Here is a 54,793-nt window from a genome sequence, read left to right on the forward strand (position 1 = left end):
GGCCGACGCTAAAACCGCTGCTTTGACGCTTTTCTACCGGCAGTGTTTCGGCTAATGTGGCGCCCCCGATTTGGAGCCCCCGATGCCGCGTCCCGCCTGGTCCCTGTTTGCCTACCAACTGATCGAGCCTGACGAACAGCTCGACCTGTTCGCCTGCCAGGAAGTCCGGGTGCATCTGGTGACGCGTCAGCTGGAGTTGGGCGGCTCTGCCGATCGCACGTTGTGCGGCACCTTGCTGCCCGCGCAACCGCGCTGGTCGAGTGTCGACCGGACGATTTTCCAGGACCAGCGCCTGTGTCCGTTGTGCCGGGCGATCCTCGAATCGCAAAAGCGCGGCACGCCACCGATCTGGCCAGAGTTGCGTTTCGAGCTGTAAGGCAGCAAGTTCTCGCCCGGCTCCCTTCTTGCGCTGATGCAGCTGTCGCTCCCGCAGCCACGGGGGCGGGTGTACAATCACTTTTTTTACTCGTTGATCATGCGAAGGATTTTCCGGATGTTGCCGCGCTTTCCTGTCGTCACCCGTTGCCTGACGCTTGCCGCCTTCTGTGTGGCCGGCCCCGTTGCCGCATTGGAACTGCCTCTACCTCCACCGGGCGAAGATATCGTCGGTCAGGTACAGGTGATCAAGGCCAAGTACGAAGACACCTTTGCCGACCTGGGCACGACCTACGACCTGGGCTATTACGAGATGGTCGCGGCCAACCCGGGAGTCGATCCCTGGTTGCCGGGCGCGGGCACCGAAGTGGTGTTGCCGACGCGCTTCATCCTGCCGCCGGGACCGCGTGAAGGCATCGTGATCAACCTGGCCGAATATCGCCTGTACTACTACCCGAAAGGGCGGAACGTGGTGTACACCTTCCCCCTGGGTATCGGCAGGGAAGGTTGGGGATCGCCGATCGCCCATACCAGCATTGTCGCCAAGACTCCGAACCCGACCTGGACTCCGCCTGCCTCGATCAAGGCCGAGCACGCCGCCGACGGTGACCCGCTGCCAAACGTGGTGCCGGCAGGGCCGGACAACCCCTTGGGGCCATTCAAGTTCACCCTGGGCACGCCGGGTTACCTGATCCACGGTTCGAACAAGAAGTTCGGTATCGGCATGCGTACCAGCCATGGCTGCTTCCGGATGTTCAACAACAACGTCCTGGAAATGGCGAGCATGGTGCCGGTGGGGACATCGGTGCGCATCCTCAACGATCCGTACAAGTTCGGTATCAGCGCTGGCAAAGTCTACCTGGAGGCCCACACGCCACTGGATGACAAGGGCAATCCGTCGGTCGTGGACAAACACACCGCGGTGATCAACGCTTTGCTCAAGCGTGAAGACCTGGCCAATAACCTGCGGATGAATTGGGATGTAGTGCGCGACGTGGTGGCGGCCGAAGACGGTTTGCCAGTAGAGATTGCCATACCGACCAATGCACCCGTGGTATCGGCGGTGCCTATCGATATGCAGCAGTAACGGCTGGAACAGCAACCCGTCGACGCTTCAGGGTGTCGACGGGTTTTTTATTGCCGCAAGAAAACCAGGGCAATAAAAAAGCCGACCCAATAAATGGGTCGGCTCGATAACAATCCCGAGGGATTATTACTTGCGGCTAGCTTTTTCCAGCATACGCAGAGCGCGCTCGTTAGCTTCGTCAGCAGTCTGTTGTGCTTTTTGAGCAGCAGCCAGAGCTTCATCAGCTTTACGGTAGGCTTCGTCTGCACGAGCCTGGGCACGAGCTGCTGCGTCTTCAGTTGCAGTCAGACGAGCTTCGGTTTCTTTGGATACGCTGCTGCAACCGGTAGCCAGAACTGCGGCCAGAGCCAGAGCAGAGAATTTCAGAACGTTGTTCATCGTGTTCCCCTTCAAGGACTTTCTATTAAGTAGCTATCTCATCCGAGTGATGAAATGGCCGGCGTACATACTACCCATTACTTGTAGTAAGTAAACTGACGTAGCGCAAGAAGCAAAAAAAATTCTAGGCGTTGAATCTTTTTCGAGCAACTTTTTATTGATCTGTATAAAAAATACGCAACCTTGTCACCCTGTTGGGAGGCTGCGCTTGTTAACCGCATCTGCCGCAGAGTCCCTTTGCACGGCGTCCGCGGAGTGTAGGCTAAAGTCTATCTATATCGATTCGTCTACACTTTTGTTCAGAATCTGTGGGGCGCCTCACGCATCTTTGTCCATGTTGAGGTGACTTTAAATGGGTGGGCTCGTCTTAAATCTCAACATCCGGCGATGTTCAGGTTGTTGATCATCAGGTGGTTTGATCGAGCGCTTTGCATGTATCCGGGAACAGGTCCGGGGGGAAGCATCGACACTAAACTGGCCTGATGCCAGTAGCTTGAACACAAGCGTCCCTTGAGCATTGGTGCCAATGGTGCCTACTATTTGAAACGTGCTCGGTCATGCGAGAGCGGCAAGCTCTCCTCGGTGTCCTGACAGGCACGGGGTGGCGTAGTTGTTCCTTCGCCGGAAAAACATCGGTAAGGTAGGGGTCAGAATTCAAGACCCGCGAGGAGTAGTGATGAGCGAGGCGTTGTCCATCCACCATGACCAGGCTGGTCATCAATTCGAGACCAATGTGGACGGTCATCGTGCCTACCTGACCTATATGGACCTGGGTAAGCAGACCCTGGATATTTATCGGACGTTCGTGCCTAACGCGCTGCGCGGCCGTGGTATTGCCGCGGCACTGACCGAGCAGGCGTTGGAATATGCTGACCGCATGGGCTACACGGTGATTCCGTCGTGCTCATACGTGGAGCGCTACATGGAGCGCCATCAGCGCCACGCCGCGAAACTCTGAGCGGGTACACCAAAAAAAAACGCCGGGCTTGGCCCGGCGTTTTTGTGTCCGCGATATGGGATCAGGTGCGAACCCGTTTTGGCAGGACGTCCTTGAGCTTGGCGTGCATGCTGCGCAAGGTTTTCTCGGTGCTTTCCCAGTCGATGCAGGCATCGGTGATCGACACGCCGTATTGCAGTTCGGCCAGGTCCTTGGGAATCGCCTGGCAGCCCCAGTTCAGGTGGCTTTCGACCATCAGACCGATGATCGACTGGTTGCCTTCGAGAATCTGGTTGGCCACGTTCTCCATCACCAGCGGCTGCAAGGCCGGGTCCTTGTTGGAGTTGGCGTGGCTGCAGTCGACCATGATGTTCGGCTTGATCTTCGCTTTGTTCAACGCCTGCTCGCAGAGGGCGACGCTGACCGAATCATAGTTCGGCTTGCCATTGCCGCCGCGCAGAACCACGTGACCGTAGGCATTGCCCTTGGTGGTGACGATGGATACGCCGCCTTCCTGGTTGATGCCGAGGAAGCGGTGAGGGCTGGAAACCGATTGCAGGGCGTTGATGGCAACGGTCAGGCCGCCGTCGGTGCCGTTCTTGAAACCTACCGCCGAGGACAGGCCGGAAGCCATCTCACGGTGGGTCTGGGATTCGGTGGTACGTGCGCCAATCGCCGACCAGCTGATCAGGTCCTGCAGGTATTGCGGGGAGATCGGGTCCAGCGCTTCGGTGGCGGTTGGCAGGCCCATCTCGGCCAGGTCCAGCAGCAGCTGGCGACCGATGTGCAGACCGTCCTGGATCTTGAACGAGTCGTCCAGGTACGGGTCGTTGATCAGGCCTTTCCAGCCAACGGTGGTCCGCGGTTTCTCGAAGTACACGCGCATCACCAGATAAAGGGTGTCGGAGACTTCGGCGGCCAGGACTTTCAGGCGCTCGGCATACTCGTGGGCAGCCTTGATGTCGTGGATCGAGCAAGGGCCGATGACGACGAACAGGCGGTGGTCGGTGCCGTCGAGAATATTGCGGATCACTTCGCGACCCTTGGTTACGGTGCGCAGGGCGACGTCGCTCAGCGGGATGTCACGCTTGAGCTGGTCGGGAGTGATCAGGGTTTCGTTGGAGGCGACGTTAAGGTCGTTGATCGGTAAATCAGCCATCGTGTTACTCGTCAGGTCACGGGTGCCGGCCGCCAGCGATCCCCGCGCGGCGGTGCACAGCGGATTTAAGCGCGTCGGGGAGCCGAACCTTAGCGCGTTACACCGGGGCTCGACAATGGGCAGAGGCGGGTTTAATCCAGCGCTGGCTGCATAAAAGCCTGGTGAACCCGGTCGTGGGAGAACTCGGCGGCGTGCTGTTCGACCCATTGCTGGGCCAGGGCTTCGATCTGTCGCTGCTCGGCCTGGGGCTCATGCAGGTGGCAGTAGTGGGCGATCTGGCATACCTGCTCGCTCATCCGGGCACGGAACAGGGTTTGTTCGTCGATGAAGGCGATCCCCACCAGATAGCCGCGCTTGCGTCGCAGGCACCAGGCCACATAGCCGTTGTAGCGGGCATTTTCACCGAGCGTGGGGATCCGTACTTCCAGGGCAGTGCCGCAGCGCCAGGCACGGTGATAATTGCAAGCCATGCCACCGAGGCTGATAGTGTGCAACCGTTGACGCGAAATGCATGCGTGCGTGCGTAAGGTCAGCTCAACCGGAACATCGTCAGGATGAGGAATGAAACGTCCCATGAACGCGGACTCCGAGTGTCAGCTATGTGACATTGTTTCCCCCAGTATAGTGGTCGAATTGGAGCTGACTGATTTCGATATCGATCAGCGGCTGTTGGCGATGAGCGGTATTTCGCTGCTGATATTCACCAGCGTCGGCTGTGCCAGCTGTCGTTGGGCCCGGCAGCAGTTGCCCGGCTTCGATCTGCCGATCGAGCGCTTGTGCTGGGTCGATGCGGGGAACAATGGCGGCGCGGTCGAGCGTTATCAGGTGTTTCACTTGCCGGCACTGTTCGTGGTGCGCGACGGTGAGTTTTATGGGGCCTTACAGTCGCGCCTGACACCCGGCGAGCTCAGCGAGCGTCTGGCCCAGGCGCTGAACCGAATTCCAGAGGAGTTGCCTTGATGGAAGCAGTCCACACGCCGCGAATCGGCATTATCGGTACCGGAGCGATAGGTGGTTTCTACGGGATGTTGCTGGCGCGAGCCGGCCTGGATGTGCATTTCCTGCTGCGCAGTGAATTCGCCGCGGTCACCGAGCATGGTTTGCAACTGCATAGCGCGGTGCATGGTGAGCTGAGCCTGAACCCGGTCCAGGCCTATGCCAGTGCCGAAGACATGCCGCCCTGCGATTGGCTGCTGGTGGGGGCCAAGACCACCAGCAACGCCGAGCTGGCTCCGGCGATCCTTCGCGCGGCGGCTCCCGGCGCCAAGGTGCTGTTGCTGCAGAATGGCCTAGGTGTGGAAGACGGCTTGCGCGACCTGCTTCCCGACTCGGTGCATCTGTTGGGTGGCCTGTGTTTTATCTGCGTGCACCGTGCCGGGCCCGGGGTGATCGAGCATCAGGCCTTGGGCGCGGTGAACCTGGGTTACCACAGTGGCCCGGCAGCGCAGGACGAGTCGCAGCGCCAGGCAATAGTGGAAGAGGGCGCCGCGCTGTTCCGCAAGGCCGGTATCGGCTCCCAGGCCATGGCCAACCTGCAGCAGGCGCGCTGGCAGAAACTGGTGTGGAACGTGCCGTATAACGGTTTGTCGGTATTGCTCAACGCCAGCACCACGCCGCTGATGGCCGATGCCGACAGCCGCGAGCTGATTCAGGCGTTGATGCGTGAAGTGGTGCAAGGCGCCCTGGCCTGTGGTCACAGCATGCCGGACGGCTATGCTGAGCACTTGTTCAAGGTGACCGAAAACATGCCGGACTATTGGCCGAGCATGTACCACGACTACCGGCACAAGCGTGCGCTGGAGTTGTCGGCCATCTACGCCGCGCCACTGGCTGCGGCCAGAGCGGCGGGATGCGAGTTGCCGAAAATGGAAGCCTTGTATCAGGCGTTGAGTTTCATCGACCGGCATAACGGTTGATCGCAGCATCGGGGGGATGCGATATGGCAAAGGGCTTGGGCGGTAAACTGGTGGTGGCGATTTCGTCGCGGGCCCTGTTCGACCTCAGTGAAAGCCACAAGGTCTATCTGGCCGAGGGGGTCGAGGCCTATCGCAAGTATCAGATCGATCACGAGGAGGAATCCCTCGAACCGGGCGATGCTTTCCCCCTGGTGAAAAAACTCTTGAGCCTCAATGCCAGCCTCGGCCGTGCGCGGGTCGAGGTGGTTCTGGTTTCGCGTAACAGTGCCGATACGGGCCTGCGGGTCTTCAACTCGATCCAGCATTACGGCCTGGATATTTCCCGGGCCGCGTTTGTCGGTGGGCGCAGCCCTTATCCCTACCTCGCGGCCTTTGGCTGCGACCTGTTTCTTTCCACCCACGCCGAAGATGTGCGCAGCGCACTGGACGCCGGGTTTGCCGCGGCGACCATTCTTTCCGGTGGCGCCCGGCGCGCTGCCAGCGCCGAATTGCGGATCGCTTTCGACGGCGACGCCGTGCTGTTTTCCGATGAGTCGGAGCGGGTCTATCAGCTCGGTGGCCTGGAAGCCTTCCAGGCCAAGGAGCGCGAGTCCGCCCGCGAGCCGTTGCGTGGCGGGCCGTTCAAAGGCTTCCTGGCCGCGCTCAACCTGTTGCAGCGCGAGTTCCCCGACGATGGTTGTCCGATCCGCACCGCCCTGGTGACGGCACGTTCGGCACCGGCCCATGAGCGGGTGATCCGCACCCTGCGCGAATGGGATATCCGCCTCGACGAATCGTTGTTCCTGGGCGGCCTGGAGAAGGCTGCCTTTCTCGAAGCCTTCGCCGCCGATGTGTTCTTCGACGATCAGGCGGGCCATTGCGAACTGGCTCGCGAAGTGGTCGCCACCGGCCATGTACCCCATGGCATCAGCAACGAAACCAAGGTTTAGCTCAATGTTCACGGGCTTGCGCGGGACGTCGTAGTCGCCTTGGCACTGCTAAGCTGAATCAATCTCCGCCATATTGGCAGTCGAGGAGGTCATATGATTCGTTCGATGCTGTATGCCACTGACCTCGGTCTGTATGCACCCTACGTGATGCAACATGCCCTGGAGCTGGCTCGAACATTCAATGCCGACTTGCACGTGGTTCATGCGGTGGAGCCCATGGGGCTGTTTGCCGAATCGGTGTTGCAGAGTTATCTCGACGAGCAGGCCCTGAATGAGTTTCACAGTCAGGGCCTGAGCACGGTGATGGCGAATATCGAACAACGGGTGCTCGACAGCTTTCGCGAAGAGTTGGGGGAGGGCATGCAGGATCTCGCGCTGATTCAGTCGGTCAGGGTCTTTCAGGGGGATCCCTCGCAAGTCATTCTCGAACAGGCGTCGAAACTCTCCGTGGATTTGTTGATCGTAGGAAGTCACAGCCATGGGGCGGGCGGTGAAACTCCATTGGGCAGGACAGCCGCCAGGGTTCTGCAACTGGCCAAGGTTCCAGTTTATCTGGTGCCCTTGGTGCAGCGTCGGCGGTTCGGAGATATCTGACTCAGTTATTGGAATTTTCTTAATAAAAGTTCTAGATTTATTCTTCGAACCATTAATATAGTTATATACCGTCGCTGATGCCCGTGGCGTCTACCTGCTTTGAGGGATTCATATGAAGCTTCAACAATTGCGCTACATCTGGGAAGTGGCGCACCACGACCTCAACGTCTCCGCTACAGCCCAAAGCCTTTATACGTCGCAACCGGGTATCAGCAAGCAGATCCGCCTGCTCGAGGACGAGCTGGGGGTCGAGGTATTCGCTCGCAGCGGCAAGCACCTGACCCGGGTCACCCCGGCTGGCGAACGTATCATCACCACCGCTGGCGAGATCCTGCGCAAGGTCGAAAGCATCAAGCAGATCGCCCAGGAATTCTCCAACGAGAAGAAGGGCACCCTGTCGATCGCCACCACCCATACCCAGGCTCGTTATGCCTTGCCGCCGGTGATCAGCAGCTTCATCAAGCAGTACCCGGATGTGGCGCTGCACATGCATCAGGGTTCGCCGATGCAGATCGCTGAAATGGCCGCCGATGGCACCGTCGACTTCGCCATCGCCACCGAAGCGCTGGAGCTGTTCGGCGATCTGGTGATGATGCCGTGCTACCGCTGGAACCGTTGCGTGGTAGTACCACAGGGCCACCCGCTGACCAAGCTGCCGAAGCTGACCCTGGAAACCCTCGCCGAATACCCGATCGTGACTTACGTGTTCGGTTTCACCGGCCGTTCCAAGCTCGACGAAGCCTTCAGCCATCGCGGCCTGACGCCGAAGGTGGTATTCACCGCCGCCGACGCCGACGTGATCAAGACTTACGTGCGCCTGGGCCTGGGTGTGGGCATCGTTGCCAAGATGGCGGTCGATACCAAGCTCGACAGTGACCTGGTGGTACTGGATGCCAGCGAACTGTTCGAGTCGAGCATCACCAAGATCGGTTTCCGTCGCGGCACTTTCCTGCGTGGCTTCATGTGCGACTTCATCGAGAAGTTCGCGCCGCACCTGACGCGCGAAGTGATGGCCAAGGCCATTCAGTGCCACAACAAGCAGGAACTCGAAGAGCTGTTCGACGGCGTCGAACTGCCTGTCCACTAAGTCGGGTTTACTTGACCTCGGTGACAGCGAACTGTTGCCGAGCGCCCGCGACGACGATCTCCAGCTCATCCCCCTCGAACTTGCCCAGCAGGCCTTTGCCCAGCGGTGAACGAGGGGTGATGACGGTCACCGGTTGCCCCACCACCTCGACCTTCAGTCCCGCCCCATCCGGTGCCAGGAACAGCCATTGTTCGTGGCCGTTTTCGTCCTCGAGCCCCAACAGTGCACCGACCTGAATGCCGACCTGTTCGTCGTACGGGCGCAGGGTCAGGTTCTGGCAGAGCGCCAGGGCCTGCCTGATTTCCTCGACGCGCCTGGCCTGGCCGGCGGCGAGATAGGACGCCTCGAGCCCCAGGGTGTCGTATTTGTTTTCGGCAATGTTCTCTTCGTGGGTCGCTGCCTCATAGGCGGTCTGCGCCGCACGCTGGGCGATATCCAGATCGCCGCGGAGCTTGTCGAGAATCAGTTGGTGGACCGTATGCTTGTTCATGATCAATCGCAGAATTGCAGGACGTTGGCCCGGCTCTTTTCGCTCGGCGCCGTCTGGTCTTGTTGCAACCAGAACTGGCATTTCGGGTTGGACTGGTTGCGCAGATTGCTGCGCGCATTATCCAGGGCCTGCTGCTGTTCGTTCTTGCGCAGGTTTTCCTGGTATTGCTCGAACATGCGGTTGGATGCGGCCGACTCCGCGCTGGGTGGTTTCGCCAGCTGTTGCACGGCCTGGGCGACGGGCGCCAATTGCTGGTCGAATACAAACCGCCAGGCCAGCCAGCAGGTCAGGGCGATTGCCAGAAAACCCAGCCACAATCCCAGGGCAATACTGCCGCTGAGCTGAAGTGCGTTTACGCTGATACGTAATGATCGACGGGGTGTCGGGCGATAGGGCATGGCAGCCTCCTGGCAGGCGGTGTCGGCAAGCCGTGATTGTCGCACGAAGATTATCGGCGTTGGCTCTTCTGTCTGTAGCGATTTATGCGGACAATCGGCGCTTTTGCCAAACGGAGCCCGGAATGAAAGCCTCCTGGGATATTTTCTGCAGCGTCGTCGACAACTACGGCGATATCGGCGTGACCTGGCGGCTGGCCCGGCAACTGGTGGCCGAGCATCAGTGCGCGGTGCGGCTGTGGGTGGATGACCTGCGGGCCTTCGAGCGTTTGTGTCCGCCGATCGATGTCGCCTTGCCTCAGCAATGGCAGGAAGGCGTCGATGTGCGCCACTGGCCGGCCGAGTGGTCGCCGGTGGCGGCTGCCGATGTGGTGATCGCGGCCTTTGCCTGCCAGTTGCCACCGGCTTACATGGAGGCGATGGCCGAGCGTGAGCGCACGCCCTTGTGGTTGAACCTCGATTACCTCAGCGCCGAGGCCTGGGTGACCGGCTGCCACGGCCTGCCCTCGGTGAAGTTCAAGGGGGTGCAGAAGTACTTCTTTTTCCCTGGCTTTCAAGCCGGCACCGGTGGCTTGCTGCGCGAGGCGGGGTTGTTGGAGCGGCGCAAGGCGTTTCAGCAGGATCCGCTGGCCCGGCAAGGTTTCCTTGAAGGGCTGGGCGTATTTGCCGCACCCGACGCACGCCTGATGTCGTTGTTCGCCTATGAGAACGTCGGCCTGGCCAGTTGGCTGGAAGCGCTGGCTGCCGACTCGCGGGCTACCCATCTGCTGGTCCCCGAAGGGCGGATCCTCGGTGACGTGCAAAACTGGCTGGGGGGCGAGGCGCTGGCGGCGGGGGCGGTGCAGGTCCGTGGGGCTTTGACGGTGCAGGTGTTGCCATTCGTCCGACAGGAGGAATACGACCAGCTCCTGTGGTCCTGCGATTTCAACGCGGTACGCGGCGAGGACTCGTTCGTGCGCGCGCAGTGGGCCGGCCGGCCGATGCTCTGGCACATTTATCAACAGGACGAAGACATCCACCTGGACAAGCTCGACGCCTTTCTCGAGCTTTATACACAGGGGTTGTCGCCAGAGGCCAAGGCGGCGCTGATCGACCTGTGGCGGGCCTGGAATGCCGGGGGCGAGATGGCGCAAGGCTGGAAAAAACTGCTGGAACACTGGCCGGAAGTGACCGTTCACGCCGAAAACTGGTGTCTGGAACAGGGCTCGCAGCCCGATCTTGCTGCGGCGCTGGTGCAGTTTTACCTAAATTGGATATGATACGCGGCCTAGATTTTTGTAAATCCCATCCAAATTCGGATATTCGCAATGAAAACTGGTAAAGAACTCAAACCCGGTACCGTGATCCGTATCGACAACGATCCTTGGCTGGTTCAGAAAGCTGAATTCACCAAGTCCGGTCGTAACAGCGCGATCATGAAGACCAAGCTGAAGAACCTGCTGACCGGTTACAAGACCGAAACCGTTTACGGTGCGGACGACAAACTGGACGACGTGATCCTGGATCGCAAAGAAGCGACCCTGTCGTTCATCAGCGGCGACACCTACACGTTCATGGACACCACCGACTACACCATGTACGAGCTGAACGCTGAAGACATCGAAGCCGTTCTGCCGTTCATCGAAGAAGGCATGACCGACGTTTGCGAAGCCGTGTTCTTCGAAGACCGTCTGGTTTCCGTTGACCTGCCGACCACCATCGTGCGCCAGGTTGACTACACCGAAGGTTCCGCTCGCGGCGACACTTCGGGCAAGGTGATGAAGCCTGCCAAACTGAAAAACGGTACCGAGCTGAGCGTTGCAGATTTCGTTGAAATCGGCGACTGGATCGAGATCGACACTCGCGACGGCGGCTCCTACAAAGGCCGCGCCAAGGTTTAAGCTTCTGCTTGAACTCTCGCGTACAAAAAAGCCCGACCATCGAGTCGGGCTTTTTTGTGGCCGAAGATCAGTGACAGCCTTACTTCAGATGTTGCTTGAGCTCTTCGCTGGCTTGCAGCAGGGCCGAGCGCACCGCGGGTACCTGGCTGACCACGTTGAGCAGACCGTAGTCGTGGATCATCCCGTTGTAGCGCACCGAGGTCACGGTCACGCCGGCTTCGTCCAGCTTGCGGGCATAGGCTTCGCCTTCGTCGCGCAGCACATCGGCACCGGCCGTCTGGATCAGCGCGGGAGGCAGGCCCTTGAGCTGGGCGCTGGTGGCGCGCAACGGTGAGGCATAGATCTCGTTACGCTGCCGGGCGTCGGTGGTGTAGTTGTCCCAGAACCACTTCATCATGTTTTTGCTGAGGAAGTGCCCCTCGGCATACTGGTTATACGACGCCGTCTCGAAATTCGCGTCGGTCACCGGCCACAGCAGCAGCTGGAAGCGGATCGCCGGCGTGCCCTTGTCCTTGGCCATCAGGCTGACCACGGCCGCCATGTTGCCGCCGACGCTGTTGCCGGCAACCGCCAGGCGCTTGCCGTCGACGTTGATTTCCTGGCCATGCTCGGCCACCCATCGGGTCGCCGCGTAAGCCTGATTGATCGCCACCGGGTAATGAGCTTCCGGAGACGGCGTGTAATTGACGAACACCGCCGCCGCCCCGGAGCCCACCACCAGATCCCGAACCAGCCGCTCGTGGGTCGGGAAATCTCCCAGCACCCAGCCGCCGCCGTGGAAAAACATGAACACCGGCAACGTGCCTTTCACCCCGGCCGGCCTGACGATAGTCAGGCTGATGTCCTGGCCGTCGACCTTGATGGTCTTCTGGCTGACATCCGCCTTGGGCAGTGTCAGCTTGATCCCGGCCTGGGCGCCGACCAGCACGGCCCGGGCCTCTTTCGCCGTCATCTGTTCCATCGGCTTGCCGCTGCCGGCGTTCAAGGCGTCGAGGAACGCCTGGGTGTTGTGTTCGACCCCGCCTTCGGCGAAGGCCGTGTTGATGGACAGGGCGAGAAGGTTACCGGTCAAGACCTTGCTGAAAGTGTTCATGTTCGTCTCCTGGGCGGTGCGGGCGCTGGTGCGCGGCAGGGTTAGACAGTCACGTGCAGACGTACGTCGACGTTGCCGCGGGTGGCGTTGGAGTAAGGGCAGACCTGGTGAGCCGCTTCGACCAGGGACTGCGCATCGCTCTGTTCAAGACCCGGCAGGCTGATATGCAGGTCGATGTCCAGGCCGAAGCCGCCAGGAATCTGGCCGATGCCGACATGGGCGGTGATCGAGGCGTTGTCCGGGATCTTGCGTTTGCTCTGGCTGGCGACGAATTTCAGGGCGCCGATAAAGCAGGCGGAGTAGCCGGCGGCGAAGAGTTGTTCAGGGTTGGTGGCCTGGCCGCCGGCACCACCGAGTTCTTTGGGGGTGGAGAGTTTGACGTCGAGGATGTTGTCGCTGGAGACGGCGCGACCATCACGGCCACCGGTTGCGGTTGCGACTGCGGTATAGAGAGTTTGCATGGTGTGAGCCTCTTGGGTTTCGAAGTTTTGCGCTAAATATTTGCGCGCTAAGTAAGTGCGAAATAAATGTATCGCTCAAATATTTTGTGCGCAAGATAATTTTTGGGGAAAAATTTGAAAATGCTTGCCGACAGCCCAGATTTTTTGGCTAAGCGAATGATTTAAATAATATTTCTATCGAGAAAATTTTTTCGTTGGCACGCTGTTGGCGGCGTCGAAACAGGAGGGATCGCGAGCAAGCGCTCCTGCAGGAGGGGCAGGGCCTGCTCGCGAGAGGCCGTTAAAGGCTGTCTTGCAGATGGCCGCGCAGGTTCAGCAGGTCGGCCTGCAGTTTGCGCAGTTGCTCCAGGGTCAGGCCGCTGGCGCCGAGGATGCATTGGGGAACGCCGCGCGCCCGGCCATGCAGGGCTCGGCCTTGCTCGGTCAGTTCGATGATCACCACCCGTTCGTCTTCGCGGCTGCGGGTACGGCTCAGCAGTCCCTCGGCCTCCAGGCGCTTGAGCAAAGGCGTCAATGAGCCGGGATCGGTCAGCAGCCGGCTGCTGATCTCGCCGACGGTCAGGCCGTCCTGCTCCCAGAGCACCATCATGGCCAGGTACTGGGGATAGGTCAGGCCCAGCTCCTGCAACAGCGGTTTGTAGACTTTGGTCATCAGCAGCGAAGTCGAGTGCAGGGCGAAGCACAGCTGGTTGTCCAGCAGCAGATCGTCGCATTTTTCCGGGGTGGAGCCTTTGGTGTTCATGGTCGGGCCTTGATCGATACTCGCCCTGAATCTAGCGGGCGAATCTTTAATGCGCCAGATAATTTTCGCGGGCTTTCAACCCATGGCGCTCTGCAGGGCCAGATCCCAGGGCGGAATCGGGCTGAAGCGGGTCTTCAGGTATTCCAGCAACAGACGGCTGCGGGCGTTGGTGTGCTGTTCCAGGCGCAAGGCATAGATGCCGGCGCTTTCCGGTTTGGGCAGGCCGGTTTCGCAGAACAGCGGCAACAGTTCACCGCGCAACAGGTATTCGCTGGCCAGCCAGGTCGGCAGGTGGGCGATGCCCAGCCCGGCCAGGGCGCCGGACAACAGGGCCTCGGCATTGTTGGCGCTCAGGCGGATGCGTTGGGGGCGGTGGGTCTGCAACTGGCCGTCCAGTTCGAAGCGCCAGGCGAACAATGGGGCCAGGCCGTCCCAGTCCAGGCCGTCGTGCTGGCTCAGCTCGGCGGGATGGACCGGGGTGCCGCGAAGCTTGAGGTAGGCCGGGCTGGCGCAGGCGATGCGCACGATGCTCGCCAGTGACGTCGCCACCATGCGGGTATCGACCCTTTGCCCGGCGCGCAGTACCAGGTCGACCTTGCCCAGGTGCGAACCCTGCATGTCGACGAAGCTGTCGATCAGGTGCAACTGCACATCCAGCCCCGGATAGAGCATCAGGAAATCGGCGATCGCCGGTGCCAGGTGTCGTCGGCCGAACGCCGCAGGAGCATCGATGCGGATCAGGCCTTCCGGCGCGTGGCTCAAGGACACGGCTTCCGCCCGGGCCAGTTGCAGTTCGGCGACGATGCGCCGGGCGCGTTCGGCGAAGGCCTGGCCAGCCGCGGTGGCCACCACCGCGTGGGTGGTGCGCATGAACAGCTTGCTGCCGACCGCGTTTTCCAGGCTGTCGATACGCCGGGCCACCGCCGAAGGGGTCAAGGGATGCCGGCGCGCAGCGGCGGAAAAACTCCCGGCTTCCAGGACATCGAGGAACAGACCGAGCTGGTCGGTGAGGGCGTTGGGGTTCATGGCGGGCATTTGCCTGTGCGAAATTGGCAAAGCCATTGTGCGTTGCTGTGCGTTTCCGCACCAGAGCCGACTGCGTAGCATGCAAGGCCTGAGGTGAGGAGAGCGGCGGTGATCGATTTAGCGATGTATGTGGTGTTGGGCGCGGCGCTGGGCACGGTGGGCGGTTTGTTCGGGATTGGCGGCGGCCTGATTGCGATTCCGGTGCTGGGCGTGCTGTTCGGGCTGGACCAGCAGATCGCCCAGGGCACGGCGTTGGTGATGGTGGTCCCCAACGTGATGCTGGCGCTATGGCGTTATCACCAGCGCAACCGGATCGAGGCGCGGCATGCGCTGCCCTTGGCCCTGATGGGTTTCTGTTTTGCCTGGCTCGGTTCGATCTGGGCGGTGGGCATCGATGCCCAGGTCATGCGGATCGGTTTCGTCGCGTTCCTGGTGGCCTTGTCCGCCTACAACCTGTTGCGCATGTTCCTGGCCAATGCCCCGGCTTCGGCGCAGATGCGTTATCCCTGGCCGTGGCTCGGTGTGCTGGGGGCGGCTTCCGGGGCCATGGGCGGGCTGTTCGGGGTCGGTGGCGCGGTGGTTGCCACGCCGGTGCTGACCAGCGTGTTCGGCACCACCCAGGTGGTCGCCCAAGGGTTGTCGCTGGCCCTGGCCCTACCCAGCACCGGCGTGACTCTGGTCACCTACGGGGTGCATCAGGAAGTAGACTGGATGATCGGCCTGCCGCTGGCGGCGGGTGGCCTGCTGAGCATCAGTTGGGGGGTGAAAATCGCCCACGCGCTGCCCGAGCGGATGCTGCGCGGGCTGTTCTGCGGCTTCCTGGTGGTCTGCGCGGTGATGCTCGCCTTTAAGGTTTGAAGCCTTCGACTATGTGCTCGGCCAGGCATTCGGTGATGGGCGAGGGCGTGTTGAGATTGCGCACCAGCATGATGCTGGCTTCGGGCAACAGGGGCAGGTCTTCGGCGGCGCCCAGGATGCGCAGGTCCGGGGTGATCAGACTTTCCAGTTGCGCGGTGATCGCCAGGCCGGCGCTGACCACGGCCATCAGGGCGGCCAGGCTGGAGCTGTTATAGGCGATGCGATAGTCGCGCCCGGCGGCGTCCAGCGCATTGCACGCCCACTGCCTGCAGAAGCAATCGCTGTTGAACATCGCCAGGGGCAGCGGCGTCTGTTCGTGAGGGCAGAAACCCTGAGCCTCGGCCCAGACGAAACGCTCCTTGCGCAGCAACTGGCCGATTTCGCTGCCCGGCTCGCGGGTGACGATGGACAGGTCCAGGTCCTGGCGCAGCAGCAGTTGCTTGGACGACTCGCAATGCACCTCGATCTGGATCAAGGGATAGGCCTGGGCAAAGCGCGACAGGATCCCCGGTAGAAAGCGCATTACGTAATCGTCCGGCGTACCGATGCGCACGGTACCGACCATGTGCGGTTCGCGCAGGGTGTTGAACACCTCGCTGTGCAGTTTCAGGATGCGCCGCGCGTAACCCAGCAGCACCTGGCCCTCGGCGGTCAGGCGCACTTGCCGGCCCTCACGCTGGAACAGCTGGCGCTGCAGCACATCTTCCTCGAGCCGCTTCATCTGCATGCTCACCGCGGACTGGGTGCGATTGACCTGTTCCCCGGCCTTGGTGAAACCGCCCTGATCGGCGATGGCGACGAAGGTGCGCAGGACCTCGGTATCAATGCTTGGGTAACTGGACAATTCATCAAACTCCGAGATGTATTGCATAAGAAACATTCGTTGGATTGATCTTAGTCCTGGGTGGAGACTTGAGCCATCCCCACTGGAGGGCAAGACGATGAAAGGTCAAAAAGGTTTTGTACTGGCTCACAGGTTTGCATGGCATGGCGTTTCCGTGCGGCACCTGCTGCAGAGGATTGTCCGCTGGCATGAGCTGCGCCGTGAACGGATCATGCTGGCCGGCATGAGTGACGAGGCGCTGAAGGATATCGGCCTCAGTCGCGCGGATGTGGAACGGGAGACCGTGCGGCCATTCTGGGACGATCCGATGCACAAATGAGCGTCAAAGCGCTACACAAGCCACTTCCCACTGAGGTAGTTTGCGGGTAGACAAGGAGATTGCCATGCCCGCAGAACTGTCCTTTTCCCTCAAGCAGGCTCGGCGTCTGGCGTTGGCCGCCCAAGGTTTTTCCGGGCGGCCGCTGCCTGCGACGATCAGGCCGGCTCAGGTCAATCGCCTGATCACGCGCCTGGGCATCCTGCAGATCGATTCGGTCAACGCCCTGGTGCGCTCGCACTACCTGCCGCTGTTTTCCCGCCTTGGCGATTATCCCGCGCAACTGCTGGACCAGGCCGCCTGGAGCCAGGGGCGACAACGCACGCTGTTCGAATACTGGGGGCACGAAGCTTCGTTGCTGCCGCTGTCGCTGTACCCGCTGATGCGCTGGCGCATGCAGCGGGCCAGCCAGGGGCAGGGGATCTACCAGCAGTTGGCGCGTTTCGGCCAGGAGCAGCAGGCGACTATCCGCCGGGTGCTGGCCGCGGTCGAGGAGCAGGGCGCCCTCGGCGCGGGCAGCCTGTCGACCCGCGAGGAGCGCGCCGGTCCCTGGTGGGACTGGAGCGCGGAGAAGCATGCGCTGGAATGGCTGTTCGCCGTCGGTGAGGTGACGGTCGCCGGCCGGCGTGGGTTCGAGCGCTTGTACGACTTGCCGGAGCGGGTGATTCCTTCGAGCATCCTGGAGCATTCGCCGCTCAGCGAGGCCGACGCCCAGCGCGGTTTGCTGCTGCACGCCGCCAGCGCCCTGGGCGTGGCCACCGAGAAAGATCTGCGCGACTACTTTCGCCTGGAGCTGGCAGACAGCCGGGCGCGCCTGGCGGAGTTGCTAGAGGGTGGCGAGCTGCTGGCCTGCGAGGTGGAAGGCTGGAAGCAAGCGGCCTATTGCCTGCCAGAGGTGAAGGTGCCGCGCAGCGTGCCGGCCAGCGCCTTGCTTTCCCCCTTCGACTCGCTGATCTGGGAGCGCAGCCGCACCGAGCGCCTGTTCGATTTCCGCTATCGCCTGGAGATCTACACACCGCAGCACAAGCGGGTGTATGGCTATTACGTGTTGCCGTTTCTGCACCACGAACGGATCGCCGCGCGGGTCGACCTGCGGGCAGAAAGGGCGCAAGGGCGCCTGGCGGTGCATGCCGTGCATGAGGAAGAGCAGGGGCTGGACGAGCAGGGGATGCAGGCGCTGGCGAGCAGCTTGCGGGATATGGCCAATTGGTTGGGGCTGGCCGACGTCCAGCTCAATTGCCCGAGGGCCAGTGCCCAGCGCTTGCGTGGCTTTCTTTGAGCCTATCGCGAGCAAGCTCGCTCCTACATAAAGTACGCCGCCTNTTGCTCGCGATAGCGATCTGGATGATCGAGCGCTACAGGTTCAACGCTTGACCTGTTTCAAGGTCTCGGCAATCAGGAACGCCAGCTCCAGCGACTGATCGGCATTCATCCGCGGGTCGCAATGGGTGTGGTAGCGATCCGACAAAGCATCTTCGGTAATCGGCCGCGCACCACCGATGCATTCGGTGACGTTCTGCCCGGTCATCTCGATGTGGATACCGCCGGCATAACTGCCCTCGGCCTCGTGGACCTGGAAGAACTGCTTCACCTCATTGAGGATCTGCGCGAAATCCCGGGTCTTGTAGCCGCTGCTGGCCTTGATGGTGTTGCCATGCATCGGGTCGGAGCTCCACAGCACCTTCTTGCCTTCGCCTTCCACCGCGCGGATCAGCTGCGGCAGATGGTCGCCGACCTTGTTCGCGCCCATGCGCACGATCAGGTTCAGGCGGCCCGGGTCGTTGTCCGGGTTGAGGATGTCGATCAGGCGGATCAGCTCCTCGGTGTTCATGCTCGGGCCCACCTTGACCCCGATCGGGTTATTCACCCCGCGCAGGAATTCGACGTGGGCGCCGTCGAGCTGGCGGGTGCGATCGCCGATCCACAGCATGTGCGCCGAGCAGTCGTAATAGTCGTTGGTCAGGCTGTCGCGACGGACGAAGGCTTCTTCATAGTTCAGCAGCAGCGCCTCGTGGGCGGTGAAGAAACTGGTCTCGCGCAACTGCGGCGAGCTGTCCATGCCGCAGGCGCGCATGAAGGCCAGGGTTTCGTCGATGCGGTCGGCCAGCTGGCTGTACTTCTCGGCCAGGGCGGAGTTGGCGATGAAGTCCAGGTTCCATTTGTGCACCTGATGCAGGTCGGCAAAACCGCCCTGGGCAAAGGCGCGCAGCAGGTTCAGGGTGGCGGTGGCCTGGTGGTAGGACTGCAGCAGGCGGTCCGGGTCCGGCACCCGGCTTTTTGCGTCAAAGCCTATGCCGTTGACGATGTCGCCGCGGTAGGCCGGCAGGGTCACGCCATTGATGGTTTCGTCATTGGCCGAGCGCGGCTTGGCGAACTGGCCGGCCATGCGCCCGACCTTGACCACCGGGCAACCGGCGGCGAAGGTCATGACGATCGCCATTTGCAGCAGGACCTTGAAGGTGTCGCGGATCTTCGCCGCGGAGAACTCGGCAAAGCTCTCGGCGCAATCGCCGCCCTGCAGCAGAAAGGCGCGGCCCTGGGTCACCTCGGCAAACTGGCGGCGCAACTCCCGGGCTTCGCCGGCAAACACCAGCGGCGGGTAACTGGCCAGGGTCTGCTCGACCTGCAACAGGTGTGCGGCGTCGGGGTAGGCGGGTTGTTGCTGGATCGGCAGGGCGCGCCAGCTGTCAGGGCTCCAGGGTTGGCTCATCATGGACTCGGGGGTTTTTAAGGTCGGACAGGCATGTTAGCAGCAATTAGTGCGTGACCTGTTCCCGCCGGTTCGCGGACAATCGCGCCTTTCCCGCTCGGCGCCGAGCGGCCGGTTTATCGCGATGGCGAGGTTGAGCCCCGTCGCGGCTAGGAGAAGAGATGACTGAGGAGCGCGTCGAGCGTCTGCTCGCCGAAGTGCACGATGAGTTCGGCATGATCCGGGTGTTCGAAGTGGCGGATTACCGCTTCCTCGAATTTGGCGATGCCATCGAGCAGAGCTGCGTGTTCACCGCCGACCCGAGCTGGCTGGAGTACGACTACACCCGGGCCATGCTGATCGGCGCGCTGTGCCATGAGCAGCCCGAGAGCGCGCTGTTTCTCGGCCTGGGCGCCGGCACCCTGACCCAGGCCTGCCTCAAGTTCCTGCCGCTGGAAGATGTCGAGGCCATCGAACTGCGCCCGGACGTACCGCGCCTGGCCATCGAGTACCTGGGGCTGGATGACGATCCGCGTCTCTATATCCGGGTCGGCGATGCGCTCGAACTGCTGGACAGCGCCGAGTCGGCGGACCTGATTTTCGTCGACCTGTACACCGACGTCGGGCCGGGCGTCGGGCACCTGGCCTGGGGCTTCCTGGAGAACTGCCAGAAACGCCTCAACCCGGGCGGCTGGCTGGTGATCAACCAGTGGGCCACCGACGATGGCAAGCCACTGGGCGCGGCCTTGCTGCGCGGGCTTTACCACCGGCATTACTGGGAGCTGCCGGTGAAGGAGGGCAATGTGATTCTGATCGTGCCGTCCGACCTGGACCAGGATCTGGACATGGGCGGCCTGAGCGCCCGGGCCGAGGCGCTGGCGCCGCGCCTGGGGTATTCGTTGCAGTCGTTGATCAAGTGCATCCGGCCGGCGACCTGAGTCGGCTGGCCGCTTCGCGGATCGCGGGCAAGCCTCGTTCCTACAAGGATTGTCCGCATCTGTAGGAGCGAGGCTTGCCCGCGATAGGACCTCACATTCACCGCGGGTCCAGACCGCTCAACACCCCTTGAACACCCCCGGCCGCTTCTCGATCATCGCTCGCACACCCTCCTTGGCATCCTCGCTGTTCAATAGCTTCTTCACCAGTGGCTGCAGCCCCCGCGCCGCCGCGCTTTCCCCTTCGAGCCGGGCTTGTCGGGCCGACATCAGGGTCGCCTGAACCCCCAGCGGCGCCTGGCAGGCGATCCGTTCGGCGAGGGCCAGGGCGCGGGGCAGCAGGTCCTCGCTGGCCATCACCTCCTGCACCAGCCCCAGGCGCAGGGCTTCATGGGCGTCGAATTCGTCGCCAGTGAGCAACCAGCGCATGGCGTTGCCCCAGCCGGCGATCTGATGCAAACGCAGGGTGGCGCCGCCGAACGGAAAGATGCCGCGTTGCACTTCCAGTTGGGCGAAGCGGGTATTGCTGGCGCACAGGTTGATATCCGCCGCCAGCATCAGCTCGATGCCTATGGTCAGGCAGTAGCCCTGCACCGCGACTATCACCGGTTTGCTGACCCGTGGCCCGGCGAAGACACCCCAGGGATCGCAGCCACCGGCCGGCGCCTGCCAGCCTTTGGCGAGCTTCGCCCCGACGTTGGCCAGGTCCAGCCCCGCGGTGAAGTGCTCGCCATGGCCGAACACCACGGCGACCCGGGCCTCGCTGCTGGCCTCGAACTCGCCGTAGGCCAGGCTGAGTTGATCGAGCAGTTGCAGATCGAAGGCGTTGCGCTTGGCGACCCGGTCCAGGCCGATGAGGAAGAGGTGACCACGTTGTTCACGGCTGACGCGACTGCCACTGGGCTGGCTCATGGGGCATTTCCTCGGACGGTAAAGAGTGTCTCGGACCGACGGTATCGGCCGGCAAGATGAACCGTTTAAGCGTCATCCCCCGACAGGCGTGGGCCTGTGCAAAATAGACCTTTGCCGGATTATCCGCAAAGCCTGTGACAACTAGGTATTCAGCGGGTTTTTCCGATAAAAAAAACTCCCTTTTTTTACTAATTCCGGTATAGTGCGCGCCGGCCTTTAACCGGGCCTCGTTTAGGTGATGCAATTCCCCGAAGTCAGCTTCGGCTGCTTGTCCGCTGCGCGGACTATCCTTGACGTTCATTTCTTTCAATCGTTTTCGCAAATCCCCGCCGACAAAGCTGCCAGGGTGACTCTTGAGTCTTACACGGCATGCGCAGCTTTGGAGCATGGGTCTTTGCGGATGCACTTAGAGGCAGACCCATGACCCAGGAAATCGGCGGCTTCGCCGCTCTTGAACTTCATCCCAATATTGTCGCTGCAGTAGTCGCTACCGGCTATGAAGAGCCTTCGGCCATTCAGCAGCAGTCGATCCCGATCATCCTCGCCGGTCACGATATGATTGGCCAGGCGCAAACCGGTACCGGTAAGACCGCCGCGTTCGCCCTGCCTATCCTGCACCGCATTGATCCGTCCAAGCGCGAGCCGCAAGCTCTGATCCTGGCCCCAACCCGTGAGTTGGCGCTGCAAGTTGCAACCGCTTTCGAAACCTACGCCAAGCAAATGCCGGGCGTAACTGTTGTGGCTGTCTACGGCGGCGCGCCGATGGGCCCACAACTGAAAGCAATCCGTAATGGCGCACAGATCGTTGTCGCCACTCCGGGCCGTCTGTGCGACCACCTGCGTCGCGACGAAAAAGTCCTGGCGACCGTGAACCACCTGGTTCTCGACGAAGCCGACGAAATGCTCAAGCTGGGCTTCATGGATGACCTGGAAGTGATCTTCAAGGCCATGCCGGAAACCCGTCAGACCGTACTGTTCTCGGCCACCCTGCCGCAGTCGATCCGTGCGATCGCCGAGCGTCACCTGAAGGACCCGAAACACGTCAAGATCCAGAGCAAGACCCAGACCGTCACCGCGATCGAACAGGCTCACCTGTTGGTTCACGCTGACCAGAAGACTTCTGCCGTTCTCAGCCTGCTGGAAGTGGAAGATTTCGACGCCCTGATCATGTTCGTGCGCACCAAGCAAGCGACCCTGGACCTGGCCAGTGCCCTGGAAGCCAAAGGCTACAAAGCCGCTGCGCTGAACGGCGACATCGCCCAGAACCAGCGTGAGCGCGTGATCGACTCCCTCAAGGATGGCCGCCTGGACATCGTTGTGGCGACCGACGTTGCCGCCCGTGGCCTGGACGTACCGCGCATCACCCACGTATTCAACGTGGACATGCCGTACGACCCGGAATCCTACGTGCACCGTATCGGCCGTACCGGCCGTGCCGGTCGCGAAGGTCGTGCACTGCTGCTGGTGACTCCACGCGAGCGCCGCATGCTGCAAGTGATCGAGCGTGTAACCGGTCAGAAAGTCGCTGAAGTTCGTCTGCCGGACGCTCAAGCCGTTCTCGACGCGCGCATCAAGAAGCTGACCAACAGCCTGTCGCCGCTGGTAGCTGACGCTGAATCGACCCACGGTGATCTGCTGGATCGCCTGACCGCCGATATCGGTTGCAGCCCGCGTGCCCTGGCCGCGGCCCTGCTGCGCAAGGCCACCAACGGTCAGGCGCTGAACCTGGCGGCGATCGAGAAGGAACGCCCACTGGTGCCGAACAGCGCGCCACGTGGCGACCGTCCTGAGCGTTCCGGTGATCGTCCTGATCGCGGCGAGCGTGAGCGTCGCGCGCCGATGCCTCTGGCTGAAGGTCGTGCCCGTTGCCGTACCGCGCTGGGCGCGCGTGACGGTATCGCGGCCAAGAACCTGCTGGGCGCCATCCTCAACGAAGGCGGCCTGGCCCGTGAAGCCATCGGTCGCATCCAGGTGCGTGACAGCTTCAGCCTGGTCGAGCTGCCGGAGGAAGGTCTGGAGCGTCTGCTGACCAAACTGAAGGACACTCGCGTTGCCGGCAAGCAGCTGAAGCTGCGTCGTTATCGCGAAGACTGATCGGCGCTGAGCTGATCGGTTGACGAAAAAATCCCCGCCTGGTGCGGGGATTTTTTTTGCCTGGCGTTTGCATCTGTTGTCGCTCGCGATGCGCCAGGCCCGGCAGGAGCATCAGCCGAAGCGATAGATATCCATGCCCAGCGCACCCATGGTGAAGCCTTGATGGGCAATGCTGAAGTCGCCACCTGCGCCTCTGGCGAAGTACAGCGGCAGCAGGTGTTCATCGCTGGGATGGCTGCGCACGGCATTCGGTGCCTGGCGACGGTAGTCGTGCAGCGCGGCTTCGTCGTTGGCGGCGAGTTTCTCGATCATCCAGTCGCGGAACGCCTTGGCCCAGGGCTCGACGCTTTCCGGGCCGGCGTGCCAGTCCAGCTCGCGCAGGTTGTGGGTAATGCTGCCCGAGCCGATCAATAGCACCCCTTGTTGCCGCAGGCTGGACAGGGCGCGCCCGACCTGAGTCTGCAAGGCCGGGCCCATCCGGCTGGGCAGGGAGACCTGGACAACCGGAATATCCGCCTGTGGGTACATCAGCGACAGCGGCACCCAGACCCCATGGTCGAACGGGCGCTGGTCGTCGAGCTGCGCCGGCAGTCCATCGGCCCTGAGTAGCTGCGCCACCTGTTCCGCCAGCTCGGGCTGGCCGGGGGCCGGGTATTGCACGGCGAACAGCGCCGCGGGGAAACCACCGAAGTCATGCCAGGTTTGCGGTTGCGGGTTGCTGCTGACCCGCAGGTCCGGGCTTTCCCAGTGGGCCGACACCAGCACTATGGCCTTGGGGCGTGGCAGTTCGGCGGCCAGGCGGGCGAGGGCCGGGCCGCTGGCGCCGGGTTCCAGGGCAAGCATCGGCGATCCGTGGGAGATGAACAGGCTAGGGAGCATGAATAAGGTCCTGAGCGTTAAGATGCACCATCTTCAATCAGATCATTGATCTAAATCTAATATAAGTTTTTGTGGTTTTTGATCGAATTTCAGGGTGATTTATGCAGCCGGAGTTTTGGCACAAACGGTGGGAGCAGAATCAGATCGGCTTCCATTTGTCCGAGGTTAATCCTTATCTGCAACGCTACTGGCCCCAGCTGGAGCTGGCGCCAGGTTCGCGGGTGCTGGTGCCGCTGTGCGGCAAGAGCCTGGACCTGGGCTGGCTGGCCAGCCAGGGGCATCAGGTGCTGGGTATCGAGTTGTCGGAGAAGGCTATCCAGGACTTTTTCAGTGAGCAGCAGGTGCAGCCGCAGGTCAGCCTTCGAGGCGGATTCAAGGTCTATGAATACGGCCCGATCCAGCTCTGGTGCGGCGACTTTTTTGCCCTGCAGGCCGCGGATGTCGCCGACTGCCAGGCGTTGTACGACCGTGCGGCGTTGATCGCCTTGCCGCCGGAGATGCGCGAGCGGTATGCGGCGCATCTGCAGTCGGTCCTGCCCCAGGGCTGCCAGGGGCTGTTGATCACCCTGGATTACGACCAGGCGCTGATGGCGGGGCCGCCTTTCGCCGTGCTCGATGACGAGGTCAAGGCCTTGCTCGGTAAGCGCTGGCAGCTGCGGGTCGAGGAGGAACGGGACATCCTTGGCGAGAGCTGGAAGTTTCTCCAGGGCGGCGTGACTCGCCTCGAAGAGCGGGTCTATCGTTTGCTGGCGCGCTGAGTTCCGGTTTTCCACGGGCAATAAAAAGGGCGACTTGCGTCGCCCTTTTTGTGTTGCAGCAGCGTTTTATCCGCGACGACGGCTCAGTGCGTCGATACGTTCTTCCAGCGGCGGGTGGCTCATGAACATGCGAGCCAGGCCTTGCTTGAGGCCACCGTTGATGCCGAAGGCATTCAGGGTGTCGGGCATATGCACCGGCAGGCCCTGTTCCGAGCGCAGGCGTTGCAGGGCGCCGATCATTGCCGCGGTGCCGGCCAGTTGCGCACCGGCTTCGTCGGCACGGAATTCGCGCTTGCGCGAGAACCACATGACGATGGCGCTGGCCAGGAAGCCCAGGACCAGTTCGGCGAAGATGGTCGCGATGTAGTAGGCGATACCCTGGCCTTCTTCGTTCTTGAAAATCACCTTGTCGACGAAGTTGCCGATGATGCGCGCGAAGAACATCACGAAGGTGTTCACCACGCCCTGGACCAGCGCCAGGGTGACCATGTCGCCGTTGGCCACGTGACCGATCTCGTGGGCCAGCACGGCTTTCACTTCATCGGGCGAGAAGCGCTCGAGCAGGCCCTGGCTGACCGCGACCAGCGCGTCGTTCTTGTTCCAGCCGGTGGCGAAGGCGTTGGCCTCGTAGGCCGGGAAAATACCGACTTCGGGCATCTTGATCCCGGCTTCGCGGGACAGTTGCTCGACGGTTTGCAGCAGCCATTGCTCATGACGAGTGCGAGGCTGGGTGATGATCTGGGTGCTGGTGCTCATTTTCGCCATCCACTTGGAGATGAACAGCGAGAACAGGGAACCGGCGAAACCAAAGACCGCACAGAAAACCAGCAGCTGATTGAGGTTGAGATCAACCCCATTGGCCGCCATGAACCCGTTGAAGCCGAAAAGGCTCAGGGTGATGCTGGCAATCAGCACGACCGCCAGGTTAGTGGCCAAGAACAGCAGGATGCGCATCATGGTTGTAGAAATCTCCTCATGCTAAAGATGTAGCGTTCTGCGGGGTATATAAGGTGCGGCACCGGCCTATTCAACCGGGTGACTATTTCAAACTGTGTCCTGCAGGCTGATTTTAGACGCTTGCATGAGCTTTCTGTCGCAGGTGGGGAAGGCTTCAAGCACCGATGGGTGCTTCGGAGGCAGGCAGCCACTGGCGTCAGGCAAAGATACAGAAGGGAAGGCGCAGCCGGGAGTGCAGATGTGTTGCTGAATTAATCCCGGTGCGGCCGGGGGGGCGGCCGCACCGGGTTGCAAGGCTTACTGGCGATACGACTTGAGGAAGCTGCCGATACGGCCGATCGCCTGTTCCAGGTCATCCACCCGTGGCAGGGTCACGACGCGGAAGTGGTCCGGCCATGGCCAGTTGAAGGCGGTGCCCTGAACCACCAGCAGCTTCTCCGAGAGCAGCAGGTCCAGGACGAACTTCTCGTCGTTGTGGATCGGGCAGACTTTCGGGTCGATTTTCGGGAAGGCGTACAGCGCGCCCATGGGCTTGACGCAGCTGACGCCAGGGATGTCGTTGAGCAGTTCCCAGGTGCGGTTGCGCTGTTCCAGCAGGCGGCCCGGCGGCAGCACCAGGTCGTTGATGCTCTGGTAGCCGCCCAGCGCCGTTTGAATGGCGTGCTGGCTCGGCACGTTGGCGCACAGGCGCATGTTGGCCAGCATGTCGATGCCTTCGATGTAGCTCTGGGCGTGGTGCTTCGGACCGGAGATGGCCACCCAGCCGGAACGGAAGCCGGCCACCCGGTAGGACTTGGACAGGCCGTTGAAGGTCAGGCACAGCAGGTCCGGCGCCAGGGAGGCGGTGCAGACGTGCACGGCGTCATCGTAGAGGATCTTGTCGTAGATCTCGTCGGAGAACACCACCAGGTTGTGCTGGCGCGCCAGTTCGAGCATGTCCAGCAACACTTCCTTGGGGTACACCGCGCCGGTCGGGTTGTTCGGGTTGATGATCACCAGGGCCTTGGTGTTCGGGGTGATCTTGGCCTTGATGTCGGCGATGTCCGGCCACCAGTTGGCTTGCTCGTCGCACAGGTAGTGCACCGGGTTGCCGCCGGCCAGGCTCACGGCCGCAGTCCACAGCGGGTAGTCCGGGGCCGGTACCAGCACTTCGTCACCGTTGTTGAGCAGGGCCTGCATGGCCATGACGATCAGTTCGGAAACGCCGTTGCCCAGGTAGATGTCTTCGATGCCGACGCCTTCCACCTGCTTTTGCTGGTAGTACTGCATGACTGCCTTGCGCGCGCTGAACAGACCCTTGGAGTCGCTGTAGCCCTGTGCGGTCGGCAGGTTGCGGATCACGTCCTGGAGGATTTCGTCCGGCGCTTCGAAACCAAAAGGCGCCGGGTTGCCGATGTTCAGCTTGAGGATGCGATGGCCTTCCTCTTCCAGGCGTTTGGCGTGCTTGAGCACTGGGCCGCGAATGTCATAACAGACGTTGGCGAGCTTGTTCGATTTGCTGACCTGCATGGCGATGTGTTCCCGAAAATGAACGATCCAGACGGTGAGTGAGCTACCGTACTGGGAATCCTGCGTTTGCACACAGGCCTGAAGCCTGGGTTCGCGGCGGCAAAATCCGTTTGAACCCGTGTAACACGGCTGCCAGACTGGCGTCTAACGAGGCGCAATCATACGTGCCGCCCGATCCGTGGAAAAGATACAGATCGGGCTTTTTCAGTTGCAGAGGAAGGACCATGGAAAAGCTGGAAAAAACCCTTGAAGAATGGCGCGCCATGCTCGATCCGGAGCAGTACAACGTCTGCCGCCTCAAAGGCACCGAACGGCCGTTCTCGGGCAAGTACAACGCCACCAAGACCGACGGCGTGTATCACTGCATCTGCTGCAATGCGCCGTTGTTCGACTCCAGGGCCAAATTCGATTCCGGTTGCGGCTGGCCGAGCTTCTACGAGCCGATCGGCGAGAGCGCCATGGTCGAGATCCGTGACCTGAGCCACGGCATGATCCGTACCGAAGTGGTCTGCGCCAAATGCGATGCGCACCTGGGGCATGTGTTCCCGGACGGCCCGCCGCCGACCGGCCTGCGCTACTGCATCAACTCGGTGTGCCTGGACCTGGTTCCACGCTGATCGTAGTGGGTGCCCAAAGCGATTTTTCGAAATCGCTTTCCGATCAATTGAATTGCACACAATTTAATTGAGAGCTATTTTTGTTGCACCTCAAGTTTCTGGAGCCTGCGCCATGAGTGACACATTGCTGAACATTCCGTGCACCACCATCAAGGGCGAGCAAAAGACCCTGGCCGATTTCGCCGGCAAGGCCGTGCTGGTGGTCAATACCGCGAGCAAGTGCGGTTTCACCCCGCAGTACAAGGGCCTGGAAGAACTGTGGCAGACCTACAAGGATCAGGGCCTGGTGGTGCTGGGCTTCCCCTGCAACCAGTTCGGCAAGCAGGAGCCGGGCAACGAAGGGGCGATTTCCGAGTTCTGCGAGCTGAACTACGGCGTCAGCTTTCCGCTGTTCAAGAAGATCGACGTCAATGGCGCCGAGGCGCACCCGCTGTTCGTGCAGCTGAAAAAGCGCGCGCCGGGGGTATTGGGTTCCCAGGGCATCAAATGGAACTTCACCAAGTTCCTGATCGGCAAGGACGGCGCGCTGGTCAAGCGTTTCGCCCCGGCCACCAAGCCCCAGGACCTGACCCGCGAGATCGAAGCTTTGCTCAAATGACCGACCTGTCCGCCGATTCGCTGAAACTCGACAGCCAGCTGTGCTTCAAGCTGTACGCCGCCTCGCGGGCCGTAGTGCGGGGCTACAAGCCGATGCTCGACCAGTTGGGGCTGACCTACCCGCAGTACCTGGTGATGCTGGTGCTCTGGGAATGGCAGGCCACGCCGCCCGAACTGCCGACGGTCAAGGCGCTGGGGGAGCGCCTGGCGCTGGATTCCGGGACCCTGACGCCCTTGCTCAAGCGCCTTGAACAGCTGCAACTGGTGCAGCGCCAGCGTTCGTCCCGCGACGAGCGCGAGGTGCACCTGAGCCTGAGCGCGGCCGGCCTGGCCCTGCGCGATCAGGTGCCACCGCTCAAGGCGGCGCTGTTATGCGACAGCGGTGTCGACCTCGACAACCTGAGCGAATTGCGCAATGGCCTGGACCGGTTGCTGGCCCAGGTCAAAGCGCTGTCGTAGTCGGCACCCAGAGGTCCAGCAGGGCAATCAACTCTTCACGGCGGAAGGGTTTGGCCAGGTAGTCGCTCATGCCCGCGGCCCGGCAGCGCTCGCGCTCTTCGGGCATGGCATTGGCGGTCAGGGCGACGATCGGCAGGTCCGGCCAGCGGCCGCTGCGGCGAATCTGCCGGCTGGCCTCGTAGCCATCCATCACCGGCATGTTGCAGTCCATCAGCACCAGGTCGAAATGCTGGTGCTCCAGCACGTCGAGGGCTTCGGCACCCTGGGAGGCGACCGTCACTTCGCAGCCGAGCTTGCTCAGCATGCCTTTGGCCACCAGTTGGTTCACCGGGTTGTCCTCCACCAGCAGGATGAAGGCGCGACGCAGGGGCGCCAGGGTTTCCAGCTGGGTTTCGTTGATCACCGCGGTTTCAGCCAACAGGGCACGGCGCAGGGTCTGATACAGGGCATTGCGGGCCAATGGTCGTGCCTGTTGCTGCAAGGGCGCCAGGGCGCTGGCTTCTTCGCTGGGCAGGAAACTGCCATAGGCGGTGACCAGCAGAATCGGCGCGCTGATGCTCGGACGCAGGCCGAACAGGCATTCCGGGCAGTCGGTGATCAGCAGGTCCGGCTTCTGCCCGAGCAGTGACTCATCGAGATCGCAGCGCCGATATTCCAGCCCCCAGAACGGCAACTGCACGCTCACCAGTTCGGCCAGGCCGCTGCCCTCGGAGGTAATGGCCAGGACCTGGCCGTGCAGCGGCGCCGGTGGGCTGGCGGGTGAGTGGCAAGGCAGCGGCAGGTCGGCACAGAACTGGCTGCCAAAGCCCACCTCCGAACTGATGCTCAGGCGACCCTGCATGGCTTCGCAGAGGTTGTAGGTCAGCGCCAGGCCCAGGCCGGTACCGCCGTATTGCCGGGTGATCCCGGCGCCGGCCTGGGTATAGGGCTGGAAAATCTTCACCTGGGCCTCGGGGGCGATGCCGATGCCGGTGTCGCAGACTTCGATCCTGACGCCGTCGTCGAGGGTCTTCAGGCGCACATCGACACGGCCGAAGCGGGTGAACTTGAGGGCATTGGACAGCAGGTTGCTGACAATCTGCCGCACACGCATGGGGTCGCCGAGCACCAGCGCCGGGAACTCCGGCTCGATCAGGCAGGCCAGCTCGACGCTTGGCGCCGCGTTCTGCGACAGCAGGTTGGCGGTGTCTTCCACCAGCACCCCGAGATCGAAGGGGATGCGTTCCAGTTCCAGCTGGCCGGCGTCGAACTTGGACATGTCGAGAATATCGTTGAGCAGTTCCACCAGCACTTTGCCGGAGTCGTGGGCGATCGACAGTTGCTGGCGTTGTTCGGCGTTCAGCGGGCTGTCCAGCGACAGGGCGATCATGCCCAGCAGGCCATTGAGCGGCGTGCGGATTTCATGGCTCATGTTGGCCAGGAAGGCGGCACGGGCCTGGGCCATGTCGAGGGCGGTGCTACGGGCGACTTCCAGTTCTTCGTTGGACTGGCTCAGCCGGTCGTTGATGGCCTTGAGCTCGGTGGTGCGTGCCGAGACGATGTTTTCCAGCTGGCCGAGGTAGTCGGTCAGGCGGTTTTCGGCATTGCGCCGTTGCTGGATCTCGGTGGCCATGTTGTCGAACTGCTGGTTGGCGACGGTGACCAGCACGCCGATCTCGTCCTGTTCGTGGTTGGGCGGGAAGTCCAGCCGGGCCTGGTCGGGGCTGCGCGGATCGCGGCCGCTGAGTTCGCGAATGACGCCGACCAGGGGTTTGGTCAGCATCACGTAGAACAGCGCCAGGAGCAGCCCGGTAAGGATCAGGCTGCGCACGAAACCGTTGAGCAGGGTGATTTCCGCGCGGCGCAGGAAGCGGCTGCCGAACGAGTAGGTGTCGACTTCCAGATGCAGGACGCCGAGGGATTCCGAGGGCAGGTGATCGAGGTACAGGCGGTCCTGGAACTCGCGCTTGGCGCCGAACAGGAAGTCGCTGAGCATCCGGTAGCTGCTTTGCTGGGCCGGTCGGGTGACGTTGGCCAGCAGGGTGTCGTTGTTGTCGATCAGCCGGGCGCGAATGATCGCCGGCGAGCGCAGCAGGCCGAGCGTCAGCTCCTGGGCGAGCTCGGCGTCGATGTTGTAGGCGATACGCGAGGCCGGATTGTGGCTGATTTCCAGGAGGGCGTTGATTTCCCGGTTGATGGAGGCATCTTCGCTGGCATAATCGATGCCGATTTGCAGCAGACTGAGCGCCGTCCCCAGGACAAACCCGACCAGCACAGTGAGCCTGGCTTGCTTGTAAGACAGGCGGTTGGTGAACTTGATGTCCATGGGGTGTTGAACCAATTTCCGTTTCCCTTCGCTGGGCAAGCATAGCTGATCATCAGTGTGTACCGGCAGGGCCCGGCGCCGTTCGCTTGCGGTTGACCTGGCATGCGGAAGGTCGTTTTGTCTGTGGGCCACATCATTACTGGGAACCTGCCCGAGGAGAAGTCGTGGAATCTCGATTGAATGCTTTTCTTGAACGCGCCGACGCGGTTCTGGCGCGTATCGAGCCGCTGTTGCCCGCGCCGCGACAAGCCATCGACTGGACCCAATGCCTGGCCGCGCGCTGGCAGCGTGAAGGCCGCAGCGGTTTCCTGCTGCCGCTGGAGGTCAGCCTGGACATGCGCTTGTCCGACCTGATCGGGGTCGACAACCAGCGCGATCAGCTGGGACGCAATACCCGGCAGTTTCTCGACGGCCTGCCGGCCAACCACGCCTTGCTGTGGGGTTCGCGCGGTACTGGCAAATCGTCGCTGGTCCGCGCGCTGCTGGCCGAGCATGCCCAGCACGGCCTGCGCCTGATCGAAATCGAGCGCGATCACCTGGCCGACCTGCCGCGGGTGGTGGAGCAACTGGTCAAGCTGCCGCAGCGTTTCGTGCTGTTCTGCGACGACCTGTCGTTCGAGTCGGGCGAGGGCGACTATCGGGTACTCAAGAGCGTGCTCGACGGCTCGCTGGAGCAGGCACCGGACAATGTGCTGCTGTACGCCACCTCCAACCGCCGGCACCTGGTGCCGGAAAAGGAAAGCGACAACGAGAACTGGAAGCGCGTCGATGGCGAGCTGCACCCGAGCGAAGCGGTGGAAGACAAGATTGCCCTGTCGGACCGTTTCGGCCTGTGGTTGTCGTTCTATCCCTTCACCCAGGAGCATTACCTGAGCGTGGTCGAACACTGGATCAGCGAGCTGGGGCGCAAGGCCGGCCTGCAATGGCAGCGGGACGAAGCCCTGGATATTCTCGCCGTGCGCTGGGCCACCGGCCGCGGCAATCGCAACGGTCGCTGCGCGTATCAGTTCGCGCGCTACTGGGTAGGTTTGAAGTTGTTGGAGCAAAAAGCATGATCGATCTGCAGAACACCGGCAAAGGCCTGGACGGCTATGCCTTGCTGTGCGCCCAGCTGGAATCGTTGCTGGCCGACGAGCGCGATTTCATCGCCAACGCTGCGCAATTCTCGGCGTTTCTGTTCAACCAGCTGGACGATTTGAACTGGGCCGGTTTCTACCTCAATCGCAACGAGGAACTGGTGCTCGGCCCGTTCCAGGGTCAGATCGCCTGTGTACGCATTGCCTTCGGTCGTGGCGTGTGCGGCGCGGCCGCGGCGAGCCTGCAGACCCAGCGGGTCGAGGATGTGCACGCGTTCCCCGGGCATATCGCCTGCGACAGCGCTTCCAACAGTGAACTGGTGGTGCCCCTGGTCAAGGATGGGCGGCTGATCGGCGTGCTGGATCTGGACAGCCCGAAAATCGCCCGCTTCACCCTCGAGGATCAGGCCGGCATCGAGCGCCTGGCGGCGATCTTCCTGCGCCTGACCGACTGCTGAGCCCGCGTCAGACCCTGAGCCCGGCCTTGCCCAGCAGGCCCTCGGGGTCTACCCCGTCGATCTGCTGCGGTTCCATGAAGCGGTCGGCGTACTGCTGGTAGATCCTGGCCTGGATGAACAACTCGAACAGTTCCGGATCGATATGGGCATTGCGGCACATGCTCGCCATGATGCCCAGCGCTTCGCTCAGGGTCTTGCCCTTCTTGTAGGGGCGGTCCGCCGCCGTCAGGGCTTCGAAGATATCGGCGATGGCTATCATCCGCGCCGGCAGGCTCATCTGCTCCCGTTTCAGCTGCTTGGGATACCCGGTACGGTCCATTTTCTCGTGATGGCCGCCGGCGATCTCGGGGATGTTATTCAGGTGGTCGGGGAAGGGCAGGTGGTTGAGCATCAGGATGGTCTGCACCATATGGTGATTGATCACGTAGCGCTCTTCACGGGTCAGGGTGCCTTTGCCGATGCTCAGGTTGTACAGCTCGCCACGGTTGTACTTGTAGGGCGGCACATCGAGTTTGAAGCCCCAGGGGTTGTCCGCCGGGATCAGTTCGGAAGGGTCGCGCTCGATCAGATGCTCGGGCTTGTCGGCCAGCAGCTGTTCGATGACCGGCAGGGGGGCCGCCGGTGTACGTTGCTGGCGGCGGTTTTCTTCCCAGGACAGGCCCAGGCGGTCGTCCAGGGTGCGGCTCCAGGTGCGCCGGGCAATCCTGCCCAGCCGTTGCAGATCGGCCTCGGCCATGGCTTCGCTGCCGAGGTTGCAGCGGGCGATAAACGCAAAGTCGTCGTCCAGTTCCGCCAGGCCGGCATCGCGGATCGCCGCCAGCGAAGCTTCATCGCCACCTTGGGCGCGAGCCTGCCAGTAGTCGATCCAGAGATCGCGTTTGAGCACCTCGAAGCGGGTGCGGATCTCGTGGATGCGGTCGTTCAGGGTTTCCAGCTTGGTGGCCTTGTCCACCACGTACTCGGGGGTCGTGACCTTGCCGCAATCGTGCAGCCAGGCCGCGATGTGCAGCGCTTCCCACTCGTCCTCGGTGGGTTGGTAGGCGCTGAACGCCGGTTGCTGGCTGGCCGCCGCGGCCCGGGCCAGCATCAGGGTCAGCGCCGGCACTCGTTGGCAATGCCCGCCGGTGTAAGGGCTCTTGGCATCGATCGCCCCGGCCAGCAACTGGATGAAGGAGTCGAGCAACTGCTTTTGCCGGTTCTGCAGGCGCTGGCTGTCGATGCTGACCGCCGCGGCGCCGGAAACCGCCTGCAGGAAAGCGATGCGGTCCGGGCTCAGTTTTTCCAGGTCGTCTTCCTGCCCGCTGTCGGCCAACAGCAGGACCAGGATGCCAACGGTCTCGTTGTGACGATTGTGCAGGCGGATACCGATCAGATGGACGCTGGGGCTGTTCATGGCCAGCAGCACGCTTTGCAGGTCGGCCGCCTGCTCGAATCCCAGGGTCGTGACTACGTTCTCGCTGTTCGTCAGTCGCTGCAGCCACACCGGACTTGCGTCGTGCTGGGCGTCCTGGCTCCGTATATCGAAGACCCGCAGGTCCTGGACATTGTCGGCGATGATCAGGCCGTGAGGTTCCAGGCTCATGCCTTCGTTTTCCCGCAGGTAGATCAGCCCGGCCTGGGCCTGGCCGATCTTCATGGTTTCAAACAGCACCCGTTGCAGCAGCGGGTCGAAGCGGGTTTCCGCGGAAAGGCTGGCGGTGATTTCAAAAAAGCTGGCCAGGGTTTCCTTCATGCGGGCCATCGACACGCTCAACTGGTCGACTTCCAGCACCGGCGAGCGACGGATCAGCGGGTAGTTGAAATCGAAACTGCGGATGGCGTCGGCTTCCTGCACCAGGGCGCGCAACGGCATGACCAGCACCCGCGAGGTCAGCCAGCCGAGCGGCAGGCACAGCAGCAGAATGCTCAGGGTGATCAGCGCGCCTTGCCAGCGCATGCTATAGGCGTCCGCCAGCAGCTCGTCCTCGGGCACCAGCAGCGCCAGTTGCAGCCCCTGGGGCCCACCTTCCTGCAGATGACGGCTGGCAACTATCCACTGGCGATCCTTGAGCCGCAGGTGATTGCCCTGGGCCTTGCCCCGCAGCAGCGCATCGAGGGCCGGGTTCAGGTCGTTGGCGCGGATCAGCCGGGCGCTCTGTTCTTCGACGATCAGGCGACGGCTGTCCGGATAAGCCACGGCGTTGCCATTGCCATCCACCAGGGCGATTTCGGTACTGGGCGTGACCCGATGCTTGGCCAGGGTGGCCGAGAGTTGTTCCAGGGTCAGGTCGGCGCCCATCACCGCGTTATTGCCGCTGCGACGGGCGAGGGTGGTGCCGACGTTGCGGGTGGAGAAAAAGACGTACGGCTCGGTGGTGATCTGATCGGTGTCGTCCTTGGCGTTGGCAAACCAGTTGCGATTGCTCGGGTCGTAGGACTCCTGGGTATTGTCGCGGCGGCTGACCAGAGCGAGGCTGGCGTCATAAAACAGCGACTGCGAATGCAGTTGCCCGGTGCGGCGGTCGCGCTCGATGCTCCAGACTTCATAGGCCGCGGCGTCCGGAGCCTGGCGGGCCTGCTTCAAGGCCTGGCTGCGCAAGGGCCGGACCATGAAAAAATCGCCGTCGGCATAACCCACATAGAGGGAGGCCAGATCGGGGTTGTCCTTGAGCGATTGGCTGAAAGGCCCGAGCAACGTCAGACGCTGCCCGAGGTCGCTGGCCTGGACGGCTGGATTGCCCACCAGCAGGCTGAGCAGATGGCGAATCGGTTCGTAGGTCGCTTTCAGGTCCAGCTGCACGTCCTGTTCGATGCGCTGGAACAGTTTTTCACTGCTGGAAAGGATGATGCGGGTGGTCTGCTGGTAATTGAAAACGCCCAGCACCACGCCGGTCAGCAGAAGCAGGCAGGTGAACATCACGCTGATATGCACATGGAGAGGAAATCGACGTTTATCCAACGACAGCGTGCTCGGCATTGCAGCTCTCTCCAGGGGGCGCGTGATGCGCAACTCAACGTTTCAGCATAGTTAAGGCAGGTGCATTGTGCTCAGGGGCGGCGGCTCCGGGGACGTTGCGGGTTGCAGCCAGGCGCAGGCTCGCCATGAGGCTTTTGGGGCCGACTGACAGGATAGTGGCTTTTTGATATTTGTCTGGCAACTGGCTGCAACACAAGGCGCTGCGCTGCTTATGGGGCTCAGGTCGTGGCCGCGCCGGGCTGTTGATCGATCTGCCACAACAGGGCCCGTTCAAGCTTGAGCATGGCCTGTTCCAGGGCGGTTCGGTGTTGCATCAGGGTTTGCCTGCCCGCGTCTTGCAGAACAGCCTGCTCAAGGGCTTCGCACTGCGCTTCAAGGTCTTTTGCCTGCACCATCAAGGCCGAGCCCTTGATCTTGTGGGCGAGCTCCGCCAGTGCCTGGGGCGGCGTCTCGCAGGGCAGGGCCATCAGTTGCTGGCGGTCCCGGTAGCTGCAATGCAGCAGTTCGGTAAGGATGCGCAGGGCGAACTGCGGTTTGCCGCGGGACAGGGTGCGCAGCGCCTTCAGGCTGAACACGCCATTCCAGGGCCGCGGTTGCAGGCCCGCCAGTTTGTGGCTGAGGCTCGCCAGGCCGACAGGCTTGAACAGGCAGTCATCGATGCCGGCCTGCTTGCACTGCTGTCTTTCTTCCGGCCGTGCGCTGGCGGTCACTCCCAATACCCGGCAGGCCGCGCGGGACTCCAGGCGTTCATGCTCGCGGATGGCGCGGATCAGCTTGTAGCCGTTCATGCCCGGCATGTTGCAATCGACGATGAGCAGGTCGAAGAACCCCTTGCACCAGAGCTCGAAACCTTGCTCGACGTCGTCGGCGGTGCGGCAGCGGTGCCCGAGGAAGCGCAGCTGTTCGCTCAGCAGCAGGCGGTCCACCGAGTGGTCATCGATCACCAGTACGTTCAAGGCCCGGGTGGCAGGGGCAATGAGTGGCGCGACGATGGCCGCGGGTTCTCGCGCTGGCTGACAGGCCAGCGGCAACAGGACCCGGACTTCCGTGCCTATGCCCGGCTGGCTGGTCAGTTGCAGCCTGCCTTGCATGAGCTCGCAGAGGTGACGGCAAATGGTCAGGCCCAGCCCTGCGCCGTCAGGCCGGGAAAGGCTACGAGCCTGGGGCTGGAAGAAGGGCTCGAACAGCCTGTGTTGATCCTGCTCGTCGATGCCGATGCCGCTGTCCGTCACTTGCAGCATCAGCTGCACCTGTTGCGGCGGCGTGGCCGCTTGCAGATCGAGATGGATCCTGATTTGGCCCTGTTCGGTGAACTTGATCGCGTTGTGCAGCAGGTTGCCCAGCACCTGCTTGAAACGCAGCGGATCGAGCCGCACATCGACTGGCTCGACGCTGGAGTGGAAGGTCGGCAGCAGCTTGAGGTGCTTCTCCCGGGCCTGGCTGTCGAACTCCCTGACGATGGATTCGACAAGGACACGTGGGTCGAGCCATTCGGGCCTCAGGGGCAGGCTGCCTGATTCGATGCGGGCGATATCGAGGGTATCGTCGACCAGGGCCTGCATCGCTCGGGCCGAGCGATAAGCCATTTCAATGACCGGACGATCCTGGGACTGGCTGTCGGAGCGCTGCAGCACCAGTTCCAGTGCACCGCTCAGTGCGTTCATGAAACTGCGCAGTTCGTGGCTGCTGCTGGCCAGGAAGGCGCTTTTCGCCTTGCTGGCCGCTTCGGCCTGTTGCCGGGCGGCCCTGAGGCTGTCGCTGAGCCGATGGCGTTCGCTGATATCGATCCAGCCGCCGAGGATGCCCTGGATCTCACCACTCGCATCCCGATAGGGCACAACCCAGTGCTGGACGGTCAGCTCCTGTCCGTTCAGGCGCAGTGGCCGGTCACGCAGCAGCGGGCGGTCTTGCGCCATGACCTGCTGGTAGTCGGCGTGATATTCGCGGGCCTGCTCGGGATCGTCCACGGGGCCCTGCAACAGGGTTTTACCGATGAGCTCTTCGCGCCGGGCGGCGAAGCTCTCCAGGTAGCTGGCGTTGCAGCTTTGCAGCAGGCCCTGGCGGTCACGCACGTAAGTCGGATGCGGCATGCCGTCGACCCAGGCCTGCATGAATGCGAGCTGCTGCCCGACATCATGCGCGGCCTGCTGCTGGCGGGTCAGGCGCCGGTGCAGCCAGGCATTCCAGCCCAGGGACGCCAGCAATGGCGCGCCGAGCCCCAGGCCTGCGAGCAGGAGCAGCCCGCGATGGTCGTTATCGGGGGGCGGGGCGGCGGTCGATTCAGCGCAAGGTGCCGTATCGGTGCACGGGTGGGCGGAGGTTATTCCGGGCTCCCGTTGCCCGGCCTCGACCAGGCCCAGAAACAGCAGCGCCGAGACTGTCGTGGCCATTAGGGTTAAATAATAAAGAATGGGTTTGAACATCCTGTTCCTCACACCAGTTCGTGACGTTGTGCCAACTCGATAAGTTCCGCCATGGAAGTCGCGCGAAGTTTGTGCATGATTCTTTTTTTATAGGTACTGACCGTCTTGCCACTGAGAAATATGCTGTTAGCTATTTGCGTACTGGTGCTGCCCTTGGCAAAAAGTTGCAACACCATCAATTCCCGATCGCTGAGCAACATCAAGCGGCTCAGTTCGTTGTTTGCCGTTTCATCCTGACGCGGCGTTTGCAGGGCGTGACTCGGAAAGTAGTTGTAGCCGCACAGCACGGCCTTCATGGCGCTGAGCACTTCGCTCAGGTCTTCCTGCTTGCACACATAGCCGCAGGCCCCGGCCTGCATGCAGCGCGCGGCGAACAGGGCCGGCGACTGCGCCGTCAGCACCAGCACCCGCAACGACTTGTCCAGGGCGCCGAAACGCAACAGCAGCTCCAGCCCGTCGAGCTTGGGAATGCTGATATCGAGCACGATCAGGTCCGGCATGCTGTCGCGAACCATTTGCAGGGCATCGACACCGTTATCGGTTTCGCCGACGACTTTATAACCTTCATGTTCCAGCAACATGCGGATGGCCAGTCGGATAACGGGATGGTCGTCGATGATGAACACAGAACTCATGGTCAAACCCGTGGAAATAAATACAGGGTTGGACCTTAGCGCAGGCAGGACAGTGGATATATGCGGGTTAAGGCGGGGTTGGGGACAATAAGGCAGTTCTTACATGAAAGACGGTTTCGGATTACAGCGGTTTTTCAGTTGAAAGTAGGAATGAGTATCCAGCCATGTAAAAAGTAAGAAGATGTTGGAGCTTTAGTGCACTTTTTCGCAGGGCAATACAGGGCGGTGAGAAGGGAAGGGTTGCCCCCCGTTCATGGGGGGCAGCCGATCACGGAGCGCTTGCCTCAGGGCGCTTTCTGATCGATGCCGGCCTGCAGCAGCTGGCTGTCGCTATGGCCGCCGACGCGCAGCGGCCCTAGGTTGAACGCCTGATCCTTCTGGGTGGCCTCGTCCTGCTTGCGGGTCAGCTCATCCTTGGCACCGAGGGCCAGGTTGACCGGCGACTTCGACAGATTGAGCCCGACGTCGGCGCGGTAATCCGTACCGGCCAACGCAGTGGTGCTGAGGGTCGAGCCGCCGAGGTCGACCTTGCCCTCGCTGGCGCCGATCCGCGCGCCGCTCAGGCGGGTCTCGCCCGACACCTGCAGGTTGACGCCGCGGGTACCGCTGATGCCTGAAGCCTCTGCCACGCTGTCCTTGCTCTGACGGCTGACATTCAGGTTCAGGGTCGGCGTGTAGGAGGTGTTACCGCTCTTGTCGCCGAACAGCACGCTTTCCGCGGTGTTGGTCAGCTTGCTGCCAGCGCCGGTTTTCTCGCTGACGGCGTAGCTGTCGCTGGTTTTCGGCCAGACCCGTTCCTTGAGGCTGGAGAAGCGATCGCCCAAGGCTTCGGTCTTGTCGGCGAGGTAGCCCTTGGCCTTGTCCACGCCGCGACCGAAGGCGCCCTTGGGTTCCGGGTTGACGTCGTAGCTGCCGCTGCGGGTGAGTTTCTCACCCAGGCGCTCCTTGGCGATTTCGGCCTTGTTCACCAGGTTGTCCTTGGCCGCCACCAGGCGCTCGGTACCCTTGTCGACGACGTTTTCCAGCTTCTCGCGGTGCTTGTCGAAACCGCCTTCGGCCTTGGCCTGCAGCTTGTCCTTGAGCGGGCCGGTCTGCTTGGTCAGCTTGTCGACCACGCCAGGCTGGTTCTTCTCCGCGTCCAGGCGGGCGTCGAGGTTGACGGTGGTGCTGCTGAGCTGGTCCTTGCGGCTCTCTACCTTGAGATCGCCACCGATCCGTCCGTCCACCCGGTTGGCGTCGATGCGTGCACCCGCCAGATGGGTATCGCCGCTGCTGTTGAGCGTCACCTGGTCGGCCTTGATCAGGCTGTTGTGCTGGGTGTTGCTGTGCACCTGCGCGACATCGATCTTGGCCCGGGCGTGGATACCGCGATCGGTTTTCGGCGAGTCGTGTTCGCCGGCGTCGGCCCGGGTGGTCTTGCCGCCGTTGCCGCCGGCGCCCAGGGTCAGGCCCCAGTTGTTATGAGCCTGGGTGGACTGCGCCGACTCCTGGTAGATCCCGCCCTTGTCGGCGCTGAGGATGACGTTTTTGCCCTCGACCTGGGTGCCCTGCAAGTGCAGCGCGGTGTTGCTGTCGGAGGCGCTGGCGAGTGTTACCTGGCCATTGCTGTGCAGTTGCCCGCCGGTCTGCTTCTGGTCCTGCTCCGAGACCCGGCCGATGTTGAAGTTGGCGCTCAGGTTGGCGCTCTTGCCGCTGCTCTGCTCGCTGCTGGTCTTGCTGGCGCCGCCAGTCAGGCCGCCACCGAGGTTGCTGCCCTGGCTGCTGTGGGTGTCCACCGCGGCCTGCAGGTCGAGCTTGCCGCCGGCGCTCAGGCTGATGTCGCCGGTCTTCTCGGTTTTGCTGCCGATGGTGGTGCCCTGGAGGATCAGGTCGCCGCCGCTGGACAGTTCGACCGGGCCCTTGCCCTGGATGGTCGCGACGTGCGCCTGGCTGTCCTGTTGATCCAGGCGCTTGTGGTCCAGCTGCAGGCCGGCGCCGAGGTTGAGGTTATTGCCGTTGGCGCCCGGGGCGCTGCCGACGGTGAGCGAGGCGTCGCCGCGCAGGCTGGAGTCGCTGCTGTTCTGGCGGTCATTGGCCTGGTTCAGCGCCAGTTCGCCGCCAGCGTGCAGCTTGACGCCAGCGTCGCGGCCATCGAACTCGCTGCCCTCGTACTGGCCGTCGCCGCTCAGCGCGATGTCCACACCTTGTTTGCCGACATAGCTGCCGACCACCGCCTTGCTGCTGTCGCTGCGCTTGTCGCTGCTGCCGCCGGCGCCGCTGCCACGCACATTGAGGTCCTCGCCCGTGGTGGTGTAGACCCGTACGCCAGCCTTGGCGTCCAGCGCCTGCTCGCTGCTGCTGTGGGTATTGCTGGCGGCCTTGGCCACCTGGCTGCCGGCGTCGATCTTCAGCGCGCCTTGGGTGGCCTCGTAGCGGCTGCCTTCATCCTGCAACTGGCCGGCCACCTTGACCTCGACCTGGCCACCCTTGAACTGGCTGACCACGGCGGTGCTGCCTTGCTCGGTGCGCTGTTTGTTCTGGTGGCCGACTTCCACGTCCAGGCCGACATTGCCCGGCTCCAGGGCGTCGAGCAGGCCCGGTTGGTGGAACTTGCGCTGGGCCATGCCTTCGATGGCTTTTTCCACCGGACGGGTCAGGCCCTTGTATTCGACGTTGGCGCCGACATCGGCGCTCCAGGTGTTTTCCTTGTGGCTGCTGGACTCGGTGTCGTGCGCCGCGCGGTTGTCGACCTGCTCGGCATTCACCAGCAGCTTGTCGCCGGCCTTGACCTGGGCACCCTCGGTCACCAGGGTGTTGCCGGCCTTGATGGTCAGGTTGCCGGTGGCATTGATGCCGGTGGTTTTCGCGGTGCTGGTATCGCTGGTGTCCTGGGTACTGCTGTGGGCGAATTCCGCGCCGCTGCCGGCCCGGTCCAGGCCGCCGGTGTAGTAGAAACCGCCGCCGGTGGTGCGGGTGTCGGTGCTTTCGCTCTTGCGATCATGATCGGCCAGCAACTCGACCTGCTTGCCGCTGAGGCTGGCATCGCCATTGGTGGCTTTCAGGTCGCTGCCCTTGATGCTCAGGTCGCCCTTGGCTGCGACTTCCAGGCTGCCGCCGCTGAGGCTCGAACCCTGTTGCTTGGTGTCGTTGGTCTTGACCGTTTTCTGCTGGTCTTCGTAACGCACGCCGGCGCGGTATTGCCGGGTGCCTGGGGCATTTTCCTTGGCATAGGCGTCGAAGCCACGGGTGTGGGTGGTGGTTTCGCTCTGCTTGGTGTCCTGCGCCGAGTCGATCTTGATGTCGCCGCCAGCCTTGGCTTCGAGCTTGCCGGTCGCGGTCACTTGCGCGCCGCTGAGGGCGATGTCCTTGGCGCTTTTGAGCTCGAGGTTGCTGTCCGAGCGCAGGTCGCTGGTGACCGTGGTGCTGTCCTTGCGGTTCTGCCGGCTTTCGTCCTTGGTGATGCCGAAGAACTTGCTGTCGTTGCTGTAGCTGTTGTCGTGGGAGCGGTCCTGCACGCCGTCGATGGTCAGCGAGCCTTTTTCGCTGATCACGCTGGCCTGCTTGCCGCCACGGGCCTGGCTGCCGCTGATGCGGACTTCGTCGGCCTTGACGATCAGGTCGCCCTTGGCGTTGACCTTGCTGCCCTTGTTCAGGGTCTTGCCCTTGTCGCCGTCGCCGTTCTTGCCGAAGAAGCTGCCGCCGACCAGGTCGCCGGAGTAGGACTTGTCGCTGTTGCTCTGGGTGCGGCTGGCGCTGGTGATGTCCACCTGGCGCCCGGTCAGCTGGATATTGTTGCTGGCCAGTTCGGCGCCCTGCAGTTGCAGCTGCTGGCTGCTGGTCAGTTGCAGGTCGTTGCCGGCCTCCAGCTGGCTGGTGATGCTGCGTTGCTCGCTGCTGGACTTGTCCCAGTCGGCTTTCCACAGGTGCTTGCGGTGGTGGCCCTGGTCGCGCTGTTCGTGGGTTTCGGTGGCGGCGGTCAGGCGCAGGTCGGCGCCGCTCTCGACCTTCAGGTTGTTGCCGGCCTTGACCTGGCTGGCCTTGAGTTCGGTGTTGGCGCGGGCTTTGAGCTCGGCATCGCGGCTGGCGGTCAGCTGGTTGCCGTGTTGACGGCTGTCGCTGTCGGTCAGGGTCCGGTCGTAGGTTTCCCAGGTGATGCCGATGGTGCTGTTGCTCCACTGCTCGCGTTTTTCCTGGAGCTTGCGGCTTTCGATGGCGCTCAGGGTCAGGTTGCGCCCGGCATCGAGCTTGACGTCGCGGGCGCTGACATCGGTGGCGGCGAGGGTCAGGTCCTGGCCGCTGCGCAACTGCACGTCGCCCTGGCTGCTGTGCACGCCGGCACGGATGGCGTCGAGGCTGTCGGGCTTGGCCTGGCCGCTGATATGCAGGTCGCCGGCGGAGGCGATATCCACACCGTCGCGACCTTTGACCTGCACCGCGCCAACACGCACACCGGCGCCTTCGGCGGTGCTGACAATGTTGATGCGCCCGGCCTGCATGGCGCCAAACAGGCTGGCGTCGATGCGCTGCTCCTTGGTGTTACCGGCCGGGTCGGTGCTGAGCACCTTGCCACTGGCCGCGTCCACGCGATTGCGCCCGACGGTGAGGTTGAGCTGGTTGCCGGCAGTGAGGGTACCCTGGCTGTCGATGCGCGGGGCGATCAGGTTGATGCTGCCCTTGTCGTTGCTCAGGCCATCGACCGTCAATTGGCCCTTGGCATCACGGGTGCTCAGGGCTTGCAGCTTGCCGTCGTTGAGCTCGGGGCGACCGACCAGCAGGCTGGCGTTCGGCGTATTGATGAAGCTGCCGCCGTTGACCGAGATGCCGTTGGGGTTGGCCAGCACATAGTCGGCGGCGCGGCCGAAGATCTCCTGGGGACCGTTGAGCGCCGAGGCGTTGCGGCTGATCACCTCGTTGAGAATCACGCTGGCGTCCTGGCCGTGGAACTGCGGGTTGGCGGCCAGTTGCCCGGCCAGTTGCGATGCCCCGGATTGCAGGGCGTTGTTCAGCACCACGCCCTGGCGATCGACGTTGTAATCGAGGAACTGGTTATGGGAGAGCCCGGCGCCGTTGGGCGCGACGATGTTGACGATAGGCACGCCGTTCTGGTTTTGCAGCTGCGGGATGCCGCCCGGGCCTTCGACCACGGTGATGCCGCCGGCCAGCGCCTGCGGCAGGTGGGAGACCAGAAGCAGGCTGGCGATGGCCAGGCGCAGTTTGCCCCTGGGGGACAGGTGAAACACAGATGTGTTGTCGGGCATAAGAAGCTCTCTATGTGTGGGCCGAGTGGCAATGCGCGTTGTTCGTTGCAACGCCGCTGTGGTGTTCAGGCTCGGCTGTTTTCTTCAGGCTGGGGCACGGTTCGCGGGACCTCAGATCTGCACACTCAGGCGGGTCAGCCAGGTGGGCGATTCATGGTGAAAGCGTTGGGGTGTTTCCAGGCTGTGTTGGTAGTCGACATCGACTTGCAGGTTCTTCCAGCTCAGGTTCAGGCCGATGCTGGCGCCGCTCAGGCGCTCGCTGCTGGCTCCCTCTTGCGCCTTGATCCGGCCGTGGTCGAAGGCCAGGCGCGGGGTCAGCTTGACGGGCAGATCGTTCTGCAACGGCAGGCGCAGGGTGTTGCGCCAGATCCCACCGATGGCGCCCGAGGCGCTGTTCTCGCGATAGCCGCGCACCGCGGAGTCATCGGTGCCCAGCAGTTGTTCGATGGCCGGCAGCGGGTCGGGGCTGTACTGCAGCGACAGCTGGCTCTGCCACTGCCAGGGCTGGCTGCCGATGCGGCCATTGCGCCATTGGCTGAGGCTGGCGCGGTACTTGTGGAACTGCGCCTGTGGCAGGTTTTTCTGCACCTGTTGCGAGTCGCGGTCGGCGCCGAACCAGGTCAGGCCCTGGGCGTAGTTGAAGTCCAGGTTCCACACCGCGCTGTTGAGCCAGAACAGGTTGAGCCCGGCTTCGGCCACGGTCAGGGTCGGGCTCTGGATGTCCAGGCGGGCTTTCTGCAGGTAGCTGTCGACGTCCTTGTGGGCCAGTTGCAGGTTGGCGCTCAACTGGTGGCCCTGGTCGCGCCACAGCACGCGGTCGGCGCGCAGGCTGAGCAGGTCGGTGCGCCCGCTGTTGTAGAAGGTCACGCTGCTGAGCTTGAACGGCGCCCGGTACTCGGCATGGCTGGCGAACAGGCTGTAGGTCCAGTAGCCATAGGGGATCGAGTAGAAGAGGCTGGTGCTGCGGCTGTAGCGCGGGCCGTGGTTGAGGGTGTCGCTGAAGTTCAGGTTGAGCGCGTCGTTGAGTTGCAGCGGGCTGTCGAGGCTCAGGTTGATGGAGTTGCGGTCACGCCCGGTGCTGGCGCTGCCGAGGTTATCCACACCCAGCCCCAGGGCCCAGCGCGAGGCGCCGCTGCTGCGCGAGCGCAGAATGATCCGCGAGGCGCCGGGCTGGCTGCCGGGGGCGATATCGGCGGTCAGGTCCAGGGAGCGCAGGCGATTGAGCTGGTCCAGGCCCTGTTCCAGGTCGCGCAGGTTCAGCGGTTCGCCGAGCATACCGGGAAAGGCCCCGGCCAGGGAAACCGGCAGGCTCTGGTCGGCCAGTTCGACGGCCTCGACATAACCTTCGTCGACCACTATATCCAGCGAATGGCCGGCGGCGGGGGCGCTGCTCAGGTAAGGGCGGCTGGCGATGTAGCCGGCCTCGACATAGATCCGGGTGATCTGCGCCAGCAGGCGGTTGATCCCGTTCACCCCCATGCAGGGTGCGATATAGGGTTCGAGCTGGCGGTTCAGCCGGTCTTTCTTGAACAGCGTGACGCCGGCGATCCGCGTGCCGCTCAGGGCCCAGCAGTGTTCATCCTCGCCGCCCTGGGCGGTTTCGGCGGGGGTTACCGCCGGGGTTCCGAAGCTGCCGCGCTGCAACTGGCGCTGGCGCTGTTCCAGTTGCAGTTGTTGCAGGTCGCGCTGTTGCTGTTGCTGCAGGCGCAGGGCTTCCTGGCCCGGTTGCGGCATATCGGCGGCGGCCACCGGCAGGGACCCGGCCAGCAGCGAGAGCAGCAACCAGCGGCGCAGGCCGGTGTGACAGCTTGGGTGACTTGAGGACGTATAGGGCACTCGACATCCTTAATAGAGAAAAACGGACGAGGAAGTGCGGGAACAACTTATCGACACGGATTCATTCCGTGTACTCACTTCCATTTTGACGCTTGAGTCCTGGGCGCGCTCTTTGTTACAGCGAAGGGTGAAATTATTTTGAAAATATCTACTGAACTAACAGGTTGGCTGGAGTTTGAATGAGAGTACTTAGTTTGCTTGCTATTTGTTTTGCTGCCGATCATCCGGCCTAGGGTCATGCAAGGGGAACGAGCTGTCGAAGAGCGAAATTAATCTTCGTTAACTCATTAGGGGTCGAGACTAGCGGAAAGGATAAAGTCGATTTGTACGGAATTTGTAATCGCATGGAACCTCGCAGGGCCCTTGTATTGCAAGGGTTTCGGCCTGAAGGAGGGGCAGATGTATCGAAAGGTAAAGGTAGGATGTTTGGTTGTATCGTTAACGGCCTGTTTAATTCAGGCTAGTTGGATTGATTGTTTGGCTACATATGTCGGTCGATATCGCTAGTTATAGAGCAAGTGCTCTAGATGCCGAAGGCTGTCTGGAATAGTGTCTAGCGGATGATATCTGGCGAACTGGGTGGAAGTGAGCGGCACTGTCGAGCCGTGTGAAACGGGCAGGTGATCAAAGTTGAAGTAAGGACCGCATCAGGATATTGCCTGATAAGGGACTAGGGGAATCCCTTAGTTGCCGGCTCATGAAAAACCGCCCGAACGGCCACCTCGGTAACCCGAGGCGGCCGTTCGACGGCGGGTCATTGCGGGCTGGAACGCCCGGTCATTTCCCGGGCCATCTCGCTGGCGTAGCTGTCGGTCATGCCGGCGATGAAGTCGATCATGCGCAGGAAGGAGGCGTGCAGCGAGCCGTTCGGATCCGGCGCGTTATTGCCCAGCAGGTCGAGAATCCGCCGGTTCTTGAACGACGGGGTACGTCCGCCATGTTGTTCCAGCGCGGCGCCGCAGAACGAGTTGAGGAGGATTTCCAGGGTGGTGTAGGCGCCGATCTCGTGCAGGGTCTTGCGCTTGTCCTGGAAGATCTTCTTGCGTGCGATGTCCTTGGCGTTGAGCACGCAACGCTTGGCCGGGCCGTGCATGTGCTCCACCAGGTCGCCCTGCAGGGTGCCGCTGAGCAGGGCATCCTGCTGTTCGACGAAGGCCCGGGCGGCGGCATTGGTCAGGTGCTCGATGGCCTTGCCGCGCAGGATCGCCAGCTTGCGCCGGCGCGAGTCCCGCGGGCCGAGCTGGCGATAGGTTTCCGGCAGGTCGTCGCCCACCAGCCCGAGCAGCAGCGACTCGACTTCGGCATAGTCGAGCAGCTCCATTTCCAGCCCGTCCTCGAGGTCGATCAGGGCATAGCAGATGTCATCGGCGGCTTCCATCAGGTACACCAGCGGATGGCGGGCCCAGCGTTGTTCCTCGAGTTGCGGCAGGCCAAGCTTGTTGGCGATCTGTTCGAGCAACGGCAGTTCGCTCTGGTAGCAGCCGAACTTGTGCTTCTTGTAGCCCAGGGAGTCGGCATGGCGCGCGGTCCAGGGGTACTTCAGGTAGGTGCCGAGGGTGGCGTAGGTCAGCCGCGTGCCGCCGTCGAACTGGTGGTATTCCAGCTGGGTCAGCACCCGGAAACCCTGGGCATTGCCTTCGAAGTTGAGGAAGTCATTGCGCTCGTTTTCGCTCATGGCGTCCAGCCAGCCGCGCCCGGCGGCCTGTTGGAACCAGTGCCGGATGGCATCTTCGCCGGAGTGGCCGAACGGCGGGTTGCCGATGTCGTGGGCCAGGCAGGCCGATTGCACCACCATCCCCAGGTCGCTGGGTTCGCACCAGTCGGGCAGGGCGTCGCGAATGGTCTCGCCGACCCGCATGCCCAGGGAACGACCGACACAGCTGACTTCCAGGGAGTGGGTCAGGCGCGTGTGGATATGGTCGTTGCTGGACACCGGGTGCACCTGGGTCTTGCGGCCCAGGCGGCGGAAGGCACCGGAGAAAATGATGCGGTCGTGGTCCTTGTGGAAGGGGCTGCGGCCCAGCTCTTCAGAGCTGTGCAACGGTTTTCCAAGGCGTTCGCGGGTAAGCAGGGTATGCCAATCCAAGGCGGGGTCTCTCCGTCGAATGACTGATGAGCTAGCTTCCCGGTTCGCGCCAAAGCCTGCAAGTGGAACTAAAGCCCCGCGGCATCGATATCGATCAGCAGCAGGCGCTGGCCATTGTCGAAGAACTGCCCGGCGGTGAGGCAGTACTGGTTGCTGGTGGCATCGCGGTAGGTGTTGGACAGGGTCAGCCGCCGCTCGTCCCAGCCTTCGGCCAGCAGGTGATAGAAGTACGGACGCCATGACCAGTTGTGGCCGACGTAGCTGTGGTCGGCCTGCCAGCGGTTGTGGCGCCATTCCAGGTTCGGTGTCAGCTGGGTGCCGTGGCGATCGCATTGATAGAAGCGCAGCAGCCAGGGAAAGGCATCCAGCTGGGGCAGCCGCTCGATCGGGGCCCGAGCCTGGGCCCATTCCTGCAGCAGGGTCATCAGCTCCGCGAGTTGCTGGCGCATCTGCATCAGGCGTCCGCGCTCGGCCAGTTTCTGCTGTACATAACGTTGGCGCAGCCGGGCAAAAGGCGCGACGAAAGCATCGCTGGCGAAGAACGCCAGCTCGGCCCGGGCAAACAGGAACCCCTGGACATACCGCGAGCCGCACTCCAGGGCGAAGTTGAGTTCGGTTTCGCTCTCGACCCCCTCGGCGATGATCCAGCAGCCGGTTTTCTCGGCCATCTGCGCCAGGGCCTTGACCACATCGCTGCTGGGTCCGCCGCGGGCCGCGGCCTGGAACAGGCGCATGTCGAGCTTGAGAATGTCCGGTTGCAGGGCCAGCACCCGGTCGAGCTGGGAGTAGCCGGCGCCGAAGTCGTCGATGGCGATCCGCGCGCCGGCTTCGCGGTAGCGCGCCACCACTTCGCTCAGGCGTTGGCTGTTGCCGCCCAGCTCGGTGATTTCGAAGACCACACGCCGCGGATCGACACCCTGTTGCTGCAATTGCCTGAGGCTCGGCAAGGGCTGGCCGGCGCGCAGGCGGCTGATCCAGCGGGGCGAGATATTGATGCTCAGGAACCAATCCGGGGGCGCTTCATGCAGACGGCTCAGGGCGTCGGCGCGAATCAGCCGGTCGAGCCGCCGCAGGGCGGTCGAGGAGGTCCGGGGATCGTTGAACAATGGGCCGACCGACAACAGCTGACCGTTCGGTTGACGCAGGCGGCCCAGGGCTTCGACACCGGCAATGCGGCCAGTGGCGGTGTCGATGAAGGGTTGAAAGCAGGCAAGCGGTTGCCCGTCGATCACGGGGCCTCCTTGGTTGATCTTGTTGATTTTGGCGCTGCGCCGATGCAACAGGCAGGCGCAACCCGACCTCTTGCGAGAGAGGTCGGGGGCGCAGCTATTGCGGGAGTGATTGCAAGAATGCAGCCAGATAGCGCCGGCTCAATGCTTGCTCGAAGAACCTTGCATGATCAGTTTGATCAGCGGCAACAGGCCGGCGCTGAGCCGCACCAGCCGGGCGAAGCTTCTGACGCTGCCGCTCTTGGCGCCTTTGCCGGTGAGAAAACCCAACAGGGTCACGGCGGCCACGCCCCACAACGGCGCGTGCTTGATGCCGAAGCCCTGTTGCCAGCTTTGGCCAAGGCCACGGACCCGCTGCAAGGGTTGCAGCAACTGCTGGGATTCGTGGCGGATTTCCTGGCGATGCATTTCCATGCGCAGGCGGATCAGCGCCTTGCGCATCTCGCGCCGGGAATTGGTTTGCGGGATGTCGGGCAGGCTCATGGCAGCAGGCGCTCCCTGTCGTTGGCCAGCTCTTCAAGGGTGGCATGGAAGGGCGAGGACTCGTCGAAAATCGCCGCCTTCAGGCGCATGGCGCAGAACAGCGCAGCCAGCGTATAGAAGACGCACAGCCCGATGATGGCGGGCAGGCGATAGGTGTCCCAGAACAGGATCAGCACCAGCGCCGACAGGCCTATCAACAGCAGCAGGGCGAACACCAGGGCCAGCCCGGCGAACAGCAGCAGGCTGACGGTCCTGGCCTTCTGTTCCTGCAACTCGATGCCGAACAGTTCGACGTGGCTGTGCAACAAGCCCAGGAAAGCCGCGCCCAGGCGCCGCGTTGAGGAGCCTTGACCCGCTGTGGAGCCGGATTCATCGATAGCCATATCAGCGCCGGGTCGCCAGCAGGCCGATCAGAAAGCCCACACCCGCCGCGATGCCCACTGCTTGCCAGGGGTTGCTCTGCACATAGTCTTCGGTGGCGGTGACCGCTGCCTGGCCGCGTTCGCGCAGCGATTGTTCGGTCAGTTGCAGGGTCTCGCGGGCGCGCAACAGGCTGTCGTGAATCTGCGTGCGCAATTCGTCCGCCTGGTCGCCAGCCAGGGTGGCGGTGTGTTCCAGCAGACGTTCCGTGTCACTGACCAGTGCCTGAAAGTCCGCCATCAGTGTTTCTTGAGCTGTCTTGGTGGTTTTGCTGGCCATGGTTATCTCCGTAGTGGCGTTCTGAAGGGTTCGAGTATGAGCCTTGCGCGAAGGTTCAGTGCAATTGTCTGGTACAGCTTTTGCTTTGTCCTGGTGCGTAAACACGGGTGGTTGCGCCGAAAGCGCGCAGGATGCGGTGCCTGGCAGCTAAAACCTTACCCTAAAAAATCAACACTTATGGAAACACCCCGAGCGATACACCCCTCTCGAAAAAGCGTCGCGCCAAAATGGGTCGTAATCCGTGGGTCGACAGGACCCTGGGTGCCAAGTTGGTGCAAAAAACTTTCGAGCGGCTCGCGGCTTTTTCCTGAATATCAGGTCTGCCCATTCCATGGAAAATCTGCAAAGCGCTGTGGACACTCTGGTCCATGGCTCCAATACCCTGTTTATCCTCATCGGCGCGGTCATGGTCCTGGCCATGCATGCCGGCTTCGCCTTTCTCGAGGTGGGCACGGTGCGCCAGAAAAACCAGGTCAACGCCTTGTCGAAGATCCTCAGCGACTTCGCGGTCTCGACCCTGGCCTATTTCTTTATAGGCTATTGGATCTCCTACGGCGTCAGCTTCCTGCAGCCGGCGGCGGTGATCAGTGCCGATCACGGCTACGGGCTGGTGAAGTTCTTCTTCCTGCTGACGTTCGCCGCGGCCATCCCGGCGATCATTTCTGGCGGCATCGCCGAGCGTGCTCGGTTCGTTCCGCAGCTCTGCGCCACGGCGCTGATCGTGGCCTTTATCTATCCCTTCTTCGAAGGCCTGGTGTGGAACGGCAACTACGGCCTGCAAGCCTGGCTGCAGGAGCACTTCGGCGCGGGTTTCCATGACTTCGCCGGTTCCGTGGTGGTGCATGCCATGGGCGGCTGGCTGGCGCTGGCCGCGGTGCTGTTGCTCGGGCCGCGCAACGGCCGCTACCGCGACGGCAAGCTGGTGGCGTTCGCGCCGTCGAGCATTCCATTCCTGGCCTTGGGCTCGTGGATCCTGATTGTCGGCTGGTTCGGCTTCAACGTGATGAGCGCGCAGACCCTGCAAGCGGTCAGCGGCCTGGTGGCGGTGAATTCGCTGATGGCCATGGTCGGCGGCACGGTGGCGGCGCTGGTCGTCGGGCGCAACGACCCGGGCTTCCTGCACAACGGCCCGCTGGCCGGGCTGGTGGCGATCTGCGCCGGCTCCGACCTGATGCACCCGGTGGGCGCGCTGATTACCGGGGCGATCGCCGGCGCGTTGTTCGTCTGGTGCTTTATCGCCACCCAGACGCGCTGGAAGATCGACGATGTGCTGGGTGTCTGGCCACTGCACGGTTTGTGCGGCGTGTGGGGCGGTATCGCCTGCGGCATCTTCGGCCAGAGCGCCCTGGGCGGCCTGGGCGGTGTCAGCCTGATCAGCCAGTTGATCGGTACCGGCCTGGGTGTGCTGGTGGCGCTGGTCGGCGGCTTCCTGGTGTATGGCGCGATCAAGGTGCTCTGCGGTCTGCGCCTGACCCAGGAGCAGGAGTATTACGGCGCCGACCTGTCGCTGCACAAGATCGGCGCGGTCAGCCAGGACTGAGGCCGTGCGGCCCTGGCCGGAGTCCCTGGCCAGGGCCGTTTGCCGCTGATCATTGGCCGCCGAGCAGGCGCGCTTCCGACGCTTCGATGGCCGCCAGCGGGCCGGACATCAACACCGTATCGCCGGCTTGCAGCAGGGTGCTGGCGGCCAGTTCCAGGTCGTGGCCATCGCGCTGCACGCCTTGCACATCGACGCCCAACTGCTCCAGCGCCAGCTCGCCCAGGGCCAGGTCGCAGGCATGGGCCGCGCTGCCGAGATTGACCGCATGCATCAGCACCCGCGGCTGGCCACGATTGTCCAGCAGGTCGGTCTGCGCGCCATGGTAGAAACCATGCAGCAGGCGATAGCGGTTGTGGCGGACTTCATCGACCTTGGCCTGTACCTGGTGCTCCGGCAGCCCGAGCATCACCAGCGCATGGGATGCCAGCATCAGGCTCGACTCCAGCAGCTCCGGCACCACTTCGCTGGCGCCGGCGGCTTTCAGTTCGGCCAGTTGGCTGTCATCCCGGGTGCGCACCAGGATCGGCACTTCGCTGTTGATCCGGCGTGCGCTGTTCAGCACGGTCAGGGCGATATCGGTCTTGTCCACGGCAATCACCAGCAGCCGCGCGCGTTCGAGGCCGACCGCCGCCAGCAGCTCGGCGCGGCGGGAGTCGCCGTAATGCACGCAGCTTTCGCCGGCCGCGGCTTCCTGGACCCGCACCGGGTCGTCGTCCAGGGCAATGAAACGCTGCTGTTCGCGGCGCAGGAAGCGGCCGATCGACTGGCCGACACGGCCATAGCCACAGATCACCACATGGCCCTGCAATGCAGCGTTGAGGGCGCTGATTTCTTCCAGCTGGGCCTCCTGGTTCGGCTTGCGGTGCAGGCGCGCGGCAATCCCCGGGGCGGCGCGTAGCAGCAAGGGGGTCAGCAGCATCGAGCAGAAGGTCGCGGCCAGCAGCAGGCCACTCAGCTCGGCCGGCATCAACTGGCTTTGCTGCATCTGCGCCATCAGCGCAAAACAGAACTCGCCTCCCTGGGCCAGGGCCAGGCCACTGCGCCAGGCCGTCTCGCCGTCGCTGCCGCGCAGCTTGAGCAACAGCGCCACCACGGCGCCCTTGATCAGTATCAGGGCCAGGGTCAGGCCGAGGATCAACAGGGCATGGCTGGCGAACAATTGCAGGTCGATGAGCATGCCGATACTGACGAAAAACAGCCCCAGCAGAATGTCGCGGAACGGCCGGATATCGGCCTCGATCTGGTGCCGGTAACGGCTTTCCCCCAGCAGCATGCCGGCGAGGAATGCACCGAGGGCGGGGGACAGGCCGAGCAGGTGGGTCAGCCAGGCGGTCAACAGGACGATGACCAGGGCCAGCAGCACGAACAGCTCGGCGGAATGGGAGGCGGCCACCTCATGGAACAGCCGTGGCAGCAGCCAGCGGCTGGCCAGCGCCAGGCCGGTGAACAGCAGGGCGGTCTTGCCCAGGGTCAGGGGCAGGGCCCAGTACCAGGCCTGTTCGGTATTGCCGGCGAATACCGGCACCAGGGTCAGCAACAGCACCGCCACCACGTCCTGGAACAGCAGCACGCCAATCGCATTCTGCCCGTGGCTGCTGAAGATTTCCCCAAGGCTGCCCAGCTCCTTGCTGACGATGGCGGTGGAGGACAGCGCCAGGCCCGCGCCGAGCAGTAGGGCCGGGATCAGCGGCCCGCCCGCGAGGATCAGCAGGCCGCCGAGGACGGCGCCACTGCACAGCACTTGCAGGCTGCCCAGGCCGAAGACCACCCGGCGCAGGGCCAGCATTTTCGATACGGAAAACTCCAGCCCCAGGGAAAACAGCAGGAACACCACCCCCAGCTCCGCCAGGTCAGGCAGGTTTTCGTTGTCGTTGACCCAGCCGAAGGCGGTCGGCCCCACCAGCAGGCCCACGCACAGGTAGCCCAGCACGGGCGGCAGGCGCAGGTGCCGGAACAGGGCGATCACCACCAGGGATGAAGCAAGGATGATCAACAGATTGGCAAACACAGGCATCTCCGGCGGCGGGGTGGAATACAGAGCGTAGAGGCAAAAAAAGCCGCGAGGGTCGCTCAACCGCAAGTTGGCGACGCTGACCTGCATCAGCTGTTTGGCAGAATGCCCGACGATGAGCGCACGCTGCGGTGTTCATCGGTCGACGGCTTTTTATCGCGGGCCTAGAATAAGCGCCTGTCTCTTTTCGGTCTGTATGCCATGCCTCCTGAATGTCAGCTGTTCGGCACCCTGGGTTGCCACCTGTGCGAACTCGCCGAGGCGGAGTTGATGCCGCTGGTGGAGCATGGGCTGTTGGTCGAGCTGGTGGATATCGCGGAAGACGAAACCCTGTTCGAGGCGTATGGCCTGCGTATCCCGGTCCTGCGCCGGGTGGACAGCGGCGCCGAGCTGGGCTGGCCGTTCGATGCCGAGCAGGTGGTGGCCTTCCTGCGCTGAGCCGGCTGTCGCTGGCGCGACACTTTCCGTTTGTCGCCTTCGCTGCAATCCCTTGGCGGGATCCCGATTATTCGGTTACTGTATATGCGTACAGTTATCGGGATGGTTCGCCATGTCTCTCACAATCCTCGCCCGCGCCGAGCGTTTGCAACACCTGTCGCCCGAGCATGCAGGGCACGACGGGTTTGCTGCCGGGCTCAAGTTCGAAGGCGGTTTTTCGCTGGATCGCACCGTGGGTCTCGGAGCACCGCAGATCCGTGCGGTGCTGGTGGATGACGACAGCCTGCTGGGCTTCGGTATCTATCCCGGCGATCGGCTGATCGTCGATCGTTCGGCGGCCCCGGCGGTGGATCAGTACGTGGTGGCCCATCTCGATGGCGAAGAAGCCTATGGCGTGCGCCTGCTGGC

At 62.7% G+C, this 54,793-nt stretch carries 52 protein-coding genes and 1 pseudogene (2 of these 53 running past the window's edge); 25 read left to right on the forward strand and 28 right to left on the reverse strand.

Features of this window, described 5'->3' with window-relative positions:
• From ACTJKT_RS06415 to ACTJKT_RS06425, 3 genes are all read left to right on the forward strand, one after another.
• Positions 1 to 26, forward strand: partial view of an arylesterase gene (locus ACTJKT_RS06415; protein ID WP_025805500.1) — the end only. It extends 580 nt beyond the left edge of the window; 26 of the gene's 606 nt are visible here — the last part of the coding sequence; the start codon falls outside the window, past its left edge; it ends in the stop codon at positions 24 to 26.
• Positions 27 to 82: 56 nt separating this feature from the next.
• Entirely contained in the window at positions 83 to 376 is a 294-nt protein-coding gene (locus ACTJKT_RS06420; protein ID WP_007931378.1) for a hypothetical protein, read from the forward strand.
• A 117-nt stretch (positions 377 to 493) separates the two neighbouring features.
• A complete protein-coding gene (locus ACTJKT_RS06425; RefSeq protein ID WP_009044964.1) occupies positions 494 to 1,462 on the forward strand; it encodes a L,D-transpeptidase family protein in 969 nt (322 codons plus the stop codon).
• Between the two features lie 126 nt (positions 1,463 to 1,588).
• Here the strand turns inward: ACTJKT_RS06425 and oprI are convergent, their stop codons facing one another.
• Positions 1,589 to 1,840 carry an outer membrane lipoprotei OprI gene (oprI, locus tag ACTJKT_RS06430; RefSeq protein WP_003448337.1) on the reverse strand — a complete coding sequence of 84 codons (252 nt, stop codon included), beginning with the start codon at positions 1,838 to 1,840 and terminating at the stop codon, positions 1,589 to 1,591.
• Positions 1,841 to 2,516: 676 nt separating this feature from the next.
• Here oprI and ACTJKT_RS06435 point away from each other — a divergent pair.
• Positions 2,517 to 2,798, forward strand: coding sequence for a GNAT family N-acetyltransferase (locus tag ACTJKT_RS06435; protein ID WP_007931380.1), 282 nt, complete (start codon positions 2,517 to 2,519; stop codon positions 2,796 to 2,798).
• A 61-nt stretch (positions 2,799 to 2,859) separates the two neighbouring features.
• Here the strand turns inward: ACTJKT_RS06435 and ACTJKT_RS06440 are convergent, their stop codons facing one another.
• Positions 2,860 to 3,936, reverse strand: coding sequence for a 3-deoxy-7-phosphoheptulonate synthase (locus tag ACTJKT_RS06440; RefSeq protein WP_025805498.1), 1,077 nt, complete (start codon positions 3,934 to 3,936; stop codon positions 2,860 to 2,862).
• A gap of 131 nt (positions 3,937 to 4,067) precedes the next feature.
• Positions 4,068 to 4,511 carry a PilZ domain-containing protein gene (locus ACTJKT_RS06445; protein WP_025805497.1) on the reverse strand — a complete coding sequence of 148 codons (444 nt, stop codon included), beginning with the start codon at positions 4,509 to 4,511 and terminating at the stop codon, positions 4,068 to 4,070.
• Here ACTJKT_RS06445 and ACTJKT_RS06450 point away from each other — a divergent pair.
• The 5 genes from ACTJKT_RS06450 (at position 4,510) to cysB (ending at position 8,462) form a co-directional block, all read left to right on the forward strand.
• Positions 4,510 to 4,896, forward strand: coding sequence for a thioredoxin family protein (locus ACTJKT_RS06450; protein WP_440786536.1), 387 nt, complete (start codon positions 4,510 to 4,512; stop codon positions 4,894 to 4,896). The genes ACTJKT_RS06445 and ACTJKT_RS06450 overlap by 2 nt on opposite strands.
• On the forward strand, positions 4,896 to 5,852 hold the full coding sequence (locus ACTJKT_RS06455) for a putative 2-dehydropantoate 2-reductase (protein WP_440786537.1): 957 nt from the start codon (positions 4,896 to 4,898) through the stop codon (positions 5,850 to 5,852). Before ACTJKT_RS06450 ends, ACTJKT_RS06455 begins: the two co-directional genes overlap by 1 nt.
• A gap of 23 nt (positions 5,853 to 5,875) precedes the next feature.
• Positions 5,876 to 6,781, forward strand: coding sequence for a 5'-nucleotidase (locus tag ACTJKT_RS06460; RefSeq protein ID WP_007931385.1), 906 nt, complete (start codon positions 5,876 to 5,878; stop codon positions 6,779 to 6,781).
• 93 nt (positions 6,782 to 6,874) lie between these two features.
• The gene (locus ACTJKT_RS06465) at positions 6,875 to 7,375 is read left to right on the forward strand and encodes a universal stress protein (protein WP_009050130.1); all 501 of its coding nucleotides are present in this window, start codon (positions 6,875 to 6,877) and stop codon (positions 7,373 to 7,375) included.
• Positions 7,376 to 7,487: 112 nt separating this feature from the next.
• Positions 7,488 to 8,462, forward strand: a complete 975-nt coding sequence (gene cysB / locus ACTJKT_RS06470) for an HTH-type transcriptional regulator CysB (RefSeq protein WP_007931387.1) — start codon at positions 7,488 to 7,490, stop codon at positions 8,460 to 8,462.
• Positions 8,463 to 8,469: 7 nt separating this feature from the next.
• Here cysB and ACTJKT_RS06475 read toward each other — a convergent pair whose 3' ends face one another.
• Together ACTJKT_RS06475 and ACTJKT_RS06480 are read right to left on the reverse strand one after the other, a co-directional pair.
• The gene (locus ACTJKT_RS06475; protein WP_169914517.1) at positions 8,470 to 8,952 is read right to left on the reverse strand and encodes a GreA/GreB family elongation factor; all 483 of its coding nucleotides are present in this window, start codon (positions 8,950 to 8,952) and stop codon (positions 8,470 to 8,472) included.
• Between the two features lie 2 nt (positions 8,953 to 8,954).
• Positions 8,955 to 9,350, reverse strand: coding sequence for a hypothetical protein (locus ACTJKT_RS06480; protein ID WP_440786538.1), 396 nt, complete (start codon positions 9,348 to 9,350; stop codon positions 8,955 to 8,957).
• 122 nt (positions 9,351 to 9,472) lie between these two features.
• Here ACTJKT_RS06480 and earP point away from each other — a divergent pair, with 122 nt between their 5' ends.
• On the forward strand, positions 9,473 to 10,606 hold the full coding sequence (earP, locus tag ACTJKT_RS06485) for an elongation factor P maturation arginine rhamnosyltransferase EarP (RefSeq protein WP_440786539.1): 1,134 nt from the start codon (positions 9,473 to 9,475) through the stop codon (positions 10,604 to 10,606).
• Between the two features lie 48 nt (positions 10,607 to 10,654).
• The gene (locus tag ACTJKT_RS06490) at positions 10,655 to 11,227 is read left to right on the forward strand and encodes an elongation factor P (protein ID WP_023966275.1); all 573 of its coding nucleotides are present in this window, start codon (positions 10,655 to 10,657) and stop codon (positions 11,225 to 11,227) included.
• Between the two features lie 79 nt (positions 11,228 to 11,306).
• Here ACTJKT_RS06490 and ACTJKT_RS06495 read toward each other — a convergent pair whose 3' ends face one another.
• The 4 genes from ACTJKT_RS06495 to ACTJKT_RS06510 all read right to left on the reverse strand — a co-directional run bounded on the left by ACTJKT_RS06495 (position 11,307) and on the right by ACTJKT_RS06510 (position 14,549).
• Positions 11,307 to 12,320, reverse strand: a complete 1,014-nt coding sequence (locus tag ACTJKT_RS06495; protein WP_440786540.1) for an alpha/beta hydrolase — start codon at positions 12,318 to 12,320, stop codon at positions 11,307 to 11,309.
• Between the two features lie 41 nt (positions 12,321 to 12,361).
• A complete protein-coding gene (locus ACTJKT_RS06500) occupies positions 12,362 to 12,781 on the reverse strand; it encodes an organic hydroperoxide resistance protein (protein ID WP_009044954.1) in 420 nt (139 codons plus the stop codon).
• Between the two features lie 280 nt (positions 12,782 to 13,061).
• Positions 13,062 to 13,523: a MarR family winged helix-turn-helix transcriptional regulator gene (locus ACTJKT_RS06505; protein ID WP_025805489.1), complete on the reverse strand. Its 462-nt coding sequence runs from the start codon at positions 13,521 to 13,523 to the stop codon at positions 13,062 to 13,064.
• A 75-nt stretch (positions 13,524 to 13,598) separates the two neighbouring features.
• Positions 13,599 to 14,549, reverse strand: a complete 951-nt coding sequence (locus ACTJKT_RS06510; protein ID WP_016704328.1) for a LysR family transcriptional regulator — start codon at positions 14,547 to 14,549, stop codon at positions 13,599 to 13,601.
• Between the two features lie 108 nt (positions 14,550 to 14,657).
• Between ACTJKT_RS06510 and ACTJKT_RS06515 the strand changes: the two genes are divergently transcribed.
• The gene (locus tag ACTJKT_RS06515; RefSeq protein WP_025805487.1) at positions 14,658 to 15,407 is read left to right on the forward strand and encodes a sulfite exporter TauE/SafE family protein; all 750 of its coding nucleotides are present in this window, start codon (positions 14,658 to 14,660) and stop codon (positions 15,405 to 15,407) included.
• On the opposite strand, the gene ACTJKT_RS06520 is transcribed toward ACTJKT_RS06515, so the two are convergent.
• Positions 15,397 to 16,251 (reverse strand): LysR substrate-binding domain-containing protein, encoded by an 855-nt coding sequence (locus tag ACTJKT_RS06520; protein WP_440786596.1) that lies wholly within the window; start codon positions 16,249 to 16,251, stop codon positions 15,397 to 15,399. The two genes, ACTJKT_RS06515 and ACTJKT_RS06520, sit on opposite strands and share 11 nt — an antisense overlap.
• 97 nt (positions 16,252 to 16,348) lie before the next feature.
• On the opposite strand from ACTJKT_RS06520, the gene ACTJKT_RS06525 reads away from it, so the two are divergent.
• Together ACTJKT_RS06525 and ACTJKT_RS06530 are read left to right on the forward strand one after the other, a co-directional pair.
• Entirely contained in the window at positions 16,349 to 16,570 is a 222-nt protein-coding gene (locus tag ACTJKT_RS06525; protein WP_025805485.1) for a DUF1127 domain-containing protein, read from the forward strand.
• A 64-nt stretch (positions 16,571 to 16,634) separates the two neighbouring features.
• Positions 16,635 to 17,846 (forward strand): winged helix-turn-helix domain-containing protein, encoded by a 1,212-nt coding sequence (locus tag ACTJKT_RS06530; RefSeq protein WP_440786542.1) that lies wholly within the window; start codon positions 16,635 to 16,637, stop codon positions 17,844 to 17,846.
• A gap of 84 nt (positions 17,847 to 17,930) precedes the next feature.
• On the opposite strand, the gene ACTJKT_RS06535 is transcribed toward ACTJKT_RS06530, so the two are convergent.
• Positions 17,931 to 19,277, reverse strand: a complete 1,347-nt coding sequence (locus ACTJKT_RS06535) for a class II 3-deoxy-7-phosphoheptulonate synthase (RefSeq protein WP_440786543.1) — start codon at positions 19,275 to 19,277, stop codon at positions 17,931 to 17,933.
• A gap of 161 nt (positions 19,278 to 19,438) precedes the next feature.
• Between ACTJKT_RS06535 and ACTJKT_RS06540 the strand changes: the two genes are divergently transcribed.
• A complete protein-coding gene (locus tag ACTJKT_RS06540) occupies positions 19,439 to 20,194 on the forward strand; it encodes a spermidine synthase (protein WP_440786544.1) in 756 nt (251 codons plus the stop codon).
• A gap of 117 nt (positions 20,195 to 20,311) precedes the next feature.
• Here the strand turns inward: ACTJKT_RS06540 and ACTJKT_RS06545 are convergent, their stop codons facing one another.
• Positions 20,312 to 21,103, reverse strand: a complete 792-nt coding sequence (locus ACTJKT_RS06545; protein WP_440786545.1) for a crotonase/enoyl-CoA hydratase family protein — start codon at positions 21,101 to 21,103, stop codon at positions 20,312 to 20,314.
• On the reverse strand, positions 21,069 to 21,404 hold the full coding sequence (locus ACTJKT_RS06550) for a hypothetical protein (protein ID WP_440786546.1): 336 nt from the start codon (positions 21,402 to 21,404) through the stop codon (positions 21,069 to 21,071). The genes ACTJKT_RS06545 and ACTJKT_RS06550 overlap by 35 nt, the downstream gene beginning before the upstream one ends.
• An 85-nt stretch (positions 21,405 to 21,489) precedes the next feature.
• Here ACTJKT_RS06550 and ACTJKT_RS06555 point away from each other — a divergent pair.
• Positions 21,490 to 23,197 (forward strand): annotated as a pseudogene (locus tag ACTJKT_RS06555) (DEAD/DEAH box helicase).
• Positions 23,198 to 23,308: 111 nt separating this feature from the next.
• Here ACTJKT_RS06555 and ACTJKT_RS06560 read toward each other — a convergent pair.
• The gene (locus ACTJKT_RS06560; protein ID WP_440786547.1) at positions 23,309 to 24,076 is read right to left on the reverse strand and encodes a DODA-type extradiol aromatic ring-opening family dioxygenase; all 768 of its coding nucleotides are present in this window, start codon (positions 24,074 to 24,076) and stop codon (positions 23,309 to 23,311) included.
• A gap of 101 nt (positions 24,077 to 24,177) precedes the next feature.
• On the opposite strand from ACTJKT_RS06560, the gene ACTJKT_RS06565 reads away from it, so the two are divergent.
• The gene (locus tag ACTJKT_RS06565) at positions 24,178 to 24,834 is read left to right on the forward strand and encodes a thiopurine S-methyltransferase (RefSeq protein WP_440786548.1); all 657 of its coding nucleotides are present in this window, start codon (positions 24,178 to 24,180) and stop codon (positions 24,832 to 24,834) included.
• Between the two features lie 66 nt (positions 24,835 to 24,900).
• On the opposite strand, the gene htpX is transcribed toward ACTJKT_RS06565, so the two are convergent.
• Together htpX and ACTJKT_RS06575 are read right to left on the reverse strand one after the other, a co-directional pair.
• The gene (htpX, locus tag ACTJKT_RS06570; RefSeq protein ID WP_025805479.1) at positions 24,901 to 25,791 is read right to left on the reverse strand and encodes a protease HtpX; all 891 of its coding nucleotides are present in this window, start codon (positions 25,789 to 25,791) and stop codon (positions 24,901 to 24,903) included.
• Positions 25,792 to 26,088: 297 nt separating this feature from the next.
• Positions 26,089 to 27,300, reverse strand: a complete 1,212-nt coding sequence (locus tag ACTJKT_RS06575) for a pyridoxal phosphate-dependent aminotransferase (protein WP_025805478.1) — start codon at positions 27,298 to 27,300, stop codon at positions 26,089 to 26,091.
• Positions 27,301 to 27,524: 224 nt separating this feature from the next.
• On the opposite strand from ACTJKT_RS06575, the gene msrB reads away from it, so the two are divergent.
• The 3 genes from msrB to ACTJKT_RS06590 all read left to right on the forward strand — a co-directional run bounded on the left by msrB (position 27,525) and on the right by ACTJKT_RS06590 (position 28,973).
• Entirely contained in the window at positions 27,525 to 27,917 is a 393-nt protein-coding gene (gene msrB, locus ACTJKT_RS06580) for a peptide-methionine (R)-S-oxide reductase MsrB (RefSeq protein ID WP_007931439.1), read from the forward strand.
• A 112-nt stretch (positions 27,918 to 28,029) separates the two neighbouring features.
• A complete protein-coding gene (locus ACTJKT_RS06585; protein WP_025805477.1) occupies positions 28,030 to 28,515 on the forward strand; it encodes a glutathione peroxidase in 486 nt (161 codons plus the stop codon).
• Positions 28,512 to 28,973 carry a MarR family winged helix-turn-helix transcriptional regulator gene (locus ACTJKT_RS06590; RefSeq protein WP_097304550.1) on the forward strand — a complete coding sequence of 154 codons (462 nt, stop codon included), beginning with the start codon at positions 28,512 to 28,514 and terminating at the stop codon, positions 28,971 to 28,973. The genes ACTJKT_RS06585 and ACTJKT_RS06590 overlap by 4 nt, the downstream gene beginning before the upstream one ends.
• On the opposite strand, the gene ACTJKT_RS06595 is transcribed toward ACTJKT_RS06590, so the two are convergent.
• Positions 28,957 to 31,278: a response regulator gene (locus ACTJKT_RS06595; RefSeq protein WP_440786597.1), complete on the reverse strand. Its 2,322-nt coding sequence runs from the start codon at positions 31,276 to 31,278 to the stop codon at positions 28,957 to 28,959. The genes ACTJKT_RS06590 and ACTJKT_RS06595 overlap by 17 nt on opposite strands.
• 164 nt (positions 31,279 to 31,442) lie before the next feature.
• On the opposite strand from ACTJKT_RS06595, the gene ACTJKT_RS06600 reads away from it, so the two are divergent.
• Together ACTJKT_RS06600 and ACTJKT_RS06605 are read left to right on the forward strand one after the other, a co-directional pair.
• Positions 31,443 to 32,333 (forward strand): ATP-binding protein, encoded by an 891-nt coding sequence (locus ACTJKT_RS06600; protein ID WP_440786549.1) that lies wholly within the window; start codon positions 31,443 to 31,445, stop codon positions 32,331 to 32,333.
• Positions 32,330 to 32,812 carry a GAF domain-containing protein gene (locus tag ACTJKT_RS06605; RefSeq protein ID WP_053280291.1) on the forward strand — a complete coding sequence of 161 codons (483 nt, stop codon included), beginning with the start codon at positions 32,330 to 32,332 and terminating at the stop codon, positions 32,810 to 32,812. Before ACTJKT_RS06600 ends, ACTJKT_RS06605 begins: the two co-directional genes overlap by 4 nt.
• A 7-nt stretch (positions 32,813 to 32,819) precedes the next feature.
• On the opposite strand, the gene ACTJKT_RS06610 is transcribed toward ACTJKT_RS06605, so the two are convergent.
• From ACTJKT_RS06610 to ACTJKT_RS06655, 10 genes are all read right to left on the reverse strand, one after another.
• A complete protein-coding gene (locus ACTJKT_RS06610; RefSeq protein WP_440786550.1) occupies positions 32,820 to 35,768 on the reverse strand; it encodes an HD domain-containing phosphohydrolase in 2,949 nt (982 codons plus the stop codon).
• Positions 35,769 to 35,986: 218 nt separating this feature from the next.
• Entirely contained in the window at positions 35,987 to 38,158 is a 2,172-nt protein-coding gene (locus ACTJKT_RS06615) for an ATP-binding protein (RefSeq protein ID WP_440786551.1), read from the reverse strand.
• 41 nt (positions 38,159 to 38,199) lie between these two features.
• A complete protein-coding gene (locus tag ACTJKT_RS06620) occupies positions 38,200 to 38,826 on the reverse strand; it encodes a response regulator transcription factor (protein ID WP_007931447.1) in 627 nt (208 codons plus the stop codon).
• Between the two features lie 284 nt (positions 38,827 to 39,110).
• On the reverse strand, positions 39,111 to 44,063 hold the full coding sequence (locus ACTJKT_RS06625) for a hemagglutinin repeat-containing protein (RefSeq protein WP_440786552.1): 4,953 nt from the start codon (positions 44,061 to 44,063) through the stop codon (positions 39,111 to 39,113).
• A 111-nt stretch (positions 44,064 to 44,174) separates the two neighbouring features.
• Positions 44,175 to 45,899 (reverse strand): ShlB/FhaC/HecB family hemolysin secretion/activation protein, encoded by a 1,725-nt coding sequence (locus tag ACTJKT_RS06630; protein WP_440786553.1) that lies wholly within the window; start codon positions 45,897 to 45,899, stop codon positions 44,175 to 44,177.
• Between the two features lie 754 nt (positions 45,900 to 46,653).
• Positions 46,654 to 47,985: a deoxyguanosinetriphosphate triphosphohydrolase gene (locus ACTJKT_RS06635; protein ID WP_440786554.1), complete on the reverse strand. Its 1,332-nt coding sequence runs from the start codon at positions 47,983 to 47,985 to the stop codon at positions 46,654 to 46,656.
• A 68-nt stretch (positions 47,986 to 48,053) separates the two neighbouring features.
• Positions 48,054 to 49,217: an EAL domain-containing protein gene (locus tag ACTJKT_RS06640; RefSeq protein ID WP_440786555.1), complete on the reverse strand. Its 1,164-nt coding sequence runs from the start codon at positions 49,215 to 49,217 to the stop codon at positions 48,054 to 48,056.
• 138 nt (positions 49,218 to 49,355) lie between these two features.
• On the reverse strand, positions 49,356 to 49,697 hold the full coding sequence (locus ACTJKT_RS06645; RefSeq protein WP_053280286.1) for a hypothetical protein: 342 nt from the start codon (positions 49,695 to 49,697) through the stop codon (positions 49,356 to 49,358).
• On the reverse strand, positions 49,694 to 50,080 hold the full coding sequence (locus ACTJKT_RS06650) for a phage holin family protein (protein WP_063432551.1): 387 nt from the start codon (positions 50,078 to 50,080) through the stop codon (positions 49,694 to 49,696). The genes ACTJKT_RS06645 and ACTJKT_RS06650 overlap by 4 nt, the downstream gene beginning before the upstream one ends.
• 1 nt (position 50,081) lies before the next feature.
• A complete protein-coding gene (locus ACTJKT_RS06655) occupies positions 50,082 to 50,396 on the reverse strand; it encodes a DUF883 family protein (protein ID WP_025805463.1) in 315 nt (104 codons plus the stop codon).
• A gap of 331 nt (positions 50,397 to 50,727) precedes the next feature.
• On the opposite strand from ACTJKT_RS06655, the gene ACTJKT_RS06660 reads away from it, so the two are divergent.
• Positions 50,728 to 51,936, forward strand: coding sequence for an ammonium transporter (locus tag ACTJKT_RS06660; RefSeq protein WP_440786556.1), 1,209 nt, complete (start codon positions 50,728 to 50,730; stop codon positions 51,934 to 51,936).
• A 49-nt stretch (positions 51,937 to 51,985) separates the two neighbouring features.
• Here the strand turns inward: ACTJKT_RS06660 and ACTJKT_RS06665 are convergent, their stop codons facing one another.
• Positions 51,986 to 53,944 carry a monovalent cation:proton antiporter-2 (CPA2) family protein gene (locus ACTJKT_RS06665; protein ID WP_440786557.1) on the reverse strand — a complete coding sequence of 653 codons (1,959 nt, stop codon included), beginning with the start codon at positions 53,942 to 53,944 and terminating at the stop codon, positions 51,986 to 51,988.
• A 204-nt stretch (positions 53,945 to 54,148) separates the two neighbouring features.
• Between ACTJKT_RS06665 and ACTJKT_RS06670 the strand changes: the two genes are divergently transcribed.
• Both ACTJKT_RS06670 and ACTJKT_RS06675 read left to right on the forward strand, forming a co-directional pair.
• Positions 54,149 to 54,385 carry a glutaredoxin family protein gene (locus tag ACTJKT_RS06670; protein WP_025805459.1) on the forward strand — a complete coding sequence of 79 codons (237 nt, stop codon included), beginning with the start codon at positions 54,149 to 54,151 and terminating at the stop codon, positions 54,383 to 54,385.
• Positions 54,386 to 54,497: 112 nt separating this feature from the next.
• Positions 54,498 to 54,793, forward strand: the 5' portion of a protein-coding gene (locus tag ACTJKT_RS06675; RefSeq protein ID WP_025805458.1) for a S24 family peptidase. 133 nt of this gene lie beyond the right edge of the window; 296 of the gene's 429 nt are visible here — the first part of the coding sequence; the start codon lies at positions 54,498 to 54,500; the stop codon falls past the right edge of the window.

Origin of the sequence: Pseudomonas sp. 22526, assembly GCF_052044735.1 — a bacterium.
Taxonomy (GTDB): domain Bacteria; phylum Pseudomonadota; class Gammaproteobacteria; order Pseudomonadales; family Pseudomonadaceae; genus Aquipseudomonas; species Aquipseudomonas piscium.

Excerpts from the sequence above, each read along its gene's own strand:
- ACTJKT_RS06460 (WP_007931385.1), top strand. The coding sequence starts at position 5,876 with ATGGCAAAGGGCTTGGGCGGTAAACTGGTGGTGGCGATTTCGTCGCGG.
- ACTJKT_RS06435 (WP_007931380.1), top strand. The coding sequence starts at position 2,517 with ATGAGCGAGGCGTTGTCCATCCACCATGACCAGGCTGGTCATCAATTC.
- ACTJKT_RS06605 (WP_053280291.1), top strand. The coding sequence starts at position 32,330 with ATGATCGATCTGCAGAACACCGGCAAAGGCCTGGACGGCTATGCCTTG.
- ACTJKT_RS06590 (WP_097304550.1), top strand. The coding sequence starts at position 28,512 with ATGACCGACCTGTCCGCCGATTCGCTGAAACTCGACAGCCAGCTGTGC.
- ACTJKT_RS06625 (WP_440786552.1), bottom strand. The coding sequence starts at position 44,063 with ATGCCCGACAACACATCTGTGTTTCACCTGTCCCCCAGGGGCAAACTG.
- ACTJKT_RS06655 (WP_025805463.1), bottom strand. The coding sequence starts at position 50,396 with ATGGCCAGCAAAACCACCAAGACAGCTCAAGAAACACTGATGGCGGAC.
- ACTJKT_RS06585 (WP_025805477.1), top strand. The coding sequence starts at position 28,030 with ATGAGTGACACATTGCTGAACATTCCGTGCACCACCATCAAGGGCGAG.
- ACTJKT_RS06490 (WP_023966275.1), top strand. The coding sequence starts at position 10,655 with ATGAAAACTGGTAAAGAACTCAAACCCGGTACCGTGATCCGTATCGAC.
- cysB (WP_007931387.1), top strand. The coding sequence starts at position 7,488 with ATGAAGCTTCAACAATTGCGCTACATCTGGGAAGTGGCGCACCACGAC.
- ACTJKT_RS06540 (WP_440786544.1), top strand. The coding sequence starts at position 19,439 with ATGACTGAGGAGCGCGTCGAGCGTCTGCTCGCCGAAGTGCACGATGAG.
- ACTJKT_RS06440 (WP_025805498.1), bottom strand. The coding sequence starts at position 3,936 with ATGGCTGATTTACCGATCAACGACCTTAACGTCGCCTCCAACGAAACC.
- ACTJKT_RS06425 (WP_009044964.1), top strand. The coding sequence starts at position 494 with ATGTTGCCGCGCTTTCCTGTCGTCACCCGTTGCCTGACGCTTGCCGCC.
- ACTJKT_RS06525 (WP_025805485.1), top strand. The coding sequence starts at position 16,349 with ATGAAAGGTCAAAAAGGTTTTGTACTGGCTCACAGGTTTGCATGGCAT.
- ACTJKT_RS06575 (WP_025805478.1), bottom strand. The coding sequence starts at position 27,300 with ATGCAGGTCAGCAAATCGAACAAGCTCGCCAACGTCTGTTATGACATT.
- ACTJKT_RS06450 (WP_440786536.1), top strand. The coding sequence starts at position 4,510 with ATGAACGCGGACTCCGAGTGTCAGCTATGTGACATTGTTTCCCCCAGT.
- ACTJKT_RS06650 (WP_063432551.1), bottom strand. The coding sequence starts at position 50,080 with ATGGCTATCGATGAATCCGGCTCCACAGCGGGTCAAGGCTCCTCAACG.
- ACTJKT_RS06615 (WP_440786551.1), bottom strand. The coding sequence starts at position 38,158 with ATGGCCACGACAGTCTCGGCGCTGCTGTTTCTGGGCCTGGTCGAGGCC.
- ACTJKT_RS06545 (WP_440786545.1), bottom strand. The coding sequence starts at position 21,103 with ATGAGCCAGCCCAGTGGCAGTCGCGTCAGCCGTGAACAACGTGGTCAC.
- ACTJKT_RS06565 (WP_440786548.1), top strand. The coding sequence starts at position 24,178 with ATGCAGCCGGAGTTTTGGCACAAACGGTGGGAGCAGAATCAGATCGGC.
- ACTJKT_RS06620 (WP_007931447.1), bottom strand. The coding sequence starts at position 38,826 with ATGAGTTCTGTGTTCATCATCGACGACCATCCCGTTATCCGACTGGCC.
- earP (WP_440786539.1), top strand. The coding sequence starts at position 9,473 with ATGAAAGCCTCCTGGGATATTTTCTGCAGCGTCGTCGACAACTACGGC.
- ACTJKT_RS06530 (WP_440786542.1), top strand. The coding sequence starts at position 16,635 with ATGCCCGCAGAACTGTCCTTTTCCCTCAAGCAGGCTCGGCGTCTGGCG.
- oprI (WP_003448337.1), bottom strand. The coding sequence starts at position 1,840 with ATGAACAACGTTCTGAAATTCTCTGCTCTGGCTCTGGCCGCAGTTCTG.
- ACTJKT_RS06495 (WP_440786540.1), bottom strand. The coding sequence starts at position 12,320 with ATGAACACTTTCAGCAAGGTCTTGACCGGTAACCTTCTCGCCCTGTCC.
- ACTJKT_RS06455 (WP_440786537.1), top strand. The coding sequence starts at position 4,896 with ATGGAAGCAGTCCACACGCCGCGAATCGGCATTATCGGTACCGGAGCG.
- ACTJKT_RS06645 (WP_053280286.1), bottom strand. The coding sequence starts at position 49,697 with ATGAGCCTGCCCGACATCCCGCAAACCAATTCCCGGCGCGAGATGCGC.
- ACTJKT_RS06480 (WP_440786538.1), bottom strand. The coding sequence starts at position 9,350 with ATGCCCTATCGCCCGACACCCCGTCGATCATTACGTATCAGCGTAAAC.
- ACTJKT_RS06445 (WP_025805497.1), bottom strand. The coding sequence starts at position 4,511 with ATGGGACGTTTCATTCCTCATCCTGACGATGTTCCGGTTGAGCTGACC.
- htpX (WP_025805479.1), bottom strand. The coding sequence starts at position 25,791 with ATGATGCGCATCCTGCTGTTCTTGGCCACTAACCTGGCGGTCGTGCTG.
- ACTJKT_RS06535 (WP_440786543.1), bottom strand. The coding sequence starts at position 19,277 with ATGAGCCAACCCTGGAGCCCTGACAGCTGGCGCGCCCTGCCGATCCAG.
- ACTJKT_RS06510 (WP_016704328.1), bottom strand. The coding sequence starts at position 14,549 with ATGAACCCCAACGCCCTCACCGACCAGCTCGGTCTGTTCCTCGATGTC.
- ACTJKT_RS06465 (WP_009050130.1), top strand. The coding sequence starts at position 6,875 with ATGATTCGTTCGATGCTGTATGCCACTGACCTCGGTCTGTATGCACCC.
- ACTJKT_RS06505 (WP_025805489.1), bottom strand. The coding sequence starts at position 13,523 with ATGAACACCAAAGGCTCCACCCCGGAAAAATGCGACGATCTGCTGCTG.
- msrB (WP_007931439.1), top strand. The coding sequence starts at position 27,525 with ATGGAAAAGCTGGAAAAAACCCTTGAAGAATGGCGCGCCATGCTCGAT.
- ACTJKT_RS06610 (WP_440786550.1), bottom strand. The coding sequence starts at position 35,768 with ATGCCGAGCACGCTGTCGTTGGATAAACGTCGATTTCCTCTCCATGTG.
- ACTJKT_RS06550 (WP_440786546.1), bottom strand. The coding sequence starts at position 21,404 with ATGAACGTCAAGGATAGTCCGCGCAGCGGACAAGCAGCCGAAGCTGAC.
- ACTJKT_RS06660 (WP_440786556.1), top strand. The coding sequence starts at position 50,728 with ATGGAAAATCTGCAAAGCGCTGTGGACACTCTGGTCCATGGCTCCAAT.
- ACTJKT_RS06670 (WP_025805459.1), top strand. The coding sequence starts at position 54,149 with ATGCCTCCTGAATGTCAGCTGTTCGGCACCCTGGGTTGCCACCTGTGC.
- ACTJKT_RS06595 (WP_440786597.1), bottom strand. The coding sequence starts at position 31,278 with ATGGACATCAAGTTCACCAACCGCCTGTCTTACAAGCAAGCCAGGCTC.
- ACTJKT_RS06560 (WP_440786547.1), bottom strand. The coding sequence starts at position 24,076 with ATGCTCCCTAGCCTGTTCATCTCCCACGGATCGCCGATGCTTGCCCTG.
- ACTJKT_RS06420 (WP_007931378.1), top strand. The coding sequence starts at position 83 with ATGCCGCGTCCCGCCTGGTCCCTGTTTGCCTACCAACTGATCGAGCCT.
- ACTJKT_RS06475 (WP_169914517.1), bottom strand. The coding sequence starts at position 8,952 with ATGAACAAGCATACGGTCCACCAACTGATTCTCGACAAGCTCCGCGGC.
- ACTJKT_RS06500 (WP_009044954.1), bottom strand. The coding sequence starts at position 12,781 with ATGCAAACTCTCTATACCGCAGTCGCAACCGCAACCGGTGGCCGTGAT.